The sequence below is a fragment of the Brevundimonas sp. genome, assembly GCF_004210735.1.
Classification (GTDB): Bacteria; Pseudomonadota; Alphaproteobacteria; order Caulobacterales; family Caulobacteraceae; genus Brevundimonas.
This window is the reverse complement of sequence record NZ_SDZL01000018.1, coordinates 1-47,261: the sequence shown is the minus strand read 5'-3', so window position 1 is coordinate 47,261 and position 47,261 is coordinate 1. Positions and strand designations below refer to the sequence as shown.

Here is a 47,261-nt window from a genome sequence, read left to right as displayed (position 1 = left end):
TTATTGACCCCGGCGGGATACGGCCGTCGGCAGGGGGCGGGGCGGGGCTTGCAGGGCGGCGACCAGCCGGACGGTCTCGGCCGGGTCCAGCAGCGGGCCGGACGATTTGGCGACGATCTTGCCCATGGCGTCGACGGCGAAGCTTTCGGGCACGCCCGAAACGCCCAGATCCAGCCCGGCGCGCCCCTCGCGGTCCACCAGAACCATGGTGAAGGGGTCGCCCAGTTCGTCGAGGAAGGCGCGGGTGGCCACCGGCTCGTCCTTGTAGGCGATGCCGACGACGGCGACGCCCTGGGCCTGAAGCGCCAGCAGCTGCGGATGCTCCAGCCGGCATGGCGCGCACCATGAGGCAAAGACGTTGACGATCATCGGCTTGCCCACGCCTGCCGTCTTGAGGTCGAGCATGCGGTTGGAGGCGGCGTCGCCCTCCAGCATCGGCAGGACGGTCTGGGGGATCGGCTGGCCGACGCGGGCGTCAGGCTTGAAGGCTGGGTCACGCTTCAGCGACCAGCCGACGAACAGCACGGCCAGCGCCGCCACCACCACCAGAGGGATCAGGGCGAACCAGCGGTTCATTCCGACGCGTCCGTGCGAGCGGCCTCAAGCCGGGCCAGCTCACGCTTCCAGCGGGCCGAGACGACGGCGGCGCGGACGGCCAGTGCGGCCAGCGCCAGCAGGCTGAGGCCCCAGGCGGGCCACACGAAGGCGGCGTAGGGGCTCATGTCGAGGTCGAACACGCTCAGGCCTCCAGCGCCAGACGGGCGTGCAGGGCCAGCGCGCGGCGACGCCGCACCTCGGCCCGGATCATGGTCACCCAGACCGCCCCGAACAGAACGCCATAGGCGGCCATCATGGTCAGCAGGGCGGGCAGATAGGCGGGGTCCACACTGGTTCCGCCCGAACGGATCAGCGAGGCTGGCTGATGCAGGGTGTTCCACCAGTCGACGGAGTATTTGACGATCGGCACATTGATCAGGCCGACCAGCGCCAGCACGGCGGCGGCGCGTCCGGCCTTCTGCTCGTCGTCGATCGCTGAGCGCAGGGCCATGTAGCCGACATAGAACAGGAACAGCACCAGCACGCTGGTCATGCGGGCGTCCCACTGCCACCACGTCCCCCACATCGGCTGGCCCCACAGGGCGCCGGTGACCAGGGCAAGGCCGGTGAAGGTCGCGCCCGGCAGGGCGGCGGCGCGGGCGGCGGCGTCGGCCAGCGGATGGCGGAACACCAGGGCGAACAGGCTGGCGACGCCCAGCGCCACATAGACCATCAGCCCCATCGAGGCGGCGGGCACATGCACGAACATGATCCGCACCGTGTCGCCTTGCTGATAATCCTCGGGCGCGGTGAAGCTGAACCAGATCCCCGCCAGCAGCAGCCCCGCCCCGACCACCCACAGCACGGGCGTCAGCAGCCGGGTGAAGCGCATGAAGCGATCAGGATTGGCGAGGCCGAACATGCTGAGCGCCTTACGCGGCGCAGGCGCGACGGGCAAGCGGCGGCGGGGTCGCGGGGCGGGGCGTCGGCGGGATGACATATTCGTAAGTGGCGTTGCATCAAGCGCGCGGGCAGGAAGGCGTGACCACCCAGAGGTTGCATCCATGTCGCGCTTTACGTCTTCGCTCGCCGCCCTTGCCCTGCTCTGCGCGTCAGGGGCTGTCGCTCAGGAAGCCGGGACACCAGAGCCGCCGGCGCCCGATGACTGGGGCCAGGCTCTGCGAGACGACGCCCGGGCCTTTCACGACCTGATCGCCGAATCCCATCCGGGGCCCGTGGACACCGAGAATCCGGAGTTTGTGTCGTTGCTGGAAGGGGGCCTGAAGACGGCGCTGGAGCGGGCCCGCACAGCCGACAGCTATCAACACTGGTACTATGCTCTCAGCGAGTATCAGGCGTCGTTCAATGATGGGCACCTCAACCTCCACGACTTTGCAAAGATGGGCCATGTTCTGCCGCGACGCTGGCCAGGCTTCATCACCGGCCTGCAGATAGACCCGAACGGCGCCGAGCAGCACGCGGTCTTACTGAGCCGCGAGCCCGATGGTCCGCCTGAAGGGGCCGTCCTGATCGAATGCGATGGCCGGTCGGCTGACGTGCTGGCGGCCGATGTTGTCGGCCGGGCTGCGGGACGTTGGAACCTGCGGTCGCGGCGAGTGAATTTCGCCGGCGCGCTGTTTCTCGATTGGGGCAACCCCTATGCGGCGCGGCCCCAGACTTGCGTATTCGATGTCGAGGGCCGCCCCACGACTTACCGACTGTCCTGGCGCGACGTTTCACTGGAGACGCAACAGGAGGGACTTGCAGCAGGTCGCACAACGCGATTCACCGCTCCGATCGAGATGCGCGAATGGACGGGGGGCGCGTGGATCTCGCTGGGCGGCTTTGATGGAAACCCGACCGGGGTCGATGGTGTGCGGCTGGTCCCGCTACAGGCGGAGGTCGAGGCCAACGCGGCGAAGCTTCGCGCCACGCCGCGAGTGGTTTTCGACCTGAGGGGCAACAACGGCGGTTCATCCGCCTGGATCAACGCCATGGCGAGAACTCTGTGGGGCGACAGCTGGGTCGATGCGCGGGCTCCCCGCTCCGAAGGCGTGGACTGGCGAACATCCATCGCAAATCAGGAAACGATCGAAGGCTACAAGGCGCGCTTCGCCCAACAGCCAGAGATGCTGGACTGGGCGAACGCCATCACTGACGGTTTGCAACAGGCGCGGGCGGAAGGGCGCGAGTTGTGGCGTCAGGCCAGTGAAGATCAAACAGCGCCGGACGCCAATCCGACCACGGACATGACCGCGCGGGTTTTCGTCCTGACCGACTTCGGCTGCGCTTCGGCCTGTCTGGATGCGGTTGATCTGTTGAAGGCGCTGGGGGCCGTCCACGTGGGCCAGGAGACGTCGGCGGACACTCTATACATGGAGGTCCGGGGGCGCCGACTGCCCAGCGGCCGCGCCACGGCGGTCGTGCCCATGAAGGTCTATCGCGGTCGGACGCGAGGTTCGAACGAACCGGCGGTTCCTGCTCATCTCTGGACCGGCGCCCTGTCGGACACGGCGGGCCTGGAACGCTGGATCGCCGCGCTTTAGGCGTAGCCTAGCTCTGGGCGTTGCGGATGGCGGCGGCGGCGGCGAAGGGGGTGATGACGGCGGCGAACAGCACATAGGCCGCCAGCAGCGCCAGCGCCGGCAAGGGCGACAGGCCGTCAGCGGCGCGGTCCAGCGCCCCGGCGCCGAAGATCACCGGCGGGATGAACAGCGGCAGCACCACGACCGCGATCAGCAGGCCGCCGCGCCGCGCGCCCAGCGCCAGCGCCGCGCCCAGAGCCCCGGTGAAGGCGAAGCCCAGGCCGCCCAGCAGGGCCGCCAGCGCCGTCAGCGGCGCCAGATGCGGCGGCTGGCCCAGCGCCAGCGCCGCCAGCGGGGCGGCGACCGCCAGCGGCAGGCCGGTGGCCAGCCACTGGGCCTTGGCCTTGGCGATGACCACCAGCTCCAGCGGGACCGGGCCGATGGCCAGCAGGTCCAGCGTCCCGTCCTCGAAATCCCGCTCGAACATCCGCTCCAGCGACAGCAGCGACGCGAGGGCCAGCGCCAGCCAGCTGGCGCCTGAGGCGGCGGGGGCCAGGACGCGCGGGTCCGAGCCGGCCGCCAGCGGCAGGATGGCGGTCAGGCACAGCATGAAGCCGCAGGCCAGCAGCGGACCGCCGCCCCCGCCCCAGCTGAGCGCCAGCTCGCGCCGCCACAGGATCAGCAGCGCCCTCATGCAAAGGCTCCCAGGTCCAGGGGGCGGGCCGGGATCGGCAGCGGATCGTGCACGGCGGCCAGGATCAGGCCGCCGCCGTCCAGATGCGCCTGCATCAGGGCGCCCACCGCCTGGCGCCAGCGCGCGTCCAGCGGGGCGAAGGGCTCGTCCAGCAGCCACAACGGGCGCGGCGCGGCGACCAGCCGGGCCAGGGCCAGGCGGCGACGCTGCCCGGCCGACAGCTTGCGCACCTCGAGGTCCAGCAGGGGGGCCAGTTTCAGGATGGCGACGGCGCGGTCCACGGCGGCGCGGTCGGCCCCCAGCCAGCGCGCCTGAAAGCCCAGTTCGTCGCCGGCCAGCCGCTGGCCCTTCAGCCCGTCCAGATGACCCAGCAGATGCAGGCCGGTCGCCCGCGCCTCACGCGGGTCCAGCAAGCGATCGGCGGCGTGGAAGGCGATCACGCCCGCCTCTGGCCGGATGAAGCCCGCCACGGCCCGCAACAGGCTGGTCTTTCCGGCGCCATTGGCCCCGGTCAGGGCCACGGCCTGACCCGCCGAAAGGCCCAGCGACAGGGCCGTGAACAGCTGTCGCTCGCCCCGCGCCAGCGACAGGCCGTCGATGTTCAGATCGGTCAGCATGAGGGCGCTGATTTGCGAACCCTTCTCAATGTCCACGACGCGGGTGTGGATACATGGACGATGCCCGCGACCGGGGCTATATGCGCGGTCGCCGCAGCAGGCTTTCGCCGCGCGCGCCGGAGACCTGTGAGCCCCGGCGTCCAGCGCGCGAAGGCGCAACCGAATTGTCGGGCGGCGTTAGTCAGAGGACCACTCTCCATGCCGTCGATTGACAGCCTCAAGACCCGCCAGGACCTTTCCGTCGGGCGCAAGAAATACGCCTATTACAGCCTTCCCGCCGCCGAGGAAGCCGGTCTGGCAGGGATTTCCCGCCTGCCGCGGTCCATGAAGGTGCTGCTGGAGAACCTGCTGCGCAACGAGGACGGCGTCTCGGTCACCGAGGACGACCTGAAGGCCGTCGCCGCCTGGATCGAGAACAAGGGCGCCGTCGAGCACGAGATCGCCTTCCGTCCGGCCCGCGTGCTGATGCAGGACTTCACCGGCGTTCCCGCCGTGGTCGACCTGGCCGCGATGCGCGACGCCATGGCCAAGCTGGGCGCCGACGCGGCCAAGATCAATCCGCTGGTCCCCGTCGATCTGGTTATCGACCACTCGGTCATGGTCGATCACTTCGGCACCGGCAAGGCGTTCGGCCAGAACGTCGAGCGCGAGTACGAGCGCAACATCGAGCGCTACAACTTCCTGCGCTGGGGGTCGTCGACCTTCAACAATTTCCGCGTCGTGCCCCCCGGCACCGGCATCTGCCACCAGGTCAACCTTGAGAACCTGGCCCAAACCGTCTGGACCCTGGACGAAGGCAAGAAGACCGTCGCCTATCCCGACACCGTCGTGGGCACCGACAGCCACACCACCATGATCAACGGCCTGGCCGTGCTGGGCTGGGGCGTCGGCGGCATCGAGGCCGAGGCGGCCATGCTGGGCCAGCCGATCCCGATGCTGATCCCGGAAGTCATCGGCTTCAAGCTGACCGGCAAGCTGCCGGAAGGCGCGACCGCGACCGATCTGGTGCTGACCGTCACCCAGATGCTGCGCAAGAAGGGCGTGGTCGGCAAATTCGTGGAGTTCTTCGGCGACGCCATCGCCGGAATGACCATCGAGGACCAGGCCACCATCGCCAACATGGCCCCGGAATACGGCGCCACCTGCGGCTTCTTCCCGGTCAGCCGCGCCACGATCGACTATCTGACCGCCACGGGTCGCGACAAGGCGCGCGTCGCCCTGGTCGAAGCCTATGCCAAGGCGCAGGGGCTGTGGATCGACGAGACCTCGGAAGAGCCGGTCTTCACCGACGTGCTGGAACTGGACATCGCGACCGTCGTGCCGTCGCTGGCCGGTCCCAAGCGTCCGCAGGACCGGGTCGAGCTGACCACCGCCGCGCCGGCGTTCGAAACCGCCCTGACCGACGTCTTCAGCCGCCCGACCGACGCCCCGCGCGCCGCCATCGAGGGCCAGAAGTTCGACCTGGGCGACGGCGACGTGGTGATCGCCGCCATCACCAGCTGCACCAACACCTCCAACCCGTCGGTCCTGATCGCCGCCGGTCTGGTGGCGCGCAAGGCCAATGCGCTGGGTCTGAAGGCCAAGCCGTGGGTCAAGACCTCGCTGGCCCCCGGCTCGCAGGTGGTCACCGACTATCTGACCGACGCCGGCCTGCAAAAGGACCTGGACGCGCTGGGCTTCAACCTGGTCGGCTATGGCTGCACCACCTGCATCGGCAACTCGGGCCCGCTGGACCCGGCGATCTCGAAGACGATCAACGACAACGCCCTGGTCGCGACCAGCGTGCTGTCGGGCAACCGCAACTTTGAAGGCCGCGTGAACCCGGACGTGCAGGCCAACTATCTGGCCTCGCCGCCGCTGGTCGTGGCCTATGCGATCGCCGGCTCGATGCGGATCGACATCACCAGGGATCCGATCGGCAAGGACAAGAAGGGCAAGGACGTCTTCCTGAAGGACATCTGGCCGACCTCGGAAGAGATCGCCACGATCCAGAAGAAGTCGGTCACCCCGGCCATGTTCGCCAAGCGCTACAAGGACGTCTTCAAGGGCGACAAGCACTGGCAGGCGATCAAGGTCACCGGCGGTCAGACCTATGAGTGGGACGACAACTCGACCTATGTGCAGAACCCGCCGTATTTCGAGGGTCTGTCGATGGAGCCGTCGGCCGTCACCGACATCGTCGAGGCGCGCATCCTGGGCATCTTCGGCGACTCGATCACCACCGACCACATCAGCCCGGCTGGTTCGATCAAGAAGGCGTCGCCCGCCGGCGTCTATCTGACCAACCACGGCGTCGACGCGCTGGACTTCAACAGCTACGGCGCGCGCCGCGGCAACCACGAAGTCATGATGCGCGGCACCTTCGCCAACATCCGTATCCGCAACAAGATCACGCCGGACATCGAAGGCGGCGTGACGCGTCACTTCCCCTCGACCGAGACCATGTCGATCTATGACGCGGCCATGCGGTACCAGTCGGAAGGTCGCCCGCTGGTCGTCTTCGCCGGCAAGGAATACGGCACCGGCTCGTCGCGCGATTGGGCGGCCAAGGGCACGCGCCTGCTGGGCGTTCGCGCCGTCATCGCCGAAAGCTATGAGCGGATCCACCGCTCGAACCTGGTCGGGATGGGCGTGGTGCCGCTGCAGTTCAAGATGGACGGCTGGCTGAAGCTGGGCCTGACGGGCGAAGAGATCGTCACCATCCGCGGCCTGTCGGACGTGAACATCGGCAAGCTGAAGCCGCGTCAGGACCTGTGGGTCGAGCTGTTCCGTCCGTCGGACGGCAAGATGGCCCGCTTCCCGGTCCGTTGCCGCATCGATAACCAGACCGAGCTGGAGTATTTCAAGGCCGGCGGCGTCATGCCCTACGTGCTGCGGAACCTGGCCGGCGGTTCGGCGGCCTGATCGCCGATCAGACGTAAGATATGGGGAAGGCCGGGGCGACGCCCCGGCCTTTTTCGTTGTGGGCGACGCCGCTAGCCCCGCGTGGTGTTGAAGATCGGATGACCGCGCGGGTTCTGGCCAAAGGCTTCCATGCACAGGGCGCGGCCGAATTCCTCGGCCATGGCGTCCAGCCGGTCGCCCAGGATGCGGGTCAGCAGTCCGCCGGAGTTGGTGCCCGCCTCGATCCGGTAGCGGGCGACGATCCGGTCGCCCTGGGCGGGATCCGTCAGTTCGACGACGCCGCCGACCACGTCATAACCCTTGCCATCGACCAGGGAGCGCAGGCGGTCATCGTAGACCAGATTGTCCACCAGAATGACCGCATTCAGAGGGCGGGATCCGGTCGCGCAGCGCTTCAACTCCTGCCTGACCTCGAACTCGAAATCGGTTCTGAAATCATAGTCGGCCTCCTGACTTTTTTCGTCATAGGTGAAGGTCTCGCCCGGTTCGGGGGTCAGGTTACGGCTCTGGGCGTACCGGTCTCGGACGCGCGGCGCGGCCTCGACGTGGATGGCGCCGATGCGGAACTGGTCCGCTTCGGCCGGGGGCAGGGCGAAAGGTTGGCCGCCCTGAACACGCGGCGTCGGCGTCATGGCGCACCCCGTCAGAGCAAGCGAGGCGACCAGGGTCGCCAGCTGGATGGATCGCATTGTAAAAACCCCGTTCCCCGATATGTGACGACAATCGGGCGGACGCGCTGAACACGGAATGAACGAGGCGACGCCCTCGGTCAGCCGCCCTCGGGCTGGATCATCAGGGCCTCGGCCAGCAGGCGGGCCTCGCGGGCGCGGCTGGAGCCGGTGCGCCAGGCGACGACGATCTCACGCCGGGGAGCGTCGGCCGAGATGGGGCGGATCACGACGCCGGGGTTGTCGGCCAGACCGGCGCGCACCGCCATCTGCGGCAGGAAGCTGACCCCCAGGCCGGACGAGACCATCTGCACCAGGGTGTGCAGGCTGGTGGCGGCGAAGACGTCCTCACCGCGCGGGGCCTCGACCTTGATGGCGGCCAGGGCCTGATCGCGCAGGCAGTGGCCGTCCTCCAGCAGGATCAGGTCGTCGGCCTTGAGCATCCCCTCGGGTATGGGCCCCAGACCCGCCAGCGGATGGCCGACCGGGGCGGCGGCCAGGATTTCGTCGTCGCCGATGCGGGCGTGGTCGATGCCCGGCGCCTCATAGGGCAGGGCGATGACGGCGGCGTCCAGCTGACCCGCCTTGAGCCCTGCGATCAGGCGCGGCGTCAGGTCCTCGCGGATGAACAGGCGCAGGGCGGGATAGGCCTCTCTCAGGCCGGGCAGGGCCGCAGGCAGCAGGAAGGGGGCGACGGTCGGGATGATGCCCAGGCGGAACCGGCCCGACAGCGGCTTGCCCGCGTTGCGGGCGGCCTCGACCAGATCCTCGGTGCGGGCCAGCACGTCCTCGGCGCGCTTGACGGCCTCGGCGCCGACGGCGGTCAGCTGGACCGCGCCGCGCGTGCGCTCGACGACCGGGGCGCCCAGAATCTTCTCCAGTTCCTGAACCCCGGCCGACAGGGCCGGCTGGCTGACGTGGGCGGCCTCGGCCGCGCGACTGAACGAGGCGTGCTCGGCCAGCAGCTTCAGGTAATGGAGTTGGCGCAGGGTGGGGAGCATGCGCCGGACATAGGCGTTTCCTATGGTTGAGGCAAAGTCCATCAGCGCGATCCATCCTTCCTTCTCCCCTTGCGGGAGAAGGGATTTCGGTCAGGCCGCCGATCGCTGGGCGCGCAGGCGGGCGCGGGGCAGGTCGTAGCGGTCGTTCTCCATCACCTGGACCCAGGCCCTGACGAAGTCGCGCACGAATTTCTCGCCCGCGTCGGCCGAGGCGTAGACCTCGGCCAGGGCGCGCAGCTGGGCGTTGGAGCCGAACACGAGGTCGGTGCGGGTCGCGGTCCAGCGCCGTTCGTGCGTTTCGCGGTCCGCGCCGACGAAGGTCTCGTCACCGTCGCCGTCGACCTGTTTCCAGCCGGTCTTCATGTCCAGCAGATTGACGAAGAAGTCGTTGGTCAGCTGACCGGGCCGGTCGGTCAGGACGCCGTTGGCCGAGGCGCCGTGATTGACCCCCAGCACCCGCAGGCCGCCGACCAGCACGGCCATCTGCGGGGCGGTCAGGTTCAGCAGTTGCGCCCGGTCGACCAGCAGTTCCTCGGTCGGGACATTGAAGCGCACCTGCAGATAGTTGCGGAAGCCGTCCGCCTTGGGCTCCAGCACCTTGAAGCCGTCGATGTCAGTCTGGTCCTGGGTGGCGTCGGTGCGGCCGGGGGTGAAGGGGACCTCGATCGCGTATCCGGCCGCCTTCGCCGCCTGTTCGATCCCGACGGAGCCGCCCAGCACGATCAGGTCTGCGATGGAGACTGTTTCGCCATGATCCTCTGCCGCCACGCCGTCGGAGGTCATATGGCGCACTCCTTGGCCGAAATCGTGGGCGATGCGCTCGTAGACAGCGAGGACCTTGGCGAGCTTCTCAGGCTCGTTGACGTCCCAGTCCTTCTGCGGGGCCAGGCGGATGCGGGCACCGTTGGCGCCGCCCCGGTGGTCAGAGCCGCGCCAGGTGGCGGCGGAGGCCCAGGCCGTGCGGACCAGATCGGCGACCGACAGGCCGGATTCCGCGATCCTGGCCTTTAGTTCGCGCACATGATCATTGTCGAGCGCGGGCCCGGTCGGGGCGGGAATCGGGTCCTGCCAGATCAGGTCTTCCTGCGGGACTTCGGGGCCCAGGTAGCGGATGCGCGGACCCATGTCGCGGTGACACAGCTTGAACCAGGCGCGGGCGAAGGCGTCGCCGAAATAGGCCGGGTCGGCGCGGAAGCGCTCCATGATCGGGCGATAGATCGGGTCGACCTTGAAGGCCATGTCGGCCGTGGTCATCATCGTCGGCACGCGCTTGCCCGGCGTATGGGCGGCGGGGGCCAGGGTTTCCGGCGGATCGCCGACGGGATGCCATTGCTTGGCGCCGGCCGGGCTGCGGACCAGTTCGTATTCGTGGTCCAGCAGCATGTCGAAATAGGTCATGTCCCAAGTGATCGGCGTGGGGGTCCAGGCGCCCTCGATCCCCGAGGTGATCGTATGGTCGCCCATGCCGCTCTCGTGGCCCGAGATCCAGCCCAGGCCCTGCTGGGCGATGTCGGCGCCCTCGGGGCTGATGCCGACCTTGGAGGCGTCGCCGGCGCCGTGCGCCTTGCCGAAGGTGTGGCCGCCGGCGGTCAGGGCGGCGGTCTCTTCGTCGTTCATGCCCATGCGGGCGAAGGTCTCGCGGATGTCGCGGGCGGACTGCAGCGCCTCGGGCACGCCGCCGGGCCCTTCGGGGTTGACGTAGATCAGGCCCATCTGGATGGCGGCCAGCGGCTCTTCCAGCACCATGTCCTTGTCAGGCTGGATGCGGGTCTGGTTGGCCTCGTCGCCGACCCAGTTCTCTTCCGTGCCCCAATAGACGTCCTTCTCCGGCTCCCAGACATCGGCGCGGCCGCCGCCGAAGCCGAACACCGGCCCGCCCATGCTCTCGATGGCGACGTTGCCGGCCAGGATCATAAGGTCGGCCCAGGACAGCTTCGCCCCGTATTTCTGCTTGATCGGCCACAGCAGGCGACGCGCCTTGTCCAGATTGCCGTTGTCCGGCCAGGAGTTCAGCGGGGCGAACCGCTGCTGGCCGGCGCCGGCGCCGCCACGCCCGTCGCCGGTGCGATAGGTGCCGGCCGAGTGCCAGGCCATGCGGATGAAGAAGGGGCCATAGTGGCCATAGTCCGCCGGCCACCACGGCTGGCTGTCGGTCATCAGGGCGGTCAGGTCACGCTTGAGGGCGGCGTAGTCCACTGACTGGAACGCCTGGGCATAGTCGAAGTCGTCGCCCATCGGGTCGCCGGTGCGGCCCTGCTGATGCAGGATGTCCACCGCCAGATTGTTGGGCCACCAGTCGCGATTGGTCCGTCCCAGCAGCGAGCGCAGGGCCGCAGGCTCCTTCTTCGGGTCGCTGAGGGGGCTGGGGCCGCCGGCTTGTCCGTCCATGACTGTCCTCCTGATTATGCTTTCAGGAGGCAGCCTAGGATTCTATTGATGCAGAGGTAAAATCGATAAACCTGTTAGCCTGAAGTGCTAAAATCTATAACGCATGCGCAATGTGAATTGTGCGGCGCGATAGGAAAAATTTATTCGCAACTGCGAAATCATCGATTTGACTTCACGGTTCGCAGGGGCCATCTGAGCCCCATCGGCGACGCCCTCCCCGCGTCGTCGCTCGTCATTCCCTATCTCAAGATGGAGCACCCGCATGCTGGGCGTCGGTCAAAAACTGCCTGAATTCAAGATCACTGGCGTGAAGCCGGGCTTCAACGACCACGAAGAAAACGGCGTCTCGGCGTTCGAAACGCTGACCCAGGACTCGTTCGACGGCAAGTGGAAGGTCATCTTCTTCTACCCCAAGGATTTCACCTTCGTCTGCCCGACCGAGATCGCCGCCTTCGCCAAGCTGGGCAAGGATTTCGAGGACCGTGACACCGTCGTTCTGGGCGGTTCGACCGATAACGAATTCGTCAAGCTGGCCTGGCGCCGTGACCACACGGACCTGAACAAGCTGCCGATCTGGCAGTTCGCCGACACCGGCGGCAAGCTGGCCCGCGACCTGGGCATCCTGGACGAGGACAACGGCGTCGCCCTGCGCGCCACCTTCGTCGTGGACCCGCACAACGTCGTGCAGCACGTCTATGTCACCAACCTGAACGTCGGCCGTTCGCCGGAAGACACCCTGCGCGTCGTCGACGCGCTGCAGACCGACGAACTGTGCGCCTGCAACCGCCCGGTGGGCGGCGAGACGCTCGCGGCGTAAAGGCGGCGGATCGAGGTGTGGAGGGCGGTGGCGTCTGTGTCGCCGCCTTTCCACCGCTCGCTTCATTTTTTGGGCGCTATGCTCGGCTCGCGGCTTGAGCGCGATCGCGCCAAATCTCAGGCCCTGTTGCGGCTCAAGTAGCGGGCGACCGCGTCGCGCGCGGTAGCCGCTTTCCGAAGGAAACCTTCCAAAATGTCCATCGACGCCCTGCGCGAAATCATCCCGGCCTATGGCAAGGACATCTCGCTGAACCTGTCATCGCTGGCCAACGAGACGGTGCTGAACGACCAGCAGAAGTGGGGCTGTTTCCTGGCCTCGGCCCACGCCATCGGCGTGGCGTCGGTGGTGCGGACGATCGAGGCCCAGGCCGCGACGGTCCTGACGCCCGAGGCGCTGAACGCGGCCAAATCGGCCGCCGCCATCATGGGCATGAACAACATCTATTACCGGTCGCTGCACCTGATGAAGAACCAGGAGTACACGACCCTGCCGGCCAAGCTGCGGATGAACGTGATCGCCAATCCGGGCGTGGAGAAGCTGGACTTTGAACTGTGGTCCACCGCCGTCTCGGCCATCAACGGCTGCGGGGCCTGCCTGGACGCCCACGAGGGCGAACTGCGCAAGCACGGCGTGCCGAATGTCCAGATCCAGGCCGCCCTGCGCATCGGCGCCGTGGTCCACGCCGCCAGCCGTATCGTCGCGTCGGAAGATGCGCTGAAGGGCTGATCGGCTCAGACTAAGTTTAAGGGTGGTCCGGTTCGCCGGGCCGCCCTTTTTCGCGCCTGCCGTCAGGCTGCGGCGAAGCTGAGCGGCGCGCCCCAGAACTGGGCCACCAGATCGGACTGGGGGCCGGGACGGCCGGTGGTCAGAAAGTCGCGGCGGGCGTCGGCGCCCAGATCATATTCGGGATGGCGCGCGAAATAGCGGTCCAGCGCATCGGCCACGGCGCGCGGCTGATGGATCACCTCGGTCGTCGGCGGCAGGGCGCGGGCGAAGACGTCGGCGACGATCTCGTAGTGGGTGCAGCCCAGGATCGCCTTGTCCGGATGGCGGCCGATCTTGCGGCGCAGGGCGTCGACATGGTCGTTGACCACCACCGACAGCTCTTCGGACGGGGCGCCCAGTTCGATCAGGCCGGCCAGGCCGGGGCAGGGTTCGGAAAAGACGGCCAGATCCTCGCGGCGCTTGTCGATCTCGATCTCGTACACGCGGCTCATGGCCGTGGCGGCGGTGCAGAAGACACCGGTGATCTCGATCGATTCCTTCTTGTCGCCCAGCCGCTCGCCCTCATAGGTCCAAGGCAGGCCGGTCGCCGCCTCGATGGTCGGGACGATGATGCCCAACACGTTGACGGGGCGACCCAGCCGCTCGCGCTCGCCGGGAATCCAGGCCTGCTGCAGGCGACGCAGGGCGATGGCCGAGGCGGTGTTGCAGGCCAGCACGATGACCGAAGCGCCGGCGTCGAACAGCCGGGCGCAGCCGGCGCGGGTCAGCTCGACGATCTCCTCGCCGCCCAGACCGCCGTAGGGGGCGTTCGCCTGATCGGCCAGATAGATGAAGTCCCGGTCCGGAAAACGGGCCACGAGTTCGCGGTGGACCGTCAGGCCCCCCACGCCGGAGTCGAAAACGCCTATCGCCATGCGGGCGCTTTAGACCCGCCGCGACGTCGCGTCCAACGACATTCCGTCGAGCTTCGGGTGACGGCCGCGCCGGAGCCCTCTAGGGTCGGCGCAACTGTTTAGTGACGGAGACCTTACCCATGCACAGACGTCAGCTTCTTATCGCCGGCGGCGGCCTTTTCGCGCTTTCGGCCTGCGCCTCGACCGGCGGGGCCATGACCGGCGGCGCCTCGGGCGCGGCCGGGTTGGCGGCGGATGCGGCGGTCGCCCGCGCGGTGCTGCCGAAACAGGCGCCGAAGGCCGAGCTGCTGCAGGAATGGACAGGCCCTTATGGCGGCGTGCCCCCGTGGGACAAGGTCACCCCGGCCAAGATCCGCGAGGCCGTGCTGGAAGGCATCGACCTGCGCCGCGCCGAGATCGCGGCCATCGCCGACAACCCCGCCGCCCCGACCTTCGCCAACACCTCGGTCGCGCTGCAGATGGCGGGCGAGCCGCTGGGCCGGGCCATGGCCCTGTTCGGCGTCATGACCTCGAACATCGGTTCCGACGACTATCAGGCCGTGGACCGCGAAGTGTCGCCCCTGCTGTCGCAGGCCGGGGACGAGATCACCTTCAACAGCACGCTGTTCGCGCGCATCAAGACGGTGGCCGACAACGCCGCCGCCATGGGTCTGACGGGTGAACAGACGCGTCTGGTGACCCGTTCACGCGACGCCTACATCCGCAACGGCGCGGCGCTGGACGCCGCTGGCAAGGCCGAGCTGGGCCGCATCAACACCGCCCTGTCCAAGGCCTTCACCGGCTTTGGCCAGAAGGTCGTGGCCGACGAGAACACCTGGACGGTGATCGCGAACGAAGCCGGGGTCGCGGGCCTGCCCGCCTCGAACAAGACCGCCGCCGCCGCTGCTGCGCGCAGCCGCAACGTCCAGGGCTGGGCCATCGTCAACACCCGCTCCAGCGTGGATCCGTTCCTGACCTTCGGCGACGACCGTGCGCTGCGCGAGCAGGTGTGGAAGAAGTTCGTCAATCGCGGCGACAACGGCGACGCCAACGACACCAACGCCACCATCGCCGAGATCGTGAAACTGCGCGACCAGCGGGCCAAACTGCTGGGCTTCGGCAATCACGCCGACTGGCGGATGCAGGACACGATGGCCAAGACCCCGGCTGCCGCGAAAAACCTGATGGAGCGCGTCTGGGCGCCGGCCAAGGCCCGCGTGGCCGAGGAAGTCGCCGACATGCGCGCCATCGCCGGTCACGACATCGAGCCTTGGGACTATCTGTATTACGCCGAGAAGGTCCGGAAGCAGAAATACGATCTGGATGCGAACGAGCTGAAGCCGTATTTCGAACTGAACGCGGTGCGCGCGGGCTCCTTCTACATGGCCGAGCGCCTGTACGGCTTCACCTTCGAGAAGCTGGCGCCCGGGACCGTGCCGGTCTTCCACCCCGACGTCGTGGTCTATGAGGTCAAGGACGCAGGCCGTCCGATCGGCCTGTACTACGCCGACGACTATGCCCGCGCGGGCAAGCGTTCGGGCGCCTGGATGACCACCTATCGGTCGCATTCGACCTATGACGGGCCGAAGAACACCCTGGGCTCGAACAACAACAACTTCATCAAGGCCGAGGGCGGCGAGCCGATCCTGATCTCGCTGGACGACGCCGAGACCCTGTTCCACGAGTTCGGCCACACACTGCACGCCTATGCGTCGACGGTGACCTATCCGGCGCTGGGCGGCACGCCCCGCGATTTCGTGGAGTATCCGTCCCAGGTGCACGAGCACTGGGTGCTGAGCCGTCCCATCCTGGACGGTTATCTGAAGCACGTCGAAACCGGCCAGCCGATGCCGGCCGCCCTGGTCGAGAAGATCCAGCGTTCGGCCACCTTCAATCAAGGCTATGCGACGGTCAGCTATCTGTCGTCGGCCATCGTCGACATGGACCTGCACACCCAGACCACGCCGCCGACCGACATCGACGCCTTCGAGCGCGACAGCCTGGCCCGGATCGGCATGCCGAAAGAGATCGTGATGCGGCACCGCCTGCCGCAGTTCAATCACCTGTTCACGTCGGACGCCTATTCGGCGGGCTACTATTCCTACCTGTGGTCCGAGGTCATGGACGCCGACACCTGGGCCTATTTCGAGGACTCGGGCGACGTGTTCAATCCGGAGATCGGCAAGCGCTACAAGGACATCATCCTGGCGCCCGGCAACACCACGGACCGCGCCGACGCTTACCGCGCCTTCCGCGGCCGCGACCCGGACGTGGCGGCGCTGCTGAAGGTCCGGGGCTTCCCGGTATCCTGAGTGGGCCTAACGCCCGTTGGGCTGCTTGAGGCCCGATAACGATGAGGCCCGGCGGAGCGATCCGCCGGGCCTTTTCATTGGGGTGTCTGACGGCCTGCTTCGTAGGCGCGGCGCTGATCGTCCTGTTCGGCGAGGGAAGGAACACCCACGGCGCGGCGCATGTCGTCGGTCAGCAGGTCGGGAACGTAGGGCGCCTGGGTCACGGGCTCACCGTTGAACGGGATCATGAACTGGGTGCCGTATATTTGCGGGCGGCCCTGATCCATCAGGTAGCGATCCAGGCTGGAAGCGACCATGACGGCGGCCTCGACCTTTCCTCTGGCCAGGGCGACGGTCGCCAGGGCATGGGCCAGCAGAATGTCATCGCCAAAGCCGTGCTGAAACACGACCGAGGCGAACAGATAATCGTCGGCGGTCTTCAGCGCGCCCCGGTCGACCAAGGCGCGCAGCTGCTGTCGTCGCGCGGTGTCGGCAGCCTCACGCAAGGCGTCGTTTGTGACGTCCGCCGCCCCGCGCGCCGCCTGATCGGCCTGGAACAAGGCGAAGACTTCCGGACTGGCGTCATGGTCCTGTGCCGCGGCGGGGGCGGCGACGAGGAGCAGCAGGGCGGCGACCAGGCCGATCGCCCGCCTCACCCGCTGTTCCTCAATCCGGCCGCGACGCCGTTGATGGCCAGCAGGATGCCGTCGCGGACGCGGGGGTCGTCGTCGCCCGCGCGGCGGCGGCGGATCAGCTCGATCTGGACGTGGTTCAGCGGCTCGACATAGGGCATGCGCTGGCGGATCAGCCTGTCCAGCTCCGGCGCGGCGCCCAGCAGAGCGTCCTGTCCGGTAATGGTCAGAACGGCGGTTCGGGTCTTCTCCCACTCGTCCACGATGGCGCCATAGATGCGGTCGGCCAGCGCCTGGTCGGGGACCAGTCCGGCGTAGCGGCGGGCGATGGCCATGTCGGCCTTGGCCATCACCATCTCCATGTTCTGGACCACGGTGCGGAAGAAGGGCCAGGTTTCGGCCATGGCGCGCAGCTCGGCCAGGTCCTCGCCCTGCACCGCCGAGCCGAAGCCGAACCAGCCGGGCAGCATGACCCGTGACTGCGACCAGCTGAATACCCAGGGAATGGCGCGCAGGTCCTCGATCGCGGTCGAGGGGGTGCGGCTGGCGGGGCGCGACCCGATCTTCAGGTCGGCGATCTCGGCGATCGGGGTGGCGGCGCGGAAATAGTCGACGAAGCCGGGCGTCTCATAAACCAGGGCGCGATAGGCGCTCATCGAGGCCTGCGACAGCCGCGCCAGCACATCGGCGTGGGCGGCCAGCGGCGCGGCGTCGGCCTGGGGCCCCAGCGAGGCCAGCAGGGTCCCGCAGGTCAGGGCGTCCAGATTGCGGCGGGCGACCTCGGGCTCGCCATACTTGTTGGCGATGACCTCGCCCTGTTCGGTGACGCGGATGCGGCCCGCCACCGTGCCCGCAGGCTGGCCCAGAACGGCCGAGAAGCTGGATCCGCCGCCGCGCCCGACCGCGCCGCCCCGGCCGTGGAACAGCTGCAGCCGAACGCCTGCCGCGCGGGTGACGTCCAGCAGGGCGCGCGACGCCTCGTGCAACTCCCAGCCTGAGGTCAGGTAGGAGCCGTCCTTGTTGGAGTCGGAATAGCCGATCATCACCTCCTGCACCCCGCGCGCGGTCGCCACGGCGCGGGCCGAGGGTTCGGCCAGCAGGCGCTCCAGCGTGGCGCGGGCGGCGCGCAGGTCGTCGATGGTCTCGAACAGGGGCGCGGCCTGAACCGGACAGGCGGCGGGATCGGCCGGATCATACAGGCCGACCTCCTTGAGCAGCAGATAGACCTCCAGCAGGTCCGACGCCGCATCGGTCTTGGACACGATATGGGTGCGGATGGCGCGGGGCCCAAAGGCGGTCAGGGCCTGCGCCGCCGCCTCAAGGATGGCGCGTTCCTTCAGCGTTTCGGGCGCATAGTCCGCATACGGAGAATACAGCGGCCGGCGGCTGGTCAGCTCGTTCGCCAGAAGGGCCAGACGCGCGTCCTCGTTCAGGGCGGCGTAGTCAGGACAGACGCCCGCGACCTTCAGCAGGTCCGCCACGACGCGTTCGTGCACGTCGGAGTTCTGGCGCAGGTCCAGCGTGGCCATGTGGAAGCCGAACACGTCCGCCGCCGTGATCAGCCGCGCCAGCCGATCGTCGGCGAAGACGGCGCCGTGGGTGCGCACCAGACTGTCGTGCAGCACGGCCAGATTGGCGCGGAAGACGTCGGGCCCGTCATAAGGCGCGGCCGCGAACGGGGCGGGCAGGGGCGCAGAGCCGCCGGTCAGGGCCAGATGGGTCGACGACAGCCGGGCGTAGATCTGGCTGAGGGCGCGGCGATACGGCTCGTCCGCGCGCTGAATCGAGGCGTCGTCCGATGTAGCGGCCAGCGCCGCCAGTTCGGGCGTCACCGTGGTCAGGTCGCCCGACAGGCTCAGCTCTTCGCCCAGCGCATTCACCTCGTCCAGATAGAAGCGCAGCACGGCGCGCGACTGGGTGCGGAAGGCGGCGGCCAGAACGGCGGCGTCGACATTGGGATTGCCGTCACGGTCGCCGCCGACCCAGGTGCCGATGCGCAGGAAGGGCGGCAGGTCGGGCGCGTCCAGCAGGGCCCGCCACTCGGCCAGTTGCGTCGGCGCGACATGCAGGAAGATGCGCTGCAGCCAGTCCGTGACGGTGTTGATCTCGTCCTGCACCACCAGGCCGGTGGCGCGGGTCAGGCGCGTGGCCCACAGGATGACGATCTGGCGACGCAACCCGGCGGTCAGCACGTCCGCCGAGCAGGCCGTCCCCTGACGGTCGCAACCGTCCAGCAGGGCGCCGACGGCGGCGATACGGTCGATCACGCTCTTGCGCCGCACCTCGGACGGGTGGGCGGTCAGCACCGGCGAGATCAGGGCCCCGCCCAGCAGGTCGCGGATCGCCGCCTTGTCCACCCCGGCCCCGGTCAGCCGTTTCAGCGCGCCTTCGGGCGTGTCGGGACGTTCGCCCGCCTCGGCCTGGGCGCGGGCGCGGCGTTTGCCCGCCCGGTCCTCGGCGACGTTGGCCAGCAGCGAGAAGGCGGCGAAGCCGTGGGTCAGGCCGATCGCCTTATCCAGCGACAGGTCCTTGAGCAGCGCCTCCAGCCGTGCGGCGCCGTCCGTCGTCGGCTCGCGGTGATAGGCCACCGAGGCCTGACGCACGGCCTCGATCCGGTCGTACAGGTCCTGACCGCCCTCGTCGCGGATCACCTCGCCCAACAGGGCGCCCAGCAGCCGCACCTCTTCGCGCAGTTGGTCGTCGGCGGCCTGGATCATGGTCATCGTCCTTCAGCGGGGAGGCTGGAAGCGGAACCGTATCAGCGGAATCCGAACCGGCCAGCACCCAGATGAACGCTGAAACCCTTTTTGTGGTCGCGCCGCCGGAGTCGACAATCGGCCCAGGATGGGCCATAAGCCGCCGCTTCCGGCGCAATTGAACCTGCGCCTCCACCATCACGACAGCTTTCCCAGGAAAGAACGAGGATGGCGAGGACCCTCTGCCGACGTGATCGTCGCCAGAGGTCATTCCTCTATGGGGTCCGGTTCAGCGCATGAAAGGGTTTGAATGTTCGAGGCTCTGAACGAGCGGCTGACAGGCGTCTTCGACCGGATCACCGGCCGCGGCGCCCTGTCCGAAAAGGATGTCGAGGAGGCGCTGCGCGAGGTTCGTGTCGCCCTGCTCGAGGCCGACGTCGCCCTGCCGGTGGTCAAGGACTTCATCACCCGCGCCAAGGAAGCTGCGACCGGCGAAGAGGTCATCCGTTCGGTCAAGCCGGCCGATCAGGTGGTCAAGATCGTCTATGACGGCCTGGTCGAAATGCTGGGCGGCGAAGAGCCGACGCCGCTGAACACCAATGCGACGCCGCCGGCTGTGATTCTGATGTCCGGCCTGCAGGGCTCGGGCAAGACGACGACCTCGGCCAAGCTGGCGCTGCGCCTGACCAAGTTCGACCGCAAGAAGGTCATGATGGCCTCGCTGGACACGCGTCGTCCGGCGGCCATGGAGCAGCTGGAGACCCTGGGTCGCCAGATCGAGGTCGCCACCCTGCCCATCGTCAAGGGCGAAAGCGCGGTCGAGATCACCCGCCGCGCCCTGACGGCGGCCAAGCTGCAGGGCTTCGACGTCCTGATCCTGGACACCGCCGGCCGCACCACGCTGGATGAAGCGATGATGGCCGAGGCGGCCCAGGTCGCCGACATCGCCAAACCGGTCGAGACCCTGCTGGTCGCCGACAGCCTGACCGGTCAGGACGCGGTGCGCACCGCCCGCGCCTTCCACGAACGCCTGCCGCTGACCGGCCTGATCCTGACCCGCGCCGATGGCGACGGGCGCGGCGGCGCCATGCTGTCGATGCGGGCGGTCACCGGCCTGCCGATCAAATATCTGGGCGCGGGCGAAAAGGTCGATGAGCTGGACGTCTTTGACGCCCGCCGCGTCGCCGGTCGCATCCTGGGTCAGGGGGACATCGTCGCCCTGGTCGAAAAGGCCGCGGGCGAGCTGGACCAGGCCAAGGCCGAGAAGATGGCCCGCAAGCTGGCCAAGGGCCAGTTCGACCTGGACGACCTGGCCGGTCAGCTGCAGCAGATGCAGCGGATGGGCGGCCTGCAAGGCATCATGGGCATGCTGCCCGGCGTGGCCAAGCTGAAGGCCCAGATGGCCGACAGCAACGTCACCGACAAGATGGTCGGCCGCCAGCTGGCCATCATCAGCTCGATGACCAAGGCCGAGCGCAAGAAGCCCGACGTCCTGAACGCCAGCCGCAAGAAGCGCGTCGCCGCCGGCGCCGGCGTCGAGGTCCAGGAGATCAACCGCTTGCTGAAACAGCACCGGCAGATGGCCGACATGGTCAAGTCGATGTCCAAGGGCGGCGGCAAGAACCTGCAGAAGATGGCGGCCATGATGGGCGGCATGCCCGGAATGGGTGGAGGCGGTCCGGACATGGCCCGCCTGAAGGCCTTGGGCGGCGGCAAGATGGCCGAACCCAGCGCCGATGAGATGAAAGCCCTTCAGGACCGGTTGTCCGGCCTGGGCGGCGGACAACTGCCGGGGGGGCTTCCGGGCCTGCCGGGCTTCCCCAAGAAGAACTGATTTCGATTTTCCAGAAAGAGACTGAAAATGCTGAAGATTCGTCTGGCCCGCGGTGGCGCCAAGAAGCGTCCCTACTACTACATCGTCGTCGCTGACTCGCACGCTCCGCGCGACGGCAAATTCATCGAGCGCGTCGGCAGCTACAACCCGATGCTGCCCAAGGACAGCGCCACCCCGCGCGTCGTCCTGAAGGCTGACCGCATCGCCGAGTGGCTGGGCAAGGGCGCGCAGCCGACCGACCGTGTCGCGCGCTTCATCAGCCAGAGCCAGGACGAAGTTCTGGCTGGCAAGGTGAAGTGGACGCAGTCGAACAACCCGCAGAAGGCCGAGCCGGGCAAGAAGGCCCAGGAACGCGCCGCCGAGCGCGCCCAGCGCGAAGCCGACCGTCTGGAAGCCGAAGCCGCCGCCAAGGTTGAAGCCGCTGAGGCCGCTGTCCGCGCCAAGGAAGAAGCCGAAGCCGCCAAGAACGCCCCGGCCCCGGTCGCTGAGGAAGCTCCTGCCGAGGAAGCCCCGGCCGCTGAAGCCGCTGCTGAAGAGGCTCCCGCTGAAGCCGCCGCCGAGGAAGCCCCGGCTGCTGAAGAAGCCACCGAAGAAAAGGCCGAGGGCTAAACCCCTCGTCCGCCCGGCCTTCGGGTCGGGACGACATTGGAAAGCAGCGTCCGCGACCCGGGCGCTGCTTTTCTGCCATCTGGCGTCACCTTCATGAGATGGAGCGCGGCTGTGAGCGGCGACACGAAACTGATCCTCGTCGGCCAGGTCGGCGGCGCCTTTGGCGTCAGGGGCGAGGTGCGGATCACCGCCTTCACCGCCCAGCCGATGGCGTTGCTGGATTACGGCGTGCTGCTGCGCGCGGACGGCTCGGTCGGCCTGACCCTGACCTCGGCGCGGCCGGACAAGAACGGCGTCGTCGCCCGGACCCGGGAGATCGCCACCAAGGAACAGGCCGATGCGATGCGCGGCCTGAAGCTGCATATCGCGCGCGACCGCCTGCCCGAACCGGACGAGGACGAATTCTACCTGACCGACCTGATCGGTCTGGAAGGGCGAGATCCTGACGGCGTCGTGCTGGGGACGATCAAGGCCGTGCCGAATTTCGGGGCCGGCGACATGCTGGAGATCGCACCGGCGGCGGGCGGCCCGACCTGGTATCTGCCCTTCACCCGCGAGACTGTGCCGGATCTGCATATCGCCGACGGCTGGCTGCGGATCGTCCGCCCTGCCGAGGTGGGCGAGCGCGAACCGGACTGACGCTTCGCCACCGATGCGGTGGCTATTGCGCCGGACGGCGCCGCTTCCGACATAGGGCGGTCAAACCGTATCCGGAGCGCCCCCATGGCCGATCTGTCCGCCTTTCCGATCACCCGTCAGTATCCGGCCGCGCATCCTGATCGGCTGCAGCTGTATTCCGCGACGACGCCGAACGGGGTGAAGGTCTCGATCCTGCTGGAGGAGCTGGGCCTGCCCTATGAGCCGCACTTGGTGGATATCGGCCAGAACGCGACCTGGACGCCCGACTATCTGTCGCTGAACCCGAACGGCAAGATCCCGGCGATCCTGGATCCGGACGGCCCCGGTGGCGAACCTCTGGCCCTGTTCGAATCCGGCGCGATCCTGGTCTATCTTGCCGAGAAGGCGGGCCGGTTCCTGCCCGCCGATCCGGCGGCGCGGTACGAGACCCTGCAGTGGGTCTTCTTCCAGATGGCGGCGATCGGCCCGATGTTCGGCCAGGTCGGCTTCTTCCACAAATTCGCGGGCCGGGAGTTCGAGGACAAGCGCCCGCGCGACCGCTATGTCGCCGAGTCGAAACGCCTACTGGGGGTGATGAACGGTCGGCTTCAGGGCCGCGACTGGATCATGGGCGACGACTACACCATCGCGGACATCGCCAGTCTGGGTTGGGTGCGCAACCTGATCGGCTTTTACGGGGCGGGCGATCTGGTCGGCTTTTCCGACTTCCCCAACGTCGCCGCATGGTTGGAACGCGGTCTGGCGCGTCCGGCTGTGCAGCGCGGGCTGAACATCCCGGCGCGCGATTGACGGGATCAGGGGGCGCGGCGGCCGCGCCCCCCGTATCCTCTAGACCTCTTCGGTCGGGGCGTCGGGAACGTGCTTCCTGATCGCCTCGATGGCGCGTTTGGCCCCCGACTTGTCGGAATAGCCCTCGGTCGAGAAGATGACCTCGGAATTGTATTTGAAACGCACGCGGAACTCGCCGGCCTTGTCCTGATAGACTTCGAACTTGTGCGCCATGACGGCCTCCTGTGGGGGCCCGGTGCGGGCCACGGCCAAGGCTGATCGATCCCGACGGCGCCGGTCAATCATCAGCGTCGCCGTAAACTACACAGTCGCGTGAGCGGGATACGCCGGTGGCCGTCGTGCGTTTCCCGGTCATGCCGTCCAGCGTCATTCGCCGCTACGCCTACGATCCCCGGTCGCACCGCCTGCGCATCCGCTTCGTCAGCGGCGAGACCTATGACTATGAGGACGTGCAGCCGGACGTGGCCGAGGGGCTGGACCACGCCGTGTCCAAGGGGCGGTTCTTTGGGCTGAACATCCGCGACCGCTACCCCTTCCGCCGCATGACAGACCAGATCAGCGGCGAGGTTTGATCCAGCGCCGCGCCGCCAGCGCCAGAAAGCCGACCGCCAGCCCCCAGAAGGCCGACCCGACCCCGAACAGCGCCACGCCCGACGCCGTCGCGCCGAAGGTCAGGACAGCCGCCTCGCGATCCTCGGGCCGTTGCATCATGCCGGTCAGGGCGCCGGTCAGCGGCGCGATCAGGGCCAAGCCGGTCAGCACCGCCAGCGCCGCGCCGGGCATGGCGATGAACAGCCCCGCCAGCGGGGCCGCGAACAGGGCCGCGATCAGATACAGGCCGCCGTAGATCACCCCGACGATCCAGCGCCGCTCGCGATCCGGATGGGCTTCGGGTCCGGTGCAGATGGCCGCCGTGATCGCCGCCAGATTGACCCCGTGCGCGCCGAACGGCGCCAGAACCGCCGTAGTCAGGCCGGTCGCCGCGATCAGGGCGCCCGCCGGCGGCGCATAGCCGTCAGCCCGCAGCACCACCAGCCCCGGCAGGTTCTGCGACGCCAGGGTGACCAGATACAGCGGCAGGGCCAGGCTGATCGCCGCCTTCCAGTCGAAGGCCGGCAGGGTCGGCGACAGGGCGCCGAACAGGCCGGTCCCGGCCGGAACGCCCAGCTGACCGCGCAGGGCCAGAACGGCGAAAGCCGCCGCCAGCACGCCGGGCAGGGCCCAGGCCGGGGCCAGCCGCCGCAGGATCAGAAAGGCGGCCAGCAGCAGCGCCGCCAACCCGATGTCGGACGGAAACTGCAGGAACAGCCGGAAACAGAAGGGCGCCAGAACCCCCGCCAGCATGGCCGACGCGACGGCGGGCGGGATCCGTTCGGCCAGCCGCCCCAGCGCCGGGACCAGGCCGGTGACGACCATCAACAGGCCCGCCACGACGAACGCCCCCACCGCCGTGGCCCACCCCGGACCCAGGGTCGAGGCCGCCAGCAGGGCCGCGCCCGGCGTCGACCATGCCAGCGCCACCGGCATCTTCAGCCGCCAGCTCAGCGCCATGCCCGGCACGGCGATGCCCAGGCACAGGGCCGTGACCATGGAGATGATCTGCGGCGGCGCCGCGCCCATCGCCTGACCCGCCTGCACGATCAGGGCGACCGTGCCGCCGAAACCGACCACGGTCGCCACCGCGGCGGCGGACAGCGCAGAGGCGGGCAACGACAGGGGCGGGCGCGAGACGGACATGGCCCCGGCTTAGGCCGCGCGGCGCCGCTTCGGAAGAGGGGAACGGGCGGCGGCGTCCGCCGTTTCACCGCCATGATCGATCACACCGGCATCGTCGTCACCGACCTGGCCCGGGCCCGCCGCTTCTATGATGCGGTGGCGGCCGCTCTGGGCTTGCAGACCATCGGCAACTCGCCGGAGTCCTTCCTGCTGGGCCACAGCGCCGAACAGCCCATTCCCTATCTGTGGATCGGTACGTTGCGACCGTCATATTGGGCCGAGGGGTCGCGCGCGGGGTTGAACCAGACGCACATCGCCTTCGTCGCCGAGAGCAAGGCCATGGTCGATGCATTCCACCGCGCGGCCATGGCGGCGGGCGGCCGCGATCATGGCGCGCCCGGCACCCGCGAAGGGGCCGGGGATTACTATGGCGCCTTTGTGCTGGACCCCGACGGCAACAATATCGAGGCGTGCTGCCGGGGCGCGGCGGCCCGCTGAAGGTTATCCCTCGATGTCGTCGGGCAGGCCGACGGCGTGGAAGCCGGCGTCGACGTGGACGACTTCGCCCGTGGTCGAGCGGCCCAGGTCCGAGCACAGCCACAGGGCGGCGCCGGCGACGCCTTCCATCGAGGTCTCTTCCTTGATCAGCGAGAACTGGGCCGACTTGGAGTGCAGGCCGCGTCCGCCAGAGATGCCGGCCAGCGACAGGGTGCGCATGGCGCCCGCGCTGATCGCGTTGACGCGGATGTTCTTGGGCCCCAGGTCGCGCGCGATATAGCGGGTCGCAGCCTCCAGCGCAGCCTTGGCCACGCCCATGGTGTTGTAGTTGGGGATGACCCGTTCCGAACCCAGATAGGTCAGGGTGATCATCGAGCCGCCGTTGGGCATCAGCCGGGCCGAACGCTTGGCCACGTCGACGAAGCTGAAGGCCGAGATGTTCAGGGCCAGCAGGAAGCTGTCGCGGGTCGTGTTGTCGACGAACGAACCTTTCAGCTCGTCCTTGTTGGCGAAGGCCACCGAGTGGACGACGAAGTCGATTGTGCCGAATTCCTTTTCCAGCTCGGCGAAGGCGGCGTCCATGGAGGCGTCGTCGGTGACGTCGGCCTGGATCAGCAGCCGGGCGCCGACGCTTTCGGCCAGCGGGCGCACGCGGCGCTCAAGGCTTTCGCCCAGATAGGTGAAGGCCAGCTCGGCGCCCTGGGCGGCCAGCTGCGAGGCGATGCCCCAGGCGATCGAACTGGAGTTAGCGACCCCCATGATCAGGCCCTTCTTGCCCTTCATCAGGTCTCCGGTCGGCATGTTCCAGCCTTCGGCGCTCGCCATGGGACGTCTCCTTCGTGATTTGCGGGAGGGTTAGCAGGGGCCGTGGCGCGGGGGAAGCGTCAGGCAGGCGTGCCGACTGATGTCGTACGGGCCAAACGAAGACTCAGGCGCCTCATGATCGCGCGTGGAGCCCGTTTGATTTTGCGCGCCACGTTCCACAGGCGCCGGAACCGATATCGAAAAAGAGCGCTCGGTGGCAGTCGCCGGGCCAGCCCCTCGTTGACCGTGAAAACGCAGGGATTGCAAACCCCGCAGGCTTCGACACCTACCGGGCTGTGGCAGAACCAACTTAGCTCCAGAATGTCGTCGAAGCCTGCGCTTTCGGCGGCAAGCGCCATCTCCGGTTTGGTGATCTCCAAAATAGGAAAGCGGAAGCCTGTGAAAAGGGATCGAGGGTCTGCTTCAGGAAGATCCGCGATCTCACAAACGTCTCCATCCACCGCAGCGCAAGGCGCCACGAAACGGTGCGCGGCGTCATCCTTGTGAATGCATAGCTCAAGCCCCGCCAGATTGTGCGCGGCCAACAACTCCGCGAGCCAGACGTACTGCTCGCCGAGATGAGCTTCCTTGCGCATGGCCTGTAGATGCGCCCGGAAACGTTCGCGAGGTCGCAGGCCCGTCAGGTCATAGGTCGCCAGTGGACGCAGACGCGCTGCGGCGTCCTGGGACCGCTGGGCAATGCGGGCGCGGATGGCGGCCATAGTGGCCAGTTCAATCTCGGTCGAGCGACGTCCGGGATCGACGACATAAACCGGTGCGACGACGGCGCCCTGATTAAGGATCAGGTCGAGGACGCGGTAGGTCGAATCCCAGCCCCCGGTCCATAGGACTCTGTGTTCGGCCGGCTTGTTCCTGCCGTCATTTTGCCTTTTCATGAATGTCGCCTCCCCTCGACAGTCACTGCCCAAGGCTTGTCTATCGCACGCAGGCGGGGGCGACCAATTCCATTGTCAGACCTTGGACAGTATCAGCGTGCCGTTTGTGCCGCCGAAGCCGAACGAGTTGGACATGACATGCTTCAGCTCGCCGTCGTGGCGTTGGCGCAGGATCGGCATGCCCTCGAACTCGGGATCCAGATTCTCGATGTGGGCGCTCTCGGCCGCGAAGCCGTGCTTCATCATGAGCAGGCAGTAGATCGCCTCCTGCGCGCCGGCTGCGCCCAGCGAGTGACCGGTCAGCGACTTGGTCGAGGAAATCATCGGCATCTGGTCGCCGAAGACGTTGCGCACCGCGCCCATCTCCTTGCTGTCGCCCACCGGCGTCGAGGTGCCGTGCGGGTTCAGATAGTCGATCGTCGGATCGCCGGCCATTTTCAGCGCCAGCTTCATGCAGCGCTCGGCGCCCTCGCCCGAGGGGGCGACCATGTCGTAGCCGTCCGAGTTGGCGGCGTAGCCGGTGACCTCGGCATAGATGGTCGCACCGCGCGCCACGGCGCGTTCGTATTCCTCCAGCACCACGATGCCGGCGCCGCCGGCGATGACGAAGCCGTCGCGGTCCTTGTCATAGGCGCGCGACGCCTTGGCCGGGGTGTCGTTGAAGTTGGACGACATGGCGCCCATGGCGTCGAACATGTTCGACATGGACCAGTCGATGTCCTCGCAACCGCCGGCGAAGACGACGTCCTGCTTGCCCCAGGCGATCTGTTCCGCCGCCGCGCCGATGCAGTGGGCGCTGGTCGCGCAGGCCGAGCTGATCGAATAGTTGATGCCCTTCAGCTGGAACCAGGTGGCCAGCACGGCCGAGGGGCCGGACGCCATCGCCTTGGGCACGGCGAACGGGCCGATGCGCTTGGGCGAGTTTTTCTCGATCGTCGTCTGGGCCGCCTGCAGGATGACCTGGGTCGAGGGGCCGCCTTCGCCGACGATCAGGCCGATGCGCTCGTCCTTGATCTCGTCCGCGCTCAGGCCGCTGTCCTTCAGCGCTTCTTCGAAAGCGATGTGCGCCCAGGCTGTGCCGTTGGCCAGGAAGCGCGCCGCGCGACGGTCCACCAGCGGGGCCCAGTCCTCGGCCGTATGGCCCAGTGACGGGGGCGCCCAGACCTGCGAGCGGAAGCCGTAGGTCGCGTGATCGGCGGCATGCCGAACGCCCGATCTGGCTTCGTGCAGCGAGGCCGAAACCTCGTCCTGGCCCGTGCCGATGGAGGAGACGATGCCCAGTCCGGTGACAACAACGCGCCGCATGGTGTGTTTCCTATCGTATCAGTCTTCAGGCGCCGCGTTGCCCGCGGTCTCGAAGAGAAATGGGGTCAGGCGTCGGTCGACGCTACCGTGGCCGCACCGCCGAACAGGCCGACGCGCATGTCATTGCAGGTGTAGATCACCTGACCGTCGGCCTCGAGGATGCCGTCGGCGATGCCCATGACCAGCTTGCGGTTGATGACGCGCTTCAGGTGGACCTTATAGACCACCTTCTTGACGTCGGGCGTGACCTGGCCGGTGAATTTCACCTCGCCGACGCCCAGGGCGCGACCCTTTCCGGGGCCGCCGATCCAGCCCAGGTAGAAGCCGACCAGCTGCCACATGGCGTCCAGACCCAGGCAGCCCGGCATCACCGGGTCGCCGATGAAGTGGCACTGGAAGAACCAGAGGTCCGGATGGATATCCAGCTCGGCCTCGACATAGCCCTTGCCGTGGTCGCCGCCGTCCGCGTTGATCTGGGTGATCCGGTCAAACATCAGCATCGGCGGAGCCGGTAGCTGGGCATTGCCCGGGCCGAACAGCTCGCCCCGGCCCGAGGCCAGGAGCGCGGCGTGATCGAAGGACGAGGGGTATTGCGACTGGGTCAAGAAGAATGGCTCCCGGCGGGTGTAGCGCGCGGGTTACACGACGCAGGGCCCGCGCTCAACTCTCGTATGGTCCAGCTGCGACCGGCCTGCGACGTGCGGGCGATCTAGTTCCGGCCCGGTCCGGCGGGGCGGGCGGCGTTGCACAGGGCGCGGTCCTGGGTTCCGAACACCGCATTCTGACGCACCCAGCCGCTCAGTTTTCGGGCGCGAACGCGGCACCAGCCGTCCTCGCATTCGTCCAGCGAGACGATGGCGTGCGGCGACAGGCGCGCGCGCACAGAGGCGGTGTCCGAACGGCCTGTGCGGATGGGGATTTCCTGATCCGAGCGGTTGAACACGCTGCGGCGGCCCGAGGCGACGGTGCGGTGGATCCAGGCCACGGACCCCTCGGGATCGCAGATCTTGCGCCATTCGCGGGTCTCGGCGATCACCTGCACCGGCAGATTGGCGGCGCGGTATTCCCACAGGATGCGATAATCCAGCCCCGGTCCCTGACGCGCCCGCACCTGCGAGGATTTCAGCGTCACCCAGCGCGGCACCTCCAGCCCCGTGGGGGTCGGTCGCCCGTCGGGCATGGTGGCCTGGGCGCTGACCAGCAGGCCGGTCGCGACGATCGCCACCAGCGCCAGCGGACGCCGCAACCTTTTGAACCTGTCGTCAGCTTTGCTAGACACGCGAACACACCCGTCCCGCGCGGGCGCAGCCGCCCGTGGAAACCCAGGTCCCTATGTCCGTCCGCAAGCTTAAGGTCGTATTAACCAGGCGCCTGCCCGACGCGGTCGAGACGCGGATGCGCGAGCTGTTCGACGCCGAGCTGAACCTGACGGACACGCCGATGGACCGCGCCGCCCTGGCCGCCGTCCTGCAGCGCGCGGATGTCCTGGTGCCGACCATCACGGACGCCATCGACGCCGACCTGATCTCGGGGGCGGGCGAGCAGTTGAAGATGATCGCCAATTTCGGCGCGGGCATGGACCATATCGACGTCGAGGCGGGTCTGAAGCGGGGTCTGGTTCTGACCAACACCCCCGGCGTCCTGACCGAGGATACGGCCGACCTGACCATGAGCCTGATCCTGGCCGTCAGTCGCCGGATCGTCGAGGGCGCTCAGGTCGTGGCCGAGGGCAAGTTCGAGGGCTGGACCCCGACCTGGATGACCGGGCGGAAACTGTGGGGCAAGCGGCTGGGAATCGTCGGTATGGGCCGCATCGGCCAGGCTCTGGCCCGCCGCGCCAGGGCGTTCGGCATGCAGGTCCACTATCACAATCGCAGGCCGGTCTCGGACCTGATCGCCGAGGATCTGGGCGCGACCTGGTGGGACGACCTGGACCAGATGCTGGCGCGGATGGATGTCATCTCGCTGAACTGCCCGGCGACGAAGGAGACACACCACCTGCTGTCGGCCGAACGGCTGGCCCGGCTGCAGCCGCACGCCATTCTGGTGAACACCGCGCGGGGCGACCTGATCGACGAGGCGGCCCTGGCCGAGATGGTGCGTGAACGCCGCCTGTACGGCGTCGGACTGGACGTGTTCGAGCACGAGCCGGCGGTGCATCCGGGCCTGTTGAACCAGCCGAACGTGGTCCTGCTGCCCCATCTGGGCTCGGCCACGCTGGAGTCGCGTCAGGACATGGGCGACCGCGTCATCCTGAACATCATGACCTGGCAAAACGGCCACCGCGCGCCGGATCGGGTGATTGGGTCTTAAGGGGCCTATCGCGCTTCGCGCTACTTGAGGCTTTCTGGAGGGGCCTACCGCCCTTCAGGCTACTTGAGGCCGTTCAAGAGGGCCTACCGCGCTTCGCGCTGCTTGAGGCCGTGTTTGGCGCACACCGGACAGGTCGGGTCGGCGGCGACGCGGACGGTGCGGGCGCTTCCGGCCAGACCGTCGTAGAGCAGCAGGCGGCAGGTGAGGGGTTCGCCTGCGCCGGTGATCCGCTTGATCGCCTCCAGCGCGGCCATCGACCCGACCACGCCCGCCAGGGCGCCGACGACGCCGACGCGGGCGCAGGTCTCGGCGTCGGGCGGGGCCTCTGGGACCAGGCACTGGTAGCAGGGGCGCCCCTCGAACACCCCGACCTGACCGCTCCAGCGGCCCAGGGCGCCGGACACCAGCGGCACGCTGGCCGCAACGCAGGCGGCGTTGACGGCGAAGCGGGTCTCGAAATCGTCGGTGCCGTCCAGCACCAGATCGAAGTCCGCGACGATGCGTGCGGCGTTGTCCATTGTCAGCCGCTCGGAGAAGGCCTGGAGATGGACGTGGGGGTTCAGCGCGCCCAGCCGCTCGGCCCCGGCCTCGACCTTGGGCCGGTCGATGGCGGCGACGTCGAACAGGATCTGGCGCTGCAGGTTGGACAGGGCGACGGTATCGTCGTCGATCAGACCCAGCGTCCCCACGCCCGCCGCCGCCAGATACAGAGCCGCCGGCGCACCGACGCCGCCCAGTCCGACGATCAGGACGCGCGCGCGCTTCAGCGCCTGCTGTCCGGGGCCGCCGATCTCCGACAGCACCAGATGGCGCGCATAGCGTTCGACTTCATCCGGAGAAAAGCTCACCTGCGACCTCTAGCGCCGACCGGGCGCCGGGGGAACCGCGCGTCAGGCCGGCTGGGGCAGGCGGCTGACGATGGCGTTCATCAGGGTGGCGGCGCGACTGGCGCTGAGCGCGCCCAGGGTCGCGTCGGGGATCAGGGCGACGATTTCGGGCGTGACGTCCGCCTGGGCCATGGCCCAGGCGTCGAAACGGCGGCTGGCGACAGGCTCGTCGGACAGGATGCGGATGTTCTGGTGCCGCGGATCGGCGCGCAGCCGGTTCATCAGCATGTCCAGATCGCCGCGTGCGCCCTCGATCACCTGCAGGAACCGTCCGCCGTGGCACAGCAGCGCGCCGGTCAGGTGGTCGCGGCGGTTATTGCGATCCGAAACCCCCAGGATTTCGACGAAGGAGAGCAGATTGGACCCGGCCGCGCCCACGGCGTCGCTGACGTAGATCACTCGGTGCAGCGGCAATACGATCACTCTGAAAAAACGCCAGAAATGGCGGTTACTGGGGGCGTCTTCCTGCCTAGAGGGGCAGGGTTAACAAAATGGCGCCGCGACCGGACGCCGCCGCCCCGCAGCGCTCACTTGCGACCCGCGTCCACTCGCGCCATGTCGGACGGATGACACAGAGCAATTTCCCCGACTGGCACGGCACCACCATCCTTGCGGTGCGCAAGAACGGTCGCACCGTCATCGCCGGCGACGGCCAGGTCTCGATGGGGCCGACCATCGTCAAGGGCGCCGCGCGCAAGGTGCGAACGCTGGCGGGGGGCAAGGTGCTGGCGGGCTTCGCCGGGGCCACGGCCGACGCCTTCACCCTGATCGAACGGCTTGAGGCCAAGCTGGAGCAGTATCCGGATCAGCTGGCCCGCGCCTGTGTTGACCTGGCCAAGGACTGGCGCACCGACCGCTATCTGCGTCGGCTGGAGGCCATGCTGCTGGTGGCCGACAAGGCCACGATCCTGACCGTCACCGGCGTCGGCGACGTGCTGGAGCCGGAATACGGCGTCGCGGCCGTCGGCTCGGGCGGCAACTATGCGCTGGCCGCCGCCCGCGCCCTGATCGACGAGAACACCGAGCTGGACGCCGAACAGATCGCCCGCAAGGCGATGAAGATCGCCGCCGACATCTGCGTCTATACGAACGGAAACCTGACCATCGAAAGCTTGTAAGGGCGCTATCGCTCGCCGCGCGGCGGCTCGCTGCCCGAGCGCCTCCCTGAGCTCTTTTGGACGACCTGACCCATGACCGATCTGTCCCCCCGCGAAATCGTCTCCGAACTGGACCGTTTCATCGTCGGCCAGGACGACGCCAAGCGCGCCGTCGCCGTGGCCCTGCGCAACCGCTGGCGCCGCAAGCGCGTGCCCGAGGATCTGCGCGACGAGGTCACGCCCAAGAACATCCTGATGATCGGCCCCACGGGCGTCGGCAAGACCGAGATCGCCCGGCGGCTAGCCAGACTGGCGGGTTCGCCCTTCCTGAAGGTCGAGGCGACCAAATTCACCGAGGTCGGCTATGTCGGCCGCGACGTGGATCAGATCATGCGCGACCTGGTGGAAAGCGCGCTGGTCATGGTGCGTGACAAGCGCCGCTCGGGCGTCAAGGCACGGGCGGAGGGGCAGGCCGAGGAGCGCATTCTGGACGCCCTGGTCGGGCCGGGCTCGCAGCCGGCGACGCGCGACAGCTTCCGCAAGAAGCTGCGCGCCGGCGAACTGGACGACAAGGAAATCGAGATCGCCCTGGTCGACACCGCCTCGCCGATGCAGGGGCTGGACATTCCCGGCGCCAATGTCGGGGTGCTGAACCTGTCGGAAATGCTGGGCAAGTTGGGCGGACCGCGCAGCAAGACGGTCAAGATTTCCGTTCGCGATGCGGTCGAGCCGCTGGTCACCGAAGAGAGCGACAAGCTGCTGGATCAGGAAAGCCTGACCAAGGAGGCCCTGCTGCTGGCCGAGAACGAGGGCATCGTCTTCCTGGACGAGATCGACAAGGTCGCCGCCCGTCAGGGCGCGTCCGGCGGCGACGTATCCCGCGAGGGGGTCCAGCGCGACCTGCTGCCGCTGATCGAGGGGACGACCGTCTCGACCAAATACGGGCCGGTGAAGACGGACCATGTGCTGTTCATCGCCTCGGGCGCCTTCCACGTCGCCAAGCCCAGCGACCTGTTGCCGGAACTGCAGGGTCGCCTGCCGATCCGTGTCGAGCTGAAGGCCCTGACCCGCGACGACTTCCGCCGTATCCTGACCGAGCCCGAGGCCAATCTGATCCGTCAGAACCAGGCCCTGCTGGCGACCGAGGACGTGACCCTGGTGTTCACCGACGACGCGGTCGAGGCGATGGCCGACGCCGCCGTGGCCGCCAACAACGCCGTCGAGAATATCGGCGCGCGGCGCCTGCAGACGGTGCTGGAGCGGGTGCTGGAGGAGACCAGCTTCAAGGCTTCGGACTTGTCGGGGCAGACCGTGACCTTTGACGGCGCGGCGGTGCAGGACAAGGTGGGCGACCTGTCGAAAAACGCAGACCTGAGCCGTTTCATACTGTGACTACGGCTTTCGGTGCGACGGGTATGCGACGGGCAAGCCCTCGTCGGGGTGGGCCGCGCCTGGCGTATGGCTAAGGTGGCGGCGTCTCATCCCCCCCGGAGACGCTCCCCGAGAAGCCGCCATGTTTGAAGCCAACTGTATGCAGGACGATCCCAAGGCGATCGTTCAGCGCGTCCTGGACGATCAGGTCCCGTGTTTCCTGACCGTGCGCGAAGGCCTGCGCGCCGTGCTGGTCCCCCTGGACGCCGTGTTCGAGGACTTCGTCATCTCGCACGAGCGGGTGCTGAACGCCCGCGTGCGCGACCTGGTCCGGTCGGGCGGCGACATGGCCTCCTATTGCGGTCAGGTCTGCCTGTCGGACGAACGCGACGCCGTCGCCTTTCTGGACGACGAGGGCGAGCCGGTGCTGGCGATGGTCGGCGCCGAGAAGATGGCTGTCTGGCTGGAGGCCGACGCCGCCTGATCCCAGGTCAGGCGGTCACGCCCAGATGCTCCAGCAGGATCTTCAGTCCCAGCGCGATCAGGGCGACGCCGCCGACCAGCTCCACGATCCGGCCCAGCCGCGTCCCGGCCGCCTTGCCGATCAGAAGGCCAAGCGTCGCCAGGGCGAAGGTGGTGGCCCCGATGCAGGCCGCGATCAGCCAGATGTTGGCGTCCAGCAGCGCCAGCCCCACGCCCACCGCTCCGGCGTCGATACTGGTGCCCACCGCAGTCGCGACCAGGGCCAGCAGACCGCGTGACGCCGGACGGCCGCCGTCTTCCGCGGCCTCGTCGCGTTTCAGCGCCTCCCGGATCATCTTGACCCCGACCGCGCCTAACAGACCGAAAGCGATCCAGTGGTCGACGGCCTCGACAAAGCCGCTGGCCGCCACGCCCAGGGCGAAGCCGATCAGCGGGGTGATCGCCTCGATGACCCCGAACACCAGCCCTGCGCGCAGGGCCTGGGGCAGGGTGGGGCGATGCTGGGCCCCGCGCCCGATGGCGGCGGCGAAGGCGTCGGCCGACATGCTGACGGACAGGATGGCGATGGACAGCGGGGTCATGGACAACGCACTCGGCCGGACGCGCGACAGCATGCGACGGGCGCAGGCCGGCTCGGCCCCCGTGGCATGCTGGTCTCGCTAGGCGGAGGTCATCCGCTGGTCGCGCCATGTCCGTCGAAACGGGCAAGTATGTTGACGCGACCCCGGCTGGGATATGCCGGAAGCTACTCCCCAACGTCGCCCCTCTAGCCGTCCGGGCCGAGTCGTTCAACCCGCGCATGGGGGGTGAAACTGGCCGCAGGCGACAATCGCCCCCACCTGTGCTAGACGCCGCCGCTCACCCCCGCCGCAGGATATCCAGCCTTGAGCATCACGCTCGACCTTTCGCGCGCTTCCGCTTCCGCCCCGGCCTCCGCTTCCGGGGCCCCCGTCAACCTGTCCGGTCTGACGCGGGAAGAACTGCGCCAGGCGCTGATCGCTGCGGACATCTGTCCGCCGGAAAAGGCCAAGATGCGCGCCTCTCAGGTGTGGCGCTGGATCCACCACTACGGCGTCACCGACTTCGCCCTGATGAGCGACGTGGCCAAGGATACGCGGGCGAAGCTGGCCGAGGCCTTCACCCTGGCCCGCCCCGAGATCGTCGAGCGTCAGGTGTCGAAAGACGGCACGCGCAAATATCTGATCCGCACCGCCCCGGGCATCGAGGTCGAGGCCGTCTATATTCCCGACGTGGGCCGGGCCGGCGCCCTGTGCGTCTCGTCCCAGGTCGGCTGCACCCTGAACTGCACCTTCTGCCACACCGGCACGCAGAAACTGGTCCGCAACCTGACCACGGCCGAGATCGTGGCCCAGGTCCAGGTGGCGCGCGACGACCTGGACGAATGGCCGTCGCCCAAGGAAGACCGCCGCCTGTCGAACATCGTCTTCATGGGCATGGGCGAGCCGCTCTACAATCTGGACCACGTCGCCAACGCCATCGACATCATCAGCGACAACGAGGGCATCGCCCTGTCGCGCCGCCGGATCACGGTCTCGACCTCGGGCGTCGTGCCGCAACTGGACGCCCTGGGGACCCGCACGGCGGCCATGCTGGCGATCAGCCTGCACGCCACCAACGACGCCCTGCGCGACGTGCTGGTGCCGCTGAACAAGAAATATCCGCTGGACCAGCTGATGGCCGGCATCCGGGCCTATCCCGGCCTGTCGAACGCGCGCCGCGTGACGTTCGAATACGTCATGCTGAAAGGCGTCAACGACAGCCCCGAGGAAGCCCGCGCCCTGGTCCAGCTGATCGAGGGCATCCCCTCCAAGGTGAACCTGATCCCGTTCAACCCCTGGCCCGGCACGGACTATCAGTGCTCGGACTGGAAAACGATCGAACGCTTCGCCGCCATTCTGAACAAGGCCGGCTACGCCAGCCCCATCCGCACCCCCCGCGGCCGCGACATCCTGGCCGCCTGCGGCCAGCTGAAGTCCGAAAGCGAAAAGATCCGCGCCAGCGCCCTCAGGAAGGCGGAGCAGGCGGGCGTCGAGGCGGCGTAATCGGCCGATAGGCGACCCAACGTATGGTCAGCCCCGCGACAGCGCCCGGAACGGCCAGCACCGTGACGATCAACAAGGTGTAAGGCCCGGTTGGGGAAGCGGTCAGAATTATTCCTGCGACCGCCGCCCCCGCCGCGCCGGCGAACGCTGCGGCGGGATAGGATGTCTGCCGGATTGAGTGGAGCCAGAACCACACCAGCCCGCCCGGAAAGACGAGTCCTATCAGAAACACCAAGGTCGCGATCACACCTGCCAGCACACTGAAATCGAGTGTGGCCTGGATAGGCGTCCCTTGGGTGATGGCGTCCAAGAAGCTGTATGCAGCCATTTCCACGCCCACCACGCTTCCAGCCGCGATGGCGGCCAGCGGAAAGCTCATGGCTATGTAGAGCCATGACCGGATCATCTGCGGGCCTCCAGCAGCGCTGTGCGGCGTTCATCCATCGCCTCAGGTGTTCGCACGTCCCACGCCAAGCCCAGCCGTTCCAGCGCCTGTATGAACCGGAAGCCCCAGTCGCTCTGGCCCCGATAGAGGCCGATGCGGGCCGAGCCGGGATAGGCGTGGTGGTTGTTGTGCCAGGCCTCGCCCATGGTCGGGATGGCGGCCCATGGCACATCGTGCGCTTGCACGCCCGCCTCGCGCACCAGCCAGGTCTGCGGGCCGCGCCGATGAGCCAGATGGCCGACGAACCAGTGACCGACCACGCTGATCGACACGCGGGCGCAGACGCCCCAGACCACGAAGCCCCAGCCGCCCAGCCACCACAGCGCCGCCGCTACCGGGATCTGCTGCACCATCCATGTGCGCTCCAGAAACCGATAGAAGGGGTCGCGCCCGATACGGCCCATATCGAACGCCGGCGGGTGATCCAACTCCAGCCGACAATGCATCTGCCAGAGGGCGTCGATCGCCATCGGACGCCGATGCGCCAGATAGTCGTGGCATTCCGGTTGGCGCTGGGCCCAGTCCCGCAGGTCGTGGGTGCGGATCATCCAGAACGGCCCGCTCATGCCCACAATCGTACCGACCCACGCCAGCGTCCGCTCCAGCCACAGGGGGCAGTCAAAACTGCCGTGGATCAGCCGCCGGTGAAACCCGACCGAATGGCCCAGCAGCAGCGTCGCGCCCGTCATCAGGACGAAAATCGCCATGGCGCCCAGGCTGACGGTCATCCCTCCGAACGCCAGTGCGACGAACAGCATGCCGCCGTTCCACAGCGAGTGGGCCGGGTCCCACACCACCCGGTGCGCCGACGGGTCGCAACCGGGCGTCTCGATCAGACTGTTCACCGCGCAGGGATCGTGGTCGTGCATCGGGCCATCTCAAACAGGTATTTAGGTAATGACTTAACCACCGAATTGATGGGCTGGCAAGTCGTTAGCAAATCGCTTAAATACCCTGCCATGCAGCGCGTGTTCGAAGCTCTCTCCAGTCCCGTCCGGCGGAAAATCCTGGCCTATCTGGCCCATGCCGATCTGACGGCCGGCGAGATCGCGGCCAAGTTCGAAATCTCCAAGCCCGCCGTATCGCAGCACCTGTCGGTGCTGGAGGTCGCCGGCCTGGTGACCAGCGAGAAGAAGGGGCAGTACGTCCATTACGCGCTGGCGCCCGATCACCTGGCCAACACCCTGAACGGCTATGTTCAGGAGGTCTGCCCTGTGTCCAAACCCCTGAAACGCGACAGCGCGGCCCTGGCGAAATCTCGCAGGGGCGTTTCGAATGACGGTGACCTGTAACCTTTAGTCACCGAGTGTGCCCACCGTGCGCTTGCGGAATGCGGCGGGATTCAGGCATGGGTTGTTTCGCTTACGTTCCCCTTTATCGGCCTCTCATCCTCGCCCCCTTTTCAGGACGCCATGGACAGTTCGTCCCTCACCGCAGTGCTCTCCAGCCCGGAGGTCCAGGCCTTCGCCCGGGGCTTCCCGGTGATGATGCTGCATCTGGGCGCGACCTTCGCCCTGCTGATGGGCGGGGCGCTGGTCTATGCGCTGCTGACGCCGTGGAAGGAGATCGCCCTGATCCGCGAGGGCAATGCGGCGGCGGCGGTGGCCTTTGGCGGGGTGCTGCTGGGCCTGGCCATTCCGCTGGCGGTGTCGCTGTCGGTCTCGGCCTCGGTGCGGGACATCGCCATCTGGGGCGTCGCCACGGTGGTGCTGCAACTGCTGGCCTTCCGCGTGGTGGACCTGGTGCTGACCGGTCTGCCGCAGCGCATCCAGGACGGAGAGGTGCCGGCGGCCATCGTGCTGGTCGGGGCCAAGCTGGCGACCGCGCTGATCCTGGCCGCGGCCCTGACGGGCTGAGACGATGCGCTTTCCGCGCCTGCCGGACTGGCTGATCTACGCCTCGGTGGTCGGCGTGCTGGTGGTCGTGTCGCTGAATCGGCGCGAGAACGCCGACGCCCCGCCCGCGCCCACGCCGCCGGACGAGATCGAGGGCGCCCTGCTGGGCCCCATCACGCCTTTCGACGAATCCGTCACCGTCAATGCGCCGGACACGCCGTTCCAGCCGATGACGGGCACCGCCTTCTCCATCGCCGGCGACGGTCGCTGGGTCACGGCCCGCCACGTGGTCGAGGGCTGCCGCAAGCCGGCGCTGATGATCGGCGGCGGCCGGGCTGTAGCGGCGGATGTGCGGCTGGCGCCCAAGGCGGACGTGGCCCTGCTGCTGACCCAGGGCGGGCCGCCGGCCCTGCCGCTGGCGGTGGACAAGCCCCTGCGCCAGGGGCAGCGCGCCTACCACCCCGGCTATCCGCAGGGCAAGCCGGGCGAGGTCGCCTCGCGCCTGCTGGGTCGGGAAATGCTGAAGGTGCGCGGCCGCGGCCAGCGGGACGAGCCGGTGCTGGCCTGGGCCGAGGTCGGGCGGACCGACGGGCTTGACGGCGCCCTGTCGGGCCTGTCGGGCGCGCCGGCGCTGGACCGCGAGGGCAGGGTGATCGGCGTGACCATCGCCGAGTCGCCGCGCCGGGGCCGTATCTACACCACCTCGCCCGACACTTTTGGCCCCGCCATCCGCGGCGAGCAGCGCGCCGACGAACGCCCCCTGGGCGAACCGGTCACCACCGACAACTACGGCCGCGTCGCCGATGCGCTGCGCCGCGACCTGCGCATCGCCCAGGTGGTCTGTCTGGCGGTCTAATGCGTCGGCTCGCCGTGGCGTTGAACCCAGGCGTTGCGTTCTGCCTGGACGGCTGCGGGATTTATGGCCGCCAGTTCTGCAGCGAATTGCTCGGTAAGTTTTACGGCCATCGGCTCGCGCGCCTCGGCGGCCAGAGCGAGCAGGGCCGCTCCGCGCGCTTCGTCCGGCGGCCCGCCTTCGCCGGTCAGTAACATCATCCCGAGACCACGCAGGGCGTGTGCCGAGCCGGTGGCGCCCGCCAGTTCGTACCAGGCCCGCGCCTGCGCCGGGTCTGGCGCCACGCCTTCGCCAGTCGCAAGCATGACGGCATGCGACACCATGCCCGGACCATAGCCCTGCTCCGCCGAAGCGCGAACCAGGGCGTAGGCCGTCACGGGGTCCGCATGACCGTTCGTGTTGCCCAGCAACCTCATGCCCAGGACCCATTGCGCACGGGCGTCCTGTAGGTCGGCGGCGAGCTTGAGGTGCTCTACGGCCGCCGCATCGTCAGGTGCCACGCCCCAGCCCCCTTCCAGCGATCGACTGAGCCAATAGTGAGCGTCGCGGTTGCGGGGATCGAAGGCGATGGCGCGACGCAGTTGTTCCACGCCGCGGGCTTCATCCTGCGGCACGCCGGTTCCCAACAGATAGGCCAGACCAAGTTGGTGCGCCGCAAGATCGGCTCCGGTCCCGCCTGGGGCGTTCGCTGCTGCCTGCAAAAGCGCGACCGCACGGACGTCGTCGGCCTTGTCCGTGTTGCGCAGAAGCCGGCCGCCCAGGTTCACCTGGGCCGCGACGGACCCCGCGTGAACGGCCTCTTCCAGCAGAGCCATGGCCCTCACGGGTTGGGGCTCGACGTCCTGAGGCGGATCGAACAGCAGTGTCGACAAAAGATTCAGGGCCTCCGCGTCGCCGGTCTGGGCCAAGGCTTCGGCAGCAGGTAGGGCAGCCGCGGGATCGGTCTGAACCAGTGACAGGATGCGATCCAGTTCGCTGGACGTATCGGACTGCGCGTGAGCCAGGCCCGACAAGGCGATGCATAGGGCCAGGGCCCCGCCAAAAGCGGTTGATCGCATGTCCTTGCCCTCAGAGCGCGCCCGCACATCCGTTGATGTGCGGGCGTAGACTGTCAGCGCAGCGTGGCGCTGTCGAGGTTGAGGGCGGTGAGGGGGATGACCTCGACGTTGGGGTGTTTGGCCTTGAGCGCGTCCAGGAACTGGGCCGCGTCGCCGACGATGACCAGGCTGGCCCGGTCGGCCGGCAGCTTGTCGGCGAAGGCGGCCTGGATGGCGGCGGCGTCGATCGCCTCGACGTTCGACACATAGGCCGCCAGGTCGCTCATCGGCAGGTCATACAGCGCCAGGTTGGCGACCAGCGCGCCCAGTCCATCGACCGTCTCCAGTGACTGGCCGAAGGCGCCGGTCAGGATGGCCTTGCGGGTGGTCATCTCGGACTCGGACGGCTGGGTCGAGCCCAGACGCGCGATCTCGCCCAGCATCAGGTCGGCCACCTCGACCGCGGCGTCGTTGCGGGTCTGGGCCGAGGCGGCGAACAGGCCGTCCTGACGCCGCACGCCCAGCGACGAGCGGGTGCCGTAGCTGAGGCCGCGCTTGATGCGAATTTCCTGGTTCAGGCGCGAGGTGAAGCTGCCGCCCAGCAGGGTGTTGCCCAGCGTCAGCGGGAAATAGGCCGGGTCGTTGCGCGGCACGCTGCGCAGAGCCGCGACCACCGCCGCCTGACCGGCGCCGGGCTGGTCGATGACGACGATGCGCGGCGGCAGGGTCATGCCCGCCGGAGAGGCGGCGGGGGGAACCGTGGTCGGCGCGGCCGGGCGCCAGTCGCCGAACGCCTGCTGGGCCAGGGCGCGGGCGGCCTGGGTCGTGATGTCACCCGAGAAGACCAGCGTCGCGTCCGCCGGTTGATAGCGGGCCGCGTGGAAGGCGGCGATGTCCGCGCGGGTCACGGCCGGCAGGCTGGTCAGGGTGCCCACGCCCGGCGCGCCGTACGGGGCGTCGCCATAGATGACGCGTCCGGCGGTCTGCGTCGCGACCGGCCCGGGGGTGCTGAGCTGGACCTTGAGCCCGTCCAGCGTCTGGTCGCGCTGGCGCTCCAGCTCTTCCTGGGCGAAGGCCGGGTTGCGGACCAGGTCGGCCATCAGGCTGACGGTCTGCGGGAAGACGTCGGCCGGAGCGTTGGCGTACAGATTGGTGAAGTCGGCGCCGGCGCTGGCGCCGACGTCGGCGCCCAGCTGTTCGATCTCGGTGGCGATCTGGGGCGCGCTGCGGGTGGCCGTGCCCTTGGTCAGCAGGGCGGCGGTCAGGCCGGCGACGCCGGCCTTGCCCGCCGTCTCATTGGCCGAACCCGCGTCGAACGACAGTCGGGCCGACACCAGCGGCAGGCCCGCCTTGGGCGCGACCAGAACCCGAAGACCGTTGTCCAGGCGGAAGTCGGCGACCGCCGGCGTGACCGGGGCCACGGCGGGTCCCGTCTCGGGCATGGCGGTGCGCTGTTCCGGCGGCAGAAGCTCGAAAATCTGGCCGACGGGGGCCAGATCCGCGACCTTGACCGGGGCGTCCACGTTCAGCTTCTGCTGCGAGACGGCCTGGCCCTCTTCGGCGTTCAGATAGCGGATGGTGATGGCGCGCTGGTCGGTCAGATATTTGCGCGCCACGCGCTGGATGTCGGCGGCGGTGACGGCCTGGATCTCGGCGATCTCGCGGTCGGCGACCGAGGCGTCATTGGTCATGATCAGGGCGAAGCCCAGGGTGCGGGCGCGGTCCTCGATCGTCTCGCGTTCGCGCAGGGCGTTGGCGACCAGTTCGTTCTTGGCCTCGGCCAGTTCGGCGGCGGTGACCGGCGCGTCGCGGAATTTGGCGACCTCGGCCCGCAGGGCGGCGACGCCGGCATCGGGCGACTGGCCGTCGGCCATGATGGCGTAGACGTTCAGATTACCCGCCTGCTGCGAGAAGTCGGGGCTGGAGCCGATCTGGGCGGCGATCTGCTGATCATACACCAGCGAGCGGTACAGGCGGCTGCTCTCGCCGGTCGACAGAATGCCGTCCAGCACCGTCAGGGCCGCCCGATCCGGGTCGCCATAGGCGATGGCCGGATAGGCGATGACCACGGCGGGCAGCGGCACGTTGGGCGCGTGGAAGGTCGCCTCGCGCGGACCGGTGGGCGCGCGTTCCTGCACATTGTTCACCGGCAGCGGGCGGTCGGGGTTCTTGATCGGGGCGAAATACTGGTCGATCCAGCCGTCCAGCTGCGTCTGGTCGAAATTGCCCGCCACGACCAGGAAGGCATTGTCCGGCCGGTAATAGGTGGCGTGAAAACGGCGCACGTCCTCGATGGTCGCCGCGTCCAGATCTTCGATCGAGCCGATGGTGGTGCGGCGATAGGGGTGATCCTGGTAGATGGTCTCGGGCAGGAAGACGCTGAACAGGCGGCCATAGGGGCTGGCCAGGACACCCTGGCGGTACTCCTCCTTGACCACGTCGCGTTCGCTTTTGAACACATCCTCGTTGACGACCAGCGAGCCCAAGCGGTCAGCCTCGGCGAACAGCAGGCGCTGCAGGTGATTGGCCGGGATGGTCTCGTGATAGGCGGTGACGTCGTCCGAGGTGAAGGCGTTGTTGTTCCCGCCCACATCCTCGGTCAGGCGGTCAAAGGTCTCGTCGGGGAAATTCTTCGTCGCCTTGAACATCAGGTGTTCGAACAGGTGGGCGAAGCCGGACCGGTTGGCCGGATCGTCCTTGGACCCCACACGGTACCAGACCTGGACCGTGACGTTCGAGGTCGAGGTGTCGCGCGCCGTATAGACGTCCATGCCGTTGGCCAGGGTCCGCTTCTGGAAGCCCAGCGGCGGGACTTCGATCCCGCCCTGTGGGGCGGTGGCGGCGACGGGCGCGGCGGGCGTGGTCGCCCAGGCGGGGGCGCCCGACAGCAGGGCGGCGGCCGCGACGGCGGCGAGAAGGCGATGTTTCATCTGCTGGGTCCTGAACAGCCCGGATTAGGTCTCAGCGACCCTAACAGGGGCCAGCGACGGCGCACGTTACAGAGCGGTAATGTAGACACTGTCTCCCCTCTCCCTGCGGGAGAGGGCTTGAGGCTCGCAGAGCGCAGCGATGCGCAAAGCCGAAAGGGTGAGGGGTTACAGCGCTGAAATCGGTGAGGTCGTAACCCCTCACCCGACCGCGCCAGGACGACGGCTTACGCCGCCGTGCGCGCTCTCCCTCTCCCGATGGGAGAGGGGAGGCGGTAATTCACCGCCCGAACACCTCGACACCGACGTCGCCGTCGATGGTCAGCCAGGCGCGCTTCATGCCCTGGCTGTTGAAAGGGGTGGCGATGGTCCCCTGACGATCCAGGGCGATCAGGCCGCCGTCGCCGCCCATCGCCCCGATTTCGTCGATCACGTCCTGTGCCGCCTGGGCCAGCGACTGGCCCGCGCGGACGCGCCAGCCGGTCTGGGCGGCGGCGGCGACGCGGATGAAATATTCGCCCTGGCCGGTGCAGGAGACGGCGACGCCGTCATCGGCCCAGGTTCCGGCGGCGGGGATCGGCGTGTCGCCGACCCGGCCAGGCATCTTGCCGAACACCCCGGCGGTCGAGGTGGCGGCAGCCAGCCGCCCGGCCGAATCCAGCACGCAGCAGCCGACGGTGCCGTGGCTGAGCCCGCCGGGCGGATGGTTGTCCTCGCCCTGACCGGCGCGGGTGAACCAGGCCGCCTCGTCGCCGATGGGGTCCAGTCCCTGATCATGGGCGAACAGGGCCGCGCCTTCGCCGGCCAGCATGACGTGGGGCGTGCGGTCCATCACCGCCCGCGCGGCGCGGATCGGATTGCGGAAGCCCTGCAGGGCCGCGACCGCCCCCGCGCGCCGGTCCGATCCGTCCATCAGGCTGGCGTCCAGTTCATAAGCCCCGGCCAGATTGGGCGAGGCGCCGCGCCCGGCGACATAGAGGCCGGAATCCTCCAGCAACACCACCGCCTCGACCGCCACGTCCAGGGCGCTGTCGCCCGCCGCCAGCCGGCCGCGCATGGCCTCGACGACCAGGCGCATATGCACGACCTCGGCGTCATAGTTGCGCTCGCGCCGGGCTCCGGCGCCGCCGTGCAGGATCAGGGCGTATCGGCTCATGCGTCGTCTCCGGCGGCCAGCGTGGCCATGGGGCTTTTCTTGCGGGTCGCGGCTGATTAGCGTCCCTTGGCGGCCGGCGCCATGACCGGCGTCCCTCCCGAAGCGAAGTCCCCATGCGCGCAGTCCTGTCCAAGACCCCCGGCGGCCCGGAAACCCTGGTCGTCGAAGACATCCTGGATCCCACGCCGATGAAGGGCCAGGTGGTCATCGAGGTGAAGGCTGTGGGCATCAACTTCCCCGACACCCTGATCATTGAGGACAAGTACCAGTTCAAACCCCAGCGTCCGTTCGCGCCGGGCGCCGAGGTCGCCGGCGTGGTCGAGGCGGTGGGTGAGGGGGTCAAGGGCCTGCACAAGGGCGACCGCGTCATCGCCGTGCCCGGCTGGGGGGGTCTGGTCGAGCGGCTGGCCGTGCCCGCCGCCTCGGTCATCAGGATGCCCGACGGCATGAGCTTCGAGGAAGGCGCCGCCTTCATCATGACCTACGGCACCAGCTACTATGCGCTGAAGGACCGGGCGAAACTGCAGCCCGGCGAGACCCTGCTGGTGCTGGGCGCCGCGGGCGGGGTCGGTGTCGCGGCGGTCGAACTGGGCAAGGCGATGGGGGCCAAGGTGGTCGCCGCCGCCTCGACCAACGACAAGGTCGAGTTCGCGCTGGAGGCGGGGGCCGACAACGGCCTGATCTATCCCTCGGGCGCCATGGACAAGGCCGCGCAAAAGGAACTGTCGGGGGAGTTCAAGCTGGCGACGGGTCGCGACGGGGCCGACGTGGTCTATGATGCGGTCGGCGGCGACTACGCCGAGCCGGCCCTGCGGGCGATGGACTGGAACGGCCGTTATCTGGTGGTGGGCTTCCCGGCGGGGATTCCGGCCCTGCCGCTGAACCTGACGCTGCTGAAGTCGGTGTCGGTGGTCGGCGTCTTCTGGGGCGCCCACGTCGCGCGCGAGCCCGAGGCGCACGCCGCCAACATGGCCGAGCTGATACGCTTCTACGCCGAGGGCAAGATCAGGCCGCGCGTCAGCCGCACCTTCCCGCTGGTTCGCGCCGCCGAGGCGATCCAGGCGCTGGGCGACCGCAGCGCCCTGGGCAAGATCGTGGTGACGGTGGACGAATGACGGCTGAGGTCCGCCTGGCGCCCGGCCTGGATATCCCCGCCCTGCGCGAGGCCTTCGCCGCGCGGGGACGTCTGCATATCCTGAACGTCCTGACGCCCGACGCGGCCGAGGCCGTGGCCGCCACGCTGGAGGCCGAGACGGCGTGGAAGATGACCTGCGCGGCGGGCGGCTTCTTCGAACTGCCGCTGAACGGCCGGGTCGCGGCCGATCCGGACAAGCAGAGCTGGATCGACGAGGCGCGCGTCGATCCGAACACCCCGCGCATGCAGTATATGTTCGACACCCGGCGACTGGGTCAGGACTGGGGCGATGAGCCCCGCACGCCCGATGCGGCGGACGCGGTGCTGGCGTTTCTGAACACGCCCGCCTTTCTGGATTTCGCGCGGGCGGTGACGGGCGACGACCGGATCGACTTCGCCGACGCCCAGGCCTCGCGCTATCGGCCCGGCCATCTGCTGACGGCGCACAACGACCTGTCGGCGGGCAAGAATCGACTGTACGCCTATGTGCTGAACCTGACGCGGGACTGGCGGGCCGACTGGGGCGGCGTGCTGATGTTCCAGGGCGACGACGGCCATGTCGAACACGGCTGGACCCCCGCTTTCAACGCCCTGAACCTGTTCACCGTGCCCACCCGACATGCTGTCAGCCAGGTCGCCGCCCATGCGCCACGGGACCGCCTGTCCATCGTCGGCTGGCTGCGCTCGAACAGCCCCGTGGGGCCGCAGCTGCCGCCCGCCTAGCGGTTGCGCAGGCGGTCCAGGGCTTCGACGGCTCGCTGGCGGTGCTTCGGCTTGATGCTGGAGCCGACGGCGGCCAGCAGGGCGGCGATCACCGCGGCGTCGTCGGTGAAGCCGATGCCGACCAGGATGTCGGGAATGGCGTCGATGGGCAGGACGAAATAGGCCAGCGCCCCCAGCATGATCCCCTTGGCCGCCGTCGGTGTCTCGGGGTCGCGGGCGGCGAAGAAGGCGGCCAGCGCCTCGCCCGCGAACGGCACCCGCGAGGCGACGGCTGTGATCTTGGGCCAGAAGCCCCGCGCCACGCGCATCTCGTTGACCCGCTGCACCTGCGGTTGCAAGGCGCGCGAGGGGTCCAGCGCCGCTTCGGGCGAGGCCGCTTCAGAGGGTTTGGCTTTGGCGGTCATGGCCGCTAAATCCCCGTCACTTCTTTCGGTTCAGACACAACATAGGAACGAAC

At 68.3% G+C, this 47,261-nt stretch carries 48 protein-coding genes and 1 riboswitch; of the genes, 21 read left to right on the top strand and 27 right to left on the bottom strand.

All coding sequences use genetic code 11. The features are described from left to right. The 3 genes from EON91_RS05765 to EON91_RS05755 are packed head-to-tail and all read right to left on the bottom strand — an operon-like array spanning position 1 to position 1,459. Entirely contained in the window at positions 1-576 is a 576-nt protein-coding gene (locus EON91_RS05765; RefSeq protein ID WP_292092380.1) for a DsbE family thiol:disulfide interchange protein, read from the bottom strand. Further along, positions 573-737: a heme exporter protein CcmD gene (gene ccmD, locus EON91_RS05760; RefSeq protein WP_292092378.1), complete on the bottom strand. Its 165-nt coding sequence runs from the start codon at positions 735-737 to the stop codon at positions 573-575. The genes EON91_RS05765 and ccmD overlap by 4 nt, the downstream gene beginning before the upstream one ends. A gap of 2 nt (positions 738-739) precedes the next feature. Beyond that, on the bottom strand, positions 740-1,459 hold the full coding sequence (locus EON91_RS05755) for a heme ABC transporter permease (protein ID WP_292092376.1): 720 nt from the start codon (positions 1,457-1,459) through the stop codon (positions 740-742). Between the two features lie 313 nt (positions 1,460-1,772). On the opposite strand from EON91_RS05755, the gene EON91_RS05750 reads away from it, so the two are divergent. Further along, on the top strand, positions 1,773-3,083 hold the full coding sequence (locus tag EON91_RS05750; protein ID WP_292092375.1) for a S41 family peptidase: 1,311 nt from the start codon (positions 1,773-1,775) through the stop codon (positions 3,081-3,083). Positions 3,084-3,090: 7 nt separating this feature from the next. Here EON91_RS05750 and ccmB read toward each other — a convergent pair whose 3' ends face one another. Further along, entirely contained in the window at positions 3,091-3,756 is a 666-nt protein-coding gene (gene ccmB / locus EON91_RS05745) for a heme exporter protein CcmB (RefSeq protein ID WP_292092373.1), read from the bottom strand. Further along, positions 3,753-4,373 carry a heme ABC exporter ATP-binding protein CcmA gene (gene ccmA / locus EON91_RS05740; RefSeq protein WP_292092372.1) on the bottom strand — a complete coding sequence of 207 codons (621 nt, stop codon included), beginning with the start codon at positions 4,371-4,373 and terminating at the stop codon, positions 3,753-3,755. Before ccmA ends, ccmB begins: the two co-directional genes overlap by 4 nt. Positions 4,374-4,571: 198 nt before the next feature. Here ccmA and acnA point away from each other — a divergent pair, with 198 nt between their 5' ends. Further along, positions 4,572-7,277 (top strand): aconitate hydratase AcnA, encoded by a 2,706-nt coding sequence (acnA, locus tag EON91_RS05735; RefSeq protein WP_292092369.1) that lies wholly within the window; start codon positions 4,572-4,574, stop codon positions 7,275-7,277. Positions 7,278-7,348: 71 nt separating this feature from the next. On the opposite strand, the gene EON91_RS05730 is transcribed toward acnA, so the two are convergent. The 3 genes from EON91_RS05730 to katG all read right to left on the bottom strand — a co-directional run bounded on the left by EON91_RS05730 (position 7,349) and on the right by katG (position 11,334). Continuing rightward, positions 7,349-7,966, bottom strand: a complete 618-nt coding sequence (locus tag EON91_RS05730) for a hypothetical protein (RefSeq protein WP_292092368.1) — start codon at positions 7,964-7,966, stop codon at positions 7,349-7,351. 80 nt (positions 7,967-8,046) lie between these two features. Then, positions 8,047-8,946: a hydrogen peroxide-inducible genes activator gene (locus tag EON91_RS05725; RefSeq protein WP_292092385.1), complete on the bottom strand. Its 900-nt coding sequence runs from the start codon at positions 8,944-8,946 to the stop codon at positions 8,047-8,049. A gap of 90 nt (positions 8,947-9,036) precedes the next feature. Then, a complete protein-coding gene (katG, locus tag EON91_RS05720; RefSeq protein WP_292092367.1) occupies positions 9,037-11,334 on the bottom strand; it encodes a catalase/peroxidase HPI in 2,298 nt (765 codons plus the stop codon). Between the two features lie 262 nt (positions 11,335-11,596). On the opposite strand from katG, the gene EON91_RS05715 reads away from it, so the two are divergent. Next, a complete protein-coding gene (locus EON91_RS05715) occupies positions 11,597-12,151 on the top strand; it encodes a peroxiredoxin (RefSeq protein ID WP_292092364.1) in 555 nt (184 codons plus the stop codon). A 192-nt stretch (positions 12,152-12,343) separates the two neighbouring features. Continuing rightward, the gene (locus tag EON91_RS05710) at positions 12,344-12,877 is read left to right on the top strand and encodes a carboxymuconolactone decarboxylase family protein (RefSeq protein WP_292092362.1); all 534 of its coding nucleotides are present in this window, start codon (positions 12,344-12,346) and stop codon (positions 12,875-12,877) included. A gap of 62 nt (positions 12,878-12,939) precedes the next feature. On the opposite strand, the gene EON91_RS05705 is transcribed toward EON91_RS05710, so the two are convergent. Further along, a complete protein-coding gene (locus tag EON91_RS05705; protein ID WP_292092360.1) occupies positions 12,940-13,791 on the bottom strand; it encodes an aspartate/glutamate racemase family protein in 852 nt (283 codons plus the stop codon). 119 nt (positions 13,792-13,910) lie between these two features. On the opposite strand from EON91_RS05705, the gene EON91_RS05700 reads away from it, so the two are divergent. Next, positions 13,911-16,082: a M3 family metallopeptidase gene (locus EON91_RS05700; protein WP_292092359.1), complete on the top strand. Its 2,172-nt coding sequence runs from the start codon at positions 13,911-13,913 to the stop codon at positions 16,080-16,082. A 74-nt stretch (positions 16,083-16,156) separates the two neighbouring features. On the opposite strand, the gene EON91_RS05695 is transcribed toward EON91_RS05700, so the two are convergent. Together EON91_RS05695 and ppc are read right to left on the bottom strand one after the other, a co-directional pair. Next, on the bottom strand, positions 16,157-16,717 hold the full coding sequence (locus EON91_RS05695) for a hypothetical protein (protein ID WP_292092358.1): 561 nt from the start codon (positions 16,715-16,717) through the stop codon (positions 16,157-16,159). Further along, positions 16,714-19,410, bottom strand: coding sequence for a phosphoenolpyruvate carboxylase (ppc, locus tag EON91_RS05690; protein ID WP_292092356.1), 2,697 nt, complete (start codon positions 19,408-19,410; stop codon positions 16,714-16,716). The genes EON91_RS05695 and ppc overlap by 4 nt, the downstream gene beginning before the upstream one ends. 289 nt (positions 19,411-19,699) lie before the next feature. Between ppc and ffh the strand changes: the two genes are divergently transcribed. From ffh to EON91_RS05670, 4 genes are all read left to right on the top strand, one after another. After that, complete coding sequence (gene ffh, locus EON91_RS05685; RefSeq protein ID WP_292092354.1) at positions 19,700-21,223, top strand: signal recognition particle protein; 1,524 nt, start codon at positions 19,700-19,702, stop codon at positions 21,221-21,223. A gap of 27 nt (positions 21,224-21,250) precedes the next feature. After that, positions 21,251-21,832 carry a 30S ribosomal protein S16 gene (rpsP, locus tag EON91_RS05680; protein ID WP_292092351.1) on the top strand — a complete coding sequence of 194 codons (582 nt, stop codon included), beginning with the start codon at positions 21,251-21,253 and terminating at the stop codon, positions 21,830-21,832. Positions 21,833-21,925: 93 nt separating this feature from the next. Beyond that, positions 21,926-22,471, top strand: a complete 546-nt coding sequence (gene rimM, locus EON91_RS05675) for a ribosome maturation factor RimM (protein ID WP_292092348.1) — start codon at positions 21,926-21,928, stop codon at positions 22,469-22,471. 84 nt (positions 22,472-22,555) lie between these two features. Then, entirely contained in the window at positions 22,556-23,260 is a 705-nt protein-coding gene (locus EON91_RS05670) for a glutathione S-transferase N-terminal domain-containing protein (protein WP_292092347.1), read from the top strand. Positions 23,261-23,299: 39 nt separating this feature from the next. Here the strand turns inward: EON91_RS05670 and EON91_RS05665 are convergent, their stop codons facing one another. Beyond that, on the bottom strand, positions 23,300-23,473 hold the full coding sequence (locus tag EON91_RS05665) for a DUF1508 domain-containing protein (RefSeq protein ID WP_292092345.1): 174 nt from the start codon (positions 23,471-23,473) through the stop codon (positions 23,300-23,302). Between the two features lie 116 nt (positions 23,474-23,589). Here EON91_RS05665 and EON91_RS05660 point away from each other — a divergent pair, with 116 nt between their 5' ends. Then, positions 23,590-23,832 (top strand): KTSC domain-containing protein, encoded by a 243-nt coding sequence (locus EON91_RS05660; protein WP_292092342.1) that lies wholly within the window; start codon positions 23,590-23,592, stop codon positions 23,830-23,832. On the opposite strand, the gene EON91_RS05655 is transcribed toward EON91_RS05660, so the two are convergent. Then, positions 23,816-24,997, bottom strand: a complete 1,182-nt coding sequence (locus EON91_RS05655; RefSeq protein ID WP_292092340.1) for a benzoate/H(+) symporter BenE family transporter — start codon at positions 24,995-24,997, stop codon at positions 23,816-23,818. The genes EON91_RS05660 and EON91_RS05655 overlap by 17 nt on opposite strands. Positions 24,998-25,069: 72 nt before the next feature. Here EON91_RS05655 and EON91_RS05650 point away from each other — a divergent pair, with 72 nt between their 5' ends. Beyond that, positions 25,070-25,474, top strand: coding sequence for a VOC family protein (locus EON91_RS05650; protein WP_292092338.1), 405 nt, complete (start codon positions 25,070-25,072; stop codon positions 25,472-25,474). Positions 25,475-25,477: 3 nt separating this feature from the next. Here the strand turns inward: EON91_RS05650 and EON91_RS05645 are convergent, their stop codons facing one another. The 5 genes from EON91_RS05645 to EON91_RS05625 form a co-directional block, all read right to left on the bottom strand. Beyond that, positions 25,478-26,275 carry an enoyl-ACP reductase gene (locus EON91_RS05645; RefSeq protein WP_292092383.1) on the bottom strand — a complete coding sequence of 266 codons (798 nt, stop codon included), beginning with the start codon at positions 26,273-26,275 and terminating at the stop codon, positions 25,478-25,480. Positions 26,276-26,358: 83 nt separating this feature from the next. Then, positions 26,359-27,174, bottom strand: coding sequence for a hypothetical protein (locus tag EON91_RS05640; RefSeq protein ID WP_292092337.1), 816 nt, complete (start codon positions 27,172-27,174; stop codon positions 26,359-26,361). A 75-nt stretch (positions 27,175-27,249) separates the two neighbouring features. After that, complete coding sequence (gene fabB / locus EON91_RS05635) at positions 27,250-28,479, bottom strand: beta-ketoacyl-ACP synthase I (protein WP_292092336.1); 1,230 nt, start codon at positions 28,477-28,479, stop codon at positions 27,250-27,252. Between the two features lie 65 nt (positions 28,480-28,544). Next, entirely contained in the window at positions 28,545-29,084 is a 540-nt protein-coding gene (fabA, locus tag EON91_RS05630) for a 3-hydroxyacyl-[acyl-carrier-protein] dehydratase FabA (protein ID WP_292092333.1), read from the bottom strand. 104 nt (positions 29,085-29,188) lie between these two features. Then, positions 29,189-29,725, bottom strand: coding sequence for an SH3 domain-containing protein (locus EON91_RS05625; RefSeq protein ID WP_292092332.1), 537 nt, complete (start codon positions 29,723-29,725; stop codon positions 29,189-29,191). An 86-nt stretch (positions 29,726-29,811) separates the two neighbouring features. Between EON91_RS05625 and EON91_RS05620 the strand changes: the two genes are divergently transcribed. Then, positions 29,812-30,792, top strand: a complete 981-nt coding sequence (locus tag EON91_RS05620) for a D-glycerate dehydrogenase (protein ID WP_292092329.1) — start codon at positions 29,812-29,814, stop codon at positions 30,790-30,792. A gap of 83 nt (positions 30,793-30,875) precedes the next feature. On the opposite strand, the gene moeB is transcribed toward EON91_RS05620, so the two are convergent. Together moeB and EON91_RS05610 are read right to left on the bottom strand one after the other, a co-directional pair. Next, a complete protein-coding gene (gene moeB / locus EON91_RS05615; protein WP_292092328.1) occupies positions 30,876-31,640 on the bottom strand; it encodes a molybdopterin-synthase adenylyltransferase MoeB in 765 nt (254 codons plus the stop codon). 42 nt (positions 31,641-31,682) lie between these two features. Continuing rightward, a complete protein-coding gene (locus EON91_RS05610; protein ID WP_292092326.1) occupies positions 31,683-32,102 on the bottom strand; it encodes a BLUF domain-containing protein in 420 nt (139 codons plus the stop codon). A 143-nt stretch (positions 32,103-32,245) separates the two neighbouring features. Here EON91_RS05610 and hslV point away from each other — a divergent pair, with 143 nt between their 5' ends. The 3 genes from hslV (at position 32,246) to EON91_RS05595 (ending at position 34,631) form a co-directional block, all read left to right on the top strand. After that, the gene (hslV, locus tag EON91_RS05605; protein ID WP_292092382.1) at positions 32,246-32,797 is read left to right on the top strand and encodes an ATP-dependent protease subunit HslV; all 552 of its coding nucleotides are present in this window, start codon (positions 32,246-32,248) and stop codon (positions 32,795-32,797) included. Between the two features lie 72 nt (positions 32,798-32,869). After that, on the top strand, positions 32,870-34,168 hold the full coding sequence (gene hslU, locus EON91_RS05600; protein WP_292092321.1) for an ATP-dependent protease ATPase subunit HslU: 1,299 nt from the start codon (positions 32,870-32,872) through the stop codon (positions 34,166-34,168). 121 nt (positions 34,169-34,289) lie between these two features. Next, positions 34,290-34,631 carry a hypothetical protein gene (locus EON91_RS05595; protein ID WP_292092318.1) on the top strand — a complete coding sequence of 114 codons (342 nt, stop codon included), beginning with the start codon at positions 34,290-34,292 and terminating at the stop codon, positions 34,629-34,631. 7 nt (positions 34,632-34,638) lie between these two features. Here EON91_RS05595 and EON91_RS05590 read toward each other — a convergent pair whose 3' ends face one another. Further along, positions 34,639-35,211, bottom strand: coding sequence for a manganese efflux pump MntP family protein (locus EON91_RS05590; RefSeq protein ID WP_292092317.1), 573 nt, complete (start codon positions 35,209-35,211; stop codon positions 34,639-34,641). A gap of 81 nt (positions 35,212-35,292) precedes the next feature. Further along, a riboswitch (yybP-ykoY riboswitch) is annotated at positions 35,293-35,400 on the bottom strand. Positions 35,401-35,514: 114 nt separating this feature from the next. Here EON91_RS05590 and rlmN point away from each other — a divergent pair. After that, entirely contained in the window at positions 35,515-36,693 is a 1,179-nt protein-coding gene (gene rlmN, locus EON91_RS05585; RefSeq protein ID WP_292092314.1) for a 23S rRNA (adenine(2503)-C(2))-methyltransferase RlmN, read from the top strand. On the opposite strand, the gene EON91_RS05580 is transcribed toward rlmN, so the two are convergent. Beyond that, the gene (locus EON91_RS05580) at positions 36,656-37,072 is read right to left on the bottom strand and encodes a hypothetical protein (protein ID WP_292092312.1); all 417 of its coding nucleotides are present in this window, start codon (positions 37,070-37,072) and stop codon (positions 36,656-36,658) included. The two genes, rlmN and EON91_RS05580, sit on opposite strands and share 38 nt — an antisense overlap. A gap of 23 nt (positions 37,073-37,095) precedes the next feature. Further along, positions 37,096-38,007, bottom strand: coding sequence for an acyl-CoA desaturase (locus EON91_RS05575; protein ID WP_292092309.1), 912 nt, complete (start codon positions 38,005-38,007; stop codon positions 37,096-37,098). Between the two features lie 90 nt (positions 38,008-38,097). On the opposite strand from EON91_RS05575, the gene EON91_RS05570 reads away from it, so the two are divergent. The 3 genes from EON91_RS05570 to EON91_RS05560 all read left to right on the top strand — a co-directional run bounded on the left by EON91_RS05570 (position 38,098) and on the right by EON91_RS05560 (position 39,829). Then, entirely contained in the window at positions 38,098-38,430 is a 333-nt protein-coding gene (locus EON91_RS05570) for a metalloregulator ArsR/SmtB family transcription factor (RefSeq protein ID WP_292092307.1), read from the top strand. A 120-nt stretch (positions 38,431-38,550) separates the two neighbouring features. After that, positions 38,551-38,994 (top strand): DUF350 domain-containing protein, encoded by a 444-nt coding sequence (locus EON91_RS05565; RefSeq protein WP_292092303.1) that lies wholly within the window; start codon positions 38,551-38,553, stop codon positions 38,992-38,994. 4 nt (positions 38,995-38,998) lie between these two features. Continuing rightward, the gene (locus EON91_RS05560; RefSeq protein WP_292092301.1) at positions 38,999-39,829 is read left to right on the top strand and encodes a serine protease; all 831 of its coding nucleotides are present in this window, start codon (positions 38,999-39,001) and stop codon (positions 39,827-39,829) included. Here the strand turns inward: EON91_RS05560 and EON91_RS05555 are convergent. The 3 genes from EON91_RS05555 to EON91_RS05545 all read right to left on the bottom strand — a co-directional run bounded on the left by EON91_RS05555 (position 39,826) and on the right by EON91_RS05545 (position 44,946). Further along, positions 39,826-40,884 (bottom strand): tetratricopeptide repeat protein, encoded by a 1,059-nt coding sequence (locus EON91_RS05555; RefSeq protein WP_292092300.1) that lies wholly within the window; start codon positions 40,882-40,884, stop codon positions 39,826-39,828. The two genes, EON91_RS05560 and EON91_RS05555, sit on opposite strands and share 4 nt — an antisense overlap. Positions 40,885-40,937: 53 nt before the next feature. Further along, positions 40,938-43,793, bottom strand: a complete 2,856-nt coding sequence (locus EON91_RS05550) for a pitrilysin family protein (RefSeq protein ID WP_292092297.1) — start codon at positions 43,791-43,793, stop codon at positions 40,938-40,940. Positions 43,794-44,070: 277 nt separating this feature from the next. Continuing rightward, positions 44,071-44,946, bottom strand: a complete 876-nt coding sequence (locus tag EON91_RS05545; RefSeq protein WP_292092295.1) for an isoaspartyl peptidase/L-asparaginase family protein — start codon at positions 44,944-44,946, stop codon at positions 44,071-44,073. 113 nt (positions 44,947-45,059) lie between these two features. Between EON91_RS05545 and EON91_RS05540 the strand changes: the two genes are divergently transcribed. Together EON91_RS05540 and EON91_RS05535 are read left to right on the top strand one after the other, a co-directional pair. Then, positions 45,060-46,061: an NADPH:quinone oxidoreductase family protein gene (locus EON91_RS05540; protein ID WP_292092294.1), complete on the top strand. Its 1,002-nt coding sequence runs from the start codon at positions 45,060-45,062 to the stop codon at positions 46,059-46,061. Then, entirely contained in the window at positions 46,058-46,804 is a 747-nt protein-coding gene (locus EON91_RS05535; RefSeq protein WP_292092292.1) for a 2OG-Fe(II) oxygenase family protein, read from the top strand. Before EON91_RS05540 ends, EON91_RS05535 begins: the two co-directional genes overlap by 4 nt. On the opposite strand, the gene EON91_RS05530 is transcribed toward EON91_RS05535, so the two are convergent. After that, complete coding sequence (locus tag EON91_RS05530; protein ID WP_292092291.1) at positions 46,801-47,208, bottom strand: YkvA family protein; 408 nt, start codon at positions 47,206-47,208, stop codon at positions 46,801-46,803. The genes EON91_RS05535 and EON91_RS05530 overlap by 4 nt on opposite strands. Between the last annotated feature and the right edge of the window lie 53 nt (positions 47,209-47,261).

Excerpts from the sequence above, each read along its gene's own strand:
- EON91_RS05565 (WP_292092303.1), top strand. The coding sequence starts at position 38,551 with ATGGACAGTTCGTCCCTCACCGCAGTGCTCTCCAGCCCGGAGGTCCAG.
- rpsP (WP_292092351.1), top strand. The coding sequence starts at position 21,251 with ATGCTGAAGATTCGTCTGGCCCGCGGTGGCGCCAAGAAGCGTCCCTAC.
- EON91_RS05645 (WP_292092383.1), bottom strand. The coding sequence starts at position 26,275 with ATGCCGACCGGAGACCTGATGAAGGGCAAGAAGGGCCTGATCATGGGG.
- EON91_RS05580 (WP_292092312.1), bottom strand. The coding sequence starts at position 37,072 with ATGAGCTTTCCGCTGGCCGCCATCGCGGCTGGAAGCGTGGTGGGCGTG.
- EON91_RS05570 (WP_292092307.1), top strand. The coding sequence starts at position 38,098 with ATGCAGCGCGTGTTCGAAGCTCTCTCCAGTCCCGTCCGGCGGAAAATC.
- EON91_RS05595 (WP_292092318.1), top strand. The coding sequence starts at position 34,290 with ATGTTTGAAGCCAACTGTATGCAGGACGATCCCAAGGCGATCGTTCAG.
- hslV (WP_292092382.1), top strand. The coding sequence starts at position 32,246 with ATGACACAGAGCAATTTCCCCGACTGGCACGGCACCACCATCCTTGCG.
- fabB (WP_292092336.1), bottom strand. The coding sequence starts at position 28,479 with ATGCGGCGCGTTGTTGTCACCGGACTGGGCATCGTCTCCTCCATCGGC.
- ccmA (WP_292092372.1), bottom strand. The coding sequence starts at position 4,373 with ATGCTGACCGATCTGAACATCGACGGCCTGTCGCTGGCGCGGGGCGAG.
- EON91_RS05650 (WP_292092338.1), top strand. The coding sequence starts at position 25,070 with ATGATCGATCACACCGGCATCGTCGTCACCGACCTGGCCCGGGCCCGC.
- EON91_RS05710 (WP_292092362.1), top strand. The coding sequence starts at position 12,344 with ATGTCCATCGACGCCCTGCGCGAAATCATCCCGGCCTATGGCAAGGAC.
- EON91_RS05665 (WP_292092345.1), bottom strand. The coding sequence starts at position 23,473 with ATGGCGCACAAGTTCGAAGTCTATCAGGACAAGGCCGGCGAGTTCCGC.
- ppc (WP_292092356.1), bottom strand. The coding sequence starts at position 19,410 with ATGATCCAGGCCGCCGACGACCAACTGCGCGAAGAGGTGCGGCTGCTG.
- EON91_RS05545 (WP_292092295.1), bottom strand. The coding sequence starts at position 44,946 with ATGAGCCGATACGCCCTGATCCTGCACGGCGGCGCCGGAGCCCGGCGC.
- rimM (WP_292092348.1), top strand. The coding sequence starts at position 21,926 with ATGAGATGGAGCGCGGCTGTGAGCGGCGACACGAAACTGATCCTCGTC.
- EON91_RS05550 (WP_292092297.1), bottom strand. The coding sequence starts at position 43,793 with ATGAAACATCGCCTTCTCGCCGCCGTCGCGGCCGCCGCCCTGCTGTCG.
- EON91_RS05535 (WP_292092292.1), top strand. The coding sequence starts at position 46,058 with ATGACGGCTGAGGTCCGCCTGGCGCCCGGCCTGGATATCCCCGCCCTG.
- ffh (WP_292092354.1), top strand. The coding sequence starts at position 19,700 with ATGTTCGAGGCTCTGAACGAGCGGCTGACAGGCGTCTTCGACCGGATC.
- EON91_RS05640 (WP_292092337.1), bottom strand. The coding sequence starts at position 27,174 with ATGAAAAGGCAAAATGACGGCAGGAACAAGCCGGCCGAACACAGAGTC.
- acnA (WP_292092369.1), top strand. The coding sequence starts at position 4,572 with ATGCCGTCGATTGACAGCCTCAAGACCCGCCAGGACCTTTCCGTCGGG.
- EON91_RS05670 (WP_292092347.1), top strand. The coding sequence starts at position 22,556 with ATGGCCGATCTGTCCGCCTTTCCGATCACCCGTCAGTATCCGGCCGCG.
- hslU (WP_292092321.1), top strand. The coding sequence starts at position 32,870 with ATGACCGATCTGTCCCCCCGCGAAATCGTCTCCGAACTGGACCGTTTC.
- ccmB (WP_292092373.1), bottom strand. The coding sequence starts at position 3,756 with ATGAGGGCGCTGCTGATCCTGTGGCGGCGCGAGCTGGCGCTCAGCTGG.
- EON91_RS05755 (WP_292092376.1), bottom strand. The coding sequence starts at position 1,459 with ATGTTCGGCCTCGCCAATCCTGATCGCTTCATGCGCTTCACCCGGCTG.
- katG (WP_292092367.1), bottom strand. The coding sequence starts at position 11,334 with ATGGACGGACAAGCCGGCGGCCCCAGCCCCCTCAGCGACCCGAAGAAG.
- EON91_RS05590 (WP_292092317.1), bottom strand. The coding sequence starts at position 35,211 with ATGACCCCGCTGTCCATCGCCATCCTGTCCGTCAGCATGTCGGCCGAC.
- EON91_RS05730 (WP_292092368.1), bottom strand. The coding sequence starts at position 7,966 with ATGCGATCCATCCAGCTGGCGACCCTGGTCGCCTCGCTTGCTCTGACG.
- EON91_RS05715 (WP_292092364.1), top strand. The coding sequence starts at position 11,597 with ATGCTGGGCGTCGGTCAAAAACTGCCTGAATTCAAGATCACTGGCGTG.
- EON91_RS05700 (WP_292092359.1), top strand. The coding sequence starts at position 13,911 with ATGCACAGACGTCAGCTTCTTATCGCCGGCGGCGGCCTTTTCGCGCTT.
- EON91_RS05705 (WP_292092360.1), bottom strand. The coding sequence starts at position 13,791 with ATGGCGATAGGCGTTTTCGACTCCGGCGTGGGGGGCCTGACGGTCCAC.
- EON91_RS05765 (WP_292092380.1), bottom strand. The coding sequence starts at position 576 with ATGAACCGCTGGTTCGCCCTGATCCCTCTGGTGGTGGTGGCGGCGCTG.
- EON91_RS05540 (WP_292092294.1), top strand. The coding sequence starts at position 45,060 with ATGCGCGCAGTCCTGTCCAAGACCCCCGGCGGCCCGGAAACCCTGGTC.
- EON91_RS05575 (WP_292092309.1), bottom strand. The coding sequence starts at position 38,007 with ATGCACGACCACGATCCCTGCGCGGTGAACAGTCTGATCGAGACGCCC.
- EON91_RS05725 (WP_292092385.1), bottom strand. The coding sequence starts at position 8,946 with ATGCTCCCCACCCTGCGCCAACTCCATTACCTGAAGCTGCTGGCCGAG.
- EON91_RS05655 (WP_292092340.1), bottom strand. The coding sequence starts at position 24,997 with ATGTCCGTCTCGCGCCCGCCCCTGTCGTTGCCCGCCTCTGCGCTGTCC.
- EON91_RS05555 (WP_292092300.1), bottom strand. The coding sequence starts at position 40,884 with ATGCGATCAACCGCTTTTGGCGGGGCCCTGGCCCTATGCATCGCCTTG.
- EON91_RS05620 (WP_292092329.1), top strand. The coding sequence starts at position 29,812 with ATGTCCGTCCGCAAGCTTAAGGTCGTATTAACCAGGCGCCTGCCCGAC.
- EON91_RS05530 (WP_292092291.1), bottom strand. The coding sequence starts at position 47,208 with ATGACCGCCAAAGCCAAACCCTCTGAAGCGGCCTCGCCCGAAGCGGCG.
- EON91_RS05560 (WP_292092301.1), top strand. The coding sequence starts at position 38,999 with ATGCGCTTTCCGCGCCTGCCGGACTGGCTGATCTACGCCTCGGTGGTC.